43 protein-coding genes and 1 pseudogene (1 of these 44 only partly in view) are annotated in these 53,315 nt (G+C 58.7%); 24 read left to right on the top strand and 20 right to left on the bottom strand.

The window, feature by feature from the left end; all coding sequences use genetic code 11:
* Window positions 1-187 precede the first annotated feature (187 nt).
* The 6 genes from Q8R10_RS07360 to Q8R10_RS07335 all read right to left on the bottom strand — a co-directional run bounded on the left by Q8R10_RS07360 (window position 188) and on the right by Q8R10_RS07335 (window position 6,195).
* Window positions 188-1,930 carry an ABC transporter substrate-binding protein gene (locus Q8R10_RS07360; protein ID WP_305652432.1) on the bottom strand — a complete coding sequence of 581 codons (1,743 nt, stop codon included), beginning with the start codon at window positions 1,928-1,930 and terminating at the stop codon, window positions 188-190.
* Between the two features lie 83 nt (window positions 1,931-2,013).
* On the bottom strand, window positions 2,014-2,286 hold the full coding sequence (locus Q8R10_RS07355; protein ID WP_305652430.1) for a DUF2160 domain-containing protein: 273 nt from the start codon (window positions 2,284-2,286) through the stop codon (window positions 2,014-2,016).
* Between the two features lie 12 nt (window positions 2,287-2,298).
* Window positions 2,299-3,099 carry a carbohydrate ABC transporter permease gene (locus tag Q8R10_RS07350; RefSeq protein ID WP_305652429.1) on the bottom strand — a complete coding sequence of 267 codons (801 nt, stop codon included), beginning with the start codon at window positions 3,097-3,099 and terminating at the stop codon, window positions 2,299-2,301.
* Between the two features lie 8 nt (window positions 3,100-3,107).
* Window positions 3,108-3,971 (bottom strand): carbohydrate ABC transporter permease, encoded by an 864-nt coding sequence (locus Q8R10_RS07345; RefSeq protein ID WP_305652427.1) that lies wholly within the window; start codon window positions 3,969-3,971, stop codon window positions 3,108-3,110.
* Window positions 3,968-5,101: an ABC transporter ATP-binding protein gene (locus tag Q8R10_RS07340; protein ID WP_305652425.1), complete on the bottom strand. Its 1,134-nt coding sequence runs from the start codon at window positions 5,099-5,101 to the stop codon at window positions 3,968-3,970. The genes Q8R10_RS07345 and Q8R10_RS07340 overlap by 4 nt, the downstream gene beginning before the upstream one ends.
* Entirely contained in the window at window positions 5,101-6,195 is a 1,095-nt protein-coding gene (locus Q8R10_RS07335; protein WP_305652423.1) for an ABC transporter ATP-binding protein, read from the bottom strand. The genes Q8R10_RS07340 and Q8R10_RS07335 overlap by 1 nt, the downstream gene beginning before the upstream one ends.
* Before the next feature lie 276 nt (window positions 6,196-6,471).
* On the opposite strand from Q8R10_RS07335, the gene Q8R10_RS07330 reads away from it, so the two are divergent.
* Together Q8R10_RS07330 and Q8R10_RS07325 are read left to right on the top strand one after the other, a co-directional pair.
* Window positions 6,472-8,328, top strand: a complete 1,857-nt coding sequence (locus tag Q8R10_RS07330) for a sigma-54-dependent Fis family transcriptional regulator (protein WP_305652421.1) — start codon at window positions 6,472-6,474, stop codon at window positions 8,326-8,328.
* 363 nt (window positions 8,329-8,691) lie between these two features.
* Window positions 8,692-9,530 (top strand): annotated as a pseudogene (locus tag Q8R10_RS07325) (polysaccharide deacetylase family protein).
* 447 nt (window positions 9,531-9,977) lie between these two features.
* Here the strand turns inward: Q8R10_RS07325 and cysS are convergent.
* Both cysS and Q8R10_RS07315 read right to left on the bottom strand, forming a co-directional pair.
* Window positions 9,978-11,363 (bottom strand): cysteine--tRNA ligase, encoded by a 1,386-nt coding sequence (cysS, locus tag Q8R10_RS07320; RefSeq protein WP_305652419.1) that lies wholly within the window; start codon window positions 11,361-11,363, stop codon window positions 9,978-9,980.
* Complete coding sequence (locus tag Q8R10_RS07315; protein ID WP_305652417.1) at window positions 11,363-13,036, bottom strand: glutamine--tRNA ligase/YqeY domain fusion protein; 1,674 nt, start codon at window positions 13,034-13,036, stop codon at window positions 11,363-11,365. The genes cysS and Q8R10_RS07315 overlap by 1 nt, the downstream gene beginning before the upstream one ends.
* A gap of 241 nt (window positions 13,037-13,277) precedes the next feature.
* Here Q8R10_RS07315 and Q8R10_RS07310 point away from each other — a divergent pair, with 241 nt between their 5' ends.
* Both Q8R10_RS07310 and Q8R10_RS07305 read left to right on the top strand, forming a co-directional pair.
* Window positions 13,278-13,772 carry a peptidylprolyl isomerase gene (locus Q8R10_RS07310; protein WP_305652415.1) on the top strand — a complete coding sequence of 165 codons (495 nt, stop codon included), beginning with the start codon at window positions 13,278-13,280 and terminating at the stop codon, window positions 13,770-13,772.
* On the top strand, window positions 13,769-14,488 hold the full coding sequence (locus tag Q8R10_RS07305; RefSeq protein WP_305652413.1) for a UDP-2,3-diacylglucosamine diphosphatase: 720 nt from the start codon (window positions 13,769-13,771) through the stop codon (window positions 14,486-14,488). Before Q8R10_RS07310 ends, Q8R10_RS07305 begins: the two co-directional genes overlap by 4 nt.
* Before the next feature lie 51 nt (window positions 14,489-14,539).
* On the opposite strand, the gene Q8R10_RS07300 is transcribed toward Q8R10_RS07305, so the two are convergent.
* The gene (locus Q8R10_RS07300; protein ID WP_305652411.1) at window positions 14,540-15,145 is read right to left on the bottom strand and encodes a tRNA-(ms[2]io[6]A)-hydroxylase; all 606 of its coding nucleotides are present in this window, start codon (window positions 15,143-15,145) and stop codon (window positions 14,540-14,542) included.
* Window positions 15,146-15,388: 243 nt separating this feature from the next.
* Here Q8R10_RS07300 and Q8R10_RS07295 point away from each other — a divergent pair, with 243 nt between their 5' ends.
* A complete protein-coding gene (locus tag Q8R10_RS07295; RefSeq protein WP_305652409.1) occupies window positions 15,389-16,252 on the top strand; it encodes a universal stress protein in 864 nt (287 codons plus the stop codon).
* Window positions 16,253-16,307: 55 nt separating this feature from the next.
* Here the strand turns inward: Q8R10_RS07295 and Q8R10_RS07290 are convergent, their stop codons facing one another.
* The gene (locus Q8R10_RS07290; protein ID WP_305652407.1) at window positions 16,308-16,784 is read right to left on the bottom strand and encodes a DUF1289 domain-containing protein; all 477 of its coding nucleotides are present in this window, start codon (window positions 16,782-16,784) and stop codon (window positions 16,308-16,310) included.
* 475 nt (window positions 16,785-17,259) lie between these two features.
* Here Q8R10_RS07290 and acnB point away from each other — a divergent pair, with 475 nt between their 5' ends.
* From acnB to Q8R10_RS07235, 11 genes are all read left to right on the top strand, one after another.
* Window positions 17,260-19,860 carry a bifunctional aconitate hydratase 2/2-methylisocitrate dehydratase gene (gene acnB, locus Q8R10_RS07285; protein WP_305652450.1) on the top strand — a complete coding sequence of 867 codons (2,601 nt, stop codon included), beginning with the start codon at window positions 17,260-17,262 and terminating at the stop codon, window positions 19,858-19,860.
* A 126-nt stretch (window positions 19,861-19,986) separates the two neighbouring features.
* A complete protein-coding gene (locus Q8R10_RS07280; RefSeq protein WP_305652404.1) occupies window positions 19,987-20,196 on the top strand; it encodes a YgdI/YgdR family lipoprotein in 210 nt (69 codons plus the stop codon).
* Between the two features lie 210 nt (window positions 20,197-20,406).
* Window positions 20,407-21,630, top strand: a complete 1,224-nt coding sequence (locus tag Q8R10_RS07275) for a CmpA/NrtA family ABC transporter substrate-binding protein (protein WP_305652402.1) — start codon at window positions 20,407-20,409, stop codon at window positions 21,628-21,630.
* Between the two features lie 62 nt (window positions 21,631-21,692).
* The gene (locus tag Q8R10_RS07270; protein ID WP_305652400.1) at window positions 21,693-22,271 is read left to right on the top strand and encodes an ANTAR domain-containing response regulator; all 579 of its coding nucleotides are present in this window, start codon (window positions 21,693-21,695) and stop codon (window positions 22,269-22,271) included.
* 213 nt (window positions 22,272-22,484) lie between these two features.
* Entirely contained in the window at window positions 22,485-23,726 is a 1,242-nt protein-coding gene (gene alaC, locus Q8R10_RS07265) for an alanine transaminase (RefSeq protein WP_305652398.1), read from the top strand.
* Window positions 23,727-24,106: 380 nt separating this feature from the next.
* Complete coding sequence (locus Q8R10_RS07260) at window positions 24,107-25,498, top strand: CmpA/NrtA family ABC transporter substrate-binding protein (protein WP_305652396.1); 1,392 nt, start codon at window positions 24,107-24,109, stop codon at window positions 25,496-25,498.
* 90 nt (window positions 25,499-25,588) lie between these two features.
* Window positions 25,589-26,578 (top strand): ABC transporter permease, encoded by a 990-nt coding sequence (locus tag Q8R10_RS07255; protein WP_305652394.1) that lies wholly within the window; start codon window positions 25,589-25,591, stop codon window positions 26,576-26,578.
* A gap of 51 nt (window positions 26,579-26,629) precedes the next feature.
* The gene (locus Q8R10_RS07250) at window positions 26,630-27,427 is read left to right on the top strand and encodes an ABC transporter ATP-binding protein (protein ID WP_305652392.1); all 798 of its coding nucleotides are present in this window, start codon (window positions 26,630-26,632) and stop codon (window positions 27,425-27,427) included.
* A 119-nt stretch (window positions 27,428-27,546) separates the two neighbouring features.
* Entirely contained in the window at window positions 27,547-27,903 is a 357-nt protein-coding gene (queD, locus tag Q8R10_RS07245) for a 6-carboxytetrahydropterin synthase QueD (protein WP_305652390.1), read from the top strand.
* 365 nt (window positions 27,904-28,268) lie between these two features.
* Entirely contained in the window at window positions 28,269-30,890 is a 2,622-nt protein-coding gene (locus Q8R10_RS07240) for a LuxR C-terminal-related transcriptional regulator (RefSeq protein ID WP_305652388.1), read from the top strand.
* A gap of 404 nt (window positions 30,891-31,294) precedes the next feature.
* Entirely contained in the window at window positions 31,295-34,045 is a 2,751-nt protein-coding gene (locus Q8R10_RS07235; protein WP_305652386.1) for a peroxidase family protein, read from the top strand.
* Window positions 34,046-34,372: 327 nt separating this feature from the next.
* Here the strand turns inward: Q8R10_RS07235 and Q8R10_RS07230 are convergent, their stop codons facing one another.
* Together Q8R10_RS07230 and Q8R10_RS07225 are read right to left on the bottom strand one after the other, a co-directional pair.
* Window positions 34,373-35,290, bottom strand: coding sequence for a DMT family transporter (locus Q8R10_RS07230; protein WP_305652384.1), 918 nt, complete (start codon window positions 35,288-35,290; stop codon window positions 34,373-34,375).
* Between the two features lie 23 nt (window positions 35,291-35,313).
* Complete coding sequence (locus Q8R10_RS07225) at window positions 35,314-36,177, bottom strand: aspartyl/asparaginyl beta-hydroxylase domain-containing protein (RefSeq protein WP_305652382.1); 864 nt, start codon at window positions 36,175-36,177, stop codon at window positions 35,314-35,316.
* A 121-nt stretch (window positions 36,178-36,298) separates the two neighbouring features.
* Here Q8R10_RS07225 and Q8R10_RS07220 point away from each other — a divergent pair, with 121 nt between their 5' ends.
* On the top strand, window positions 36,299-37,183 hold the full coding sequence (locus tag Q8R10_RS07220; protein ID WP_305652380.1) for a LysR substrate-binding domain-containing protein: 885 nt from the start codon (window positions 36,299-36,301) through the stop codon (window positions 37,181-37,183).
* A 609-nt stretch (window positions 37,184-37,792) separates the two neighbouring features.
* Here the strand turns inward: Q8R10_RS07220 and chrA are convergent.
* On the bottom strand, window positions 37,793-39,121 hold the full coding sequence (gene chrA / locus Q8R10_RS07215) for a chromate efflux transporter (protein WP_305652448.1): 1,329 nt from the start codon (window positions 39,119-39,121) through the stop codon (window positions 37,793-37,795).
* 572 nt (window positions 39,122-39,693) lie between these two features.
* Here chrA and Q8R10_RS07210 point away from each other — a divergent pair.
* Entirely contained in the window at window positions 39,694-40,128 is a 435-nt protein-coding gene (locus Q8R10_RS07210; RefSeq protein ID WP_305652378.1) for an MAPEG family protein, read from the top strand.
* 120 nt (window positions 40,129-40,248) lie between these two features.
* Here the strand turns inward: Q8R10_RS07210 and Q8R10_RS07205 are convergent, their stop codons facing one another.
* Entirely contained in the window at window positions 40,249-40,983 is a 735-nt protein-coding gene (locus Q8R10_RS07205; protein WP_305652376.1) for an amidotransferase, read from the bottom strand.
* Window positions 40,984-41,280: 297 nt separating this feature from the next.
* On the opposite strand from Q8R10_RS07205, the gene Q8R10_RS07200 reads away from it, so the two are divergent.
* Window positions 41,281-42,357 carry a DUF2157 domain-containing protein gene (locus tag Q8R10_RS07200; RefSeq protein WP_305652374.1) on the top strand — a complete coding sequence of 359 codons (1,077 nt, stop codon included), beginning with the start codon at window positions 41,281-41,283 and terminating at the stop codon, window positions 42,355-42,357.
* The gene (locus Q8R10_RS07195) at window positions 42,354-43,202 is read left to right on the top strand and encodes a DUF4824 family protein (RefSeq protein WP_305652372.1); all 849 of its coding nucleotides are present in this window, start codon (window positions 42,354-42,356) and stop codon (window positions 43,200-43,202) included. Before Q8R10_RS07200 ends, Q8R10_RS07195 begins: the two co-directional genes overlap by 4 nt.
* Window positions 43,203-43,304: 102 nt before the next feature.
* On the opposite strand, the gene can is transcribed toward Q8R10_RS07195, so the two are convergent.
* Window positions 43,305-43,931, bottom strand: coding sequence for a carbonate dehydratase (gene can, locus Q8R10_RS07190; RefSeq protein ID WP_305652370.1), 627 nt, complete (start codon window positions 43,929-43,931; stop codon window positions 43,305-43,307).
* Between the two features lie 147 nt (window positions 43,932-44,078).
* Between can and Q8R10_RS07185 the strand changes: the two genes are divergently transcribed.
* From Q8R10_RS07185 to Q8R10_RS07175, 3 genes are all read left to right on the top strand, one after another.
* Window positions 44,079-44,492 carry a putative zinc-binding protein gene (locus Q8R10_RS07185; protein WP_305652368.1) on the top strand — a complete coding sequence of 138 codons (414 nt, stop codon included), beginning with the start codon at window positions 44,079-44,081 and terminating at the stop codon, window positions 44,490-44,492.
* A 13-nt stretch (window positions 44,493-44,505) separates the two neighbouring features.
* Window positions 44,506-45,789, top strand: coding sequence for an alginate export family protein (locus Q8R10_RS07180; protein WP_305652366.1), 1,284 nt, complete (start codon window positions 44,506-44,508; stop codon window positions 45,787-45,789).
* A gap of 210 nt (window positions 45,790-45,999) precedes the next feature.
* Complete coding sequence (locus Q8R10_RS07175) at window positions 46,000-47,190, top strand: NnrS family protein (protein ID WP_305652364.1); 1,191 nt, start codon at window positions 46,000-46,002, stop codon at window positions 47,188-47,190.
* 248 nt (window positions 47,191-47,438) lie between these two features.
* Here the strand turns inward: Q8R10_RS07175 and Q8R10_RS07170 are convergent, their stop codons facing one another.
* The 3 genes from Q8R10_RS07170 to Q8R10_RS07160 all read right to left on the bottom strand — a co-directional run bounded on the left by Q8R10_RS07170 (window position 47,439) and on the right by Q8R10_RS07160 (window position 49,871).
* The gene (locus tag Q8R10_RS07170; protein ID WP_305652362.1) at window positions 47,439-47,918 is read right to left on the bottom strand and encodes an SCP2 domain-containing protein; all 480 of its coding nucleotides are present in this window, start codon (window positions 47,916-47,918) and stop codon (window positions 47,439-47,441) included.
* The gene (locus Q8R10_RS07165) at window positions 47,912-48,808 is read right to left on the bottom strand and encodes a U32 family peptidase (RefSeq protein WP_305652360.1); all 897 of its coding nucleotides are present in this window, start codon (window positions 48,806-48,808) and stop codon (window positions 47,912-47,914) included. The genes Q8R10_RS07170 and Q8R10_RS07165 overlap by 7 nt, the downstream gene beginning before the upstream one ends.
* A gap of 67 nt (window positions 48,809-48,875) precedes the next feature.
* Complete coding sequence (locus Q8R10_RS07160; protein WP_305652358.1) at window positions 48,876-49,871, bottom strand: peptidase U32 family protein; 996 nt, start codon at window positions 49,869-49,871, stop codon at window positions 48,876-48,878.
* Window positions 49,872-50,230: 359 nt separating this feature from the next.
* Here Q8R10_RS07160 and Q8R10_RS07155 point away from each other — a divergent pair, with 359 nt between their 5' ends.
* Window positions 50,231-51,514: a sensor histidine kinase gene (locus Q8R10_RS07155; RefSeq protein ID WP_305652356.1), complete on the top strand. Its 1,284-nt coding sequence runs from the start codon at window positions 50,231-50,233 to the stop codon at window positions 51,512-51,514.
* Window positions 51,515-51,578: 64 nt separating this feature from the next.
* Here the strand turns inward: Q8R10_RS07155 and glp are convergent, their stop codons facing one another.
* Window positions 51,579-52,814 (bottom strand): gephyrin-like molybdotransferase Glp, encoded by a 1,236-nt coding sequence (glp, locus tag Q8R10_RS07150; RefSeq protein WP_305652354.1) that lies wholly within the window; start codon window positions 52,812-52,814, stop codon window positions 51,579-51,581.
* Window positions 52,811-53,315: the 3' portion of a molybdenum cofactor biosynthesis protein B gene (gene moaB / locus Q8R10_RS07145; RefSeq protein WP_305652352.1), read on the bottom strand. The gene runs 50 nt beyond the window's last position; 505 of the gene's 555 nt are visible here — the last part of the coding sequence; its start codon lies beyond the right edge, outside the window; its stop codon occupies window positions 52,811-52,813. Before moaB ends, glp begins: the two co-directional genes overlap by 4 nt.

Genomic DNA, 53,315 nt, shown 5'->3' with positions numbered 1-53,315 from the left:
TGAACGATGGATTTCTGTTTGATCGTGAGCAGATCAAGCCGAACCAGCAGGTGTTGAAAGGATTGGGCATCCATAACGGTACTCCTTGATGAGCACGCGTCTTGAGTTTAGACCTTGCAACAGTTAACGGGTACAGAGCCATAAAAAACGGCACCCGAGGGTGCCGTTTTTTATGACCGGTTAACTATCAATCACGCGCTTGTTCCCAGGACTTGAGCAGCTCGTTGTAATTGATGGTTTCACCCTTGGGCTTTTCGTTCGCCAGTTTCGGCTTGGGGGCGCCCGGCTGATCCAACCAGTACTGCGGGTCTTTCGCCTCGTTCAGCTTAGGACCGCACTCACCCAGCACGCCGGCGCGCTCCAGACGACCAAGCATGGTGTCCTGGGCTGCCGCCAGACCATCCAGCGCCTCTTGTGGCGACTTGTCACCACTGGCCGCCTCGGCGATGAACTGCCACCACAGCTGGGCCAGACGCGGGTAGTCAGGCACGTTGGTGCCGGTCGGGGTCCACTGCACGCGGGCCGGGCTGCGATAGAACTCCACCAGACCACCGAGCTTAGGCGCGGCGTCGGTCATCGCTTGAGAGTTGATATCCGACTCACGAATCGGTGTCAGACCAACCAGCGTCTTCTTCAGCGACACGGTTTTCGAGGTGACGAACTGGGCATACAACCAGGCCGCCAGACGCTGCTTGTCCGGGGTGGACTTGAGGAAGGTCCAGGAACCGGCGTCCTGATAACCCAGCTTCATGCCCTCTTCCCAGTACGGACCTTTCGGCGAAGGTGCCATGCGCCACTTCGGCGTGCCATCTTCGTTGACCACCGGCAAGCCCGCCTTGGTCATGTCGGAGGTAAAGGCGGTGTACCAGAAGATCTGCTGGGCGATGCTGCCCTGAGCCGGTACTGGCCCCGCTTCGGAGAAGGTCATGCCCCGGGCTTCCGGCGGCGCGTATTGGCGCATCCAGTCGACATACTTGGTGGTCGCATAGACCGCCGCCGGGCCGTTGGTGTCACCGCCGCGGGCGACGCTGGAACCGACCGGGCGGCAACCGTCTACCCGAATGCCCCATTCGTCCACCGGTAGGCCGTTAGGCAGCCCCTTGTCGCCACCGCCGGCCATGGAGAACCAGGCATCGGTGAAACGCCAGCCCAGGGAGGGGTCTTTCTTGCCGTAATCCATATGGCCGTAGACGCGCTGGCCGTCGATTTCCTTGACCTTCTCCGAGAAGAACTCGGCAATGTCCTCATAGGCCGACCAGTTAACTGGCACACCCAGCTCGTAGCCGTAGATTTCCTTGAACTTGGCCTTCAGCTCCGGACGCTCGAACCAGTCGGCGCGGAACCAATAGAGGTTGGCGAACTGCTGGTCGGGCAGCTGATACAGCTTGCCATCCGGCGCGGTGGTGAAGTCCAGGCCGATGAAGTCCGGCAGGTCCAGAGTCGGCGAGGTGAAATCCTTGCCATCACCGGCCATCATGTCGGTCAGCGGCACGGCCTTGCCGTAACGGAAGTGAGTGCCGATCAGGTCGGAATCGTTGATATAGCCGTCGTAGATGTTCTTGTCCGACTGCATCTGGGTTTGCAGCTTTTCCACCACATCGCCTTCCTGCATCAAGTCGTGCTTGAGCTGGATGCCGGTGATTTCACTGAAGGCCTTGGCCAGCACCTTGGACTCGTACTCGTGGGTGGCGATGGTTTCCGAGGCGACGCTGATGCTCATGCCGCGGAACGGCTCGGCCGCCTTGATAAACCATTGCAATTCAGCAAGCTGCTGCTCGGCGGTCAGCGTCGAGGGGGTGAACTCCGAACCAATCCATTTTTTCGCCGCCTCCTCATAGGCATCCGCCCAAGCGGCGCCGCTCAATCCGGACAACGTCAGCAAGGCAGCCAGCGCCATGCTATGTCGAGTTTTGTTGTTATTGTCGAACATAGAGACCTCCATCTCAGGTTTTTGGGCGAGGTAAGTCGGTTGCAGGTCACGAGTCCAGCGGTCGTGACCGACAGCAACCCGGCTTAGCCCCAACGCATCACTGCAAACAGCAAGAATAAGGACAGCACCGAGGCTATCCACACACTCCAATCGGTCGCGCCCACCACCAGCAGATGCAGGTAGGCGCTTCCCAGCAAACCGATAAACAGCCGATCACCACGGGTGGTGCTGATCGGCAAGAAGCCTTTGCGCTCAATACAAGGGGAGCGCAGTTCCCACGCCGTCATGCCTGCCAGAATCGCGGCGATAGTGCCGAAGAACAATGCGGTGGGCAGAGTCCAAGCCATCCAATCCATAATTTTTGCTCCTTAGACCCGGCCCAGGGCAAAGCCCTTGGCCACATGGTTACGCACGAACCAGATCACCAGCATGCCCGGCAGGATGGTCAACACCCCGGCAGCCGCCAGTACGCCCCAATCGATACCCGAAGCCGATACGGTACGGGTCATCACCGCGGCAATCGGCTTGGCGTTCACCGAAGTCAGGGTGCGCGCCAAAAGCAGCTCGACCCAAGAGAACATAAAGCAGAAAAACGCCGTGACGCCGATGCCCGAGCCAATCAGCGGGATAAAGATCTTCACGAAGAATTTCGGAAAGTTGTAACCGTCGATATAGGCGGTTTCATCGATTTCCTTCGGCACACCGGACATAAAACCTTCGAGAATCCACACCGCCAACGGCACGTTGAACAGGCAGTGAGCCAGGGCCACGGCGATATGGGTGTCGAACAGACCGATCGAGGAATACAGCTGGAAAAACGGCAGCAAAAACACCGCCGGCGGCGCCATACGGTTGGTCAACAGCCAGAAGAACAGGTGTTTATCGCCGAGGAAACGGTAGCGCGAGAAGGCATAAGCCGCCGGCAGCGCCACCGTCAGGGAGATCAGCGTATTCAAGGTCACGTAGTACAGCGAGTTAAGGTAGCCCTCATACCAACTGGGGTCGGTGAAGATCACCTTGTAGTTGGCCAGGGTGAAGCTGTGCGGCCACATGCTCAGGCCACCGAGAATCTCGGTGTTGCTCTTGAACGACATGTTCAGCAGCCAATAGATGGGCACCAGCAGGAACAGGATATACAGCCCCAGCACCACTTTTTTACGTAGGGTCATGGTCGGCCTCAGCGCGTCTTGTCGTTATGGGTCATGGCGGTATAGAACAGCCAGGACACCAACAGAATGATCAGGAAGTACACCAGGGAGAACGCCGCCGCCGGGCCCAGATCGAATTGGCCGATGGCCATCTGGGTCAGGGTCTGGCTGAGGAAGGTGGTGGCATTGCCCGGGCCGCCACCGGTAAGCACGAACGGCTCGGTGTAGATCATGAAGCTGTCCATGAAACGCAGCATCACCGCGATCAGCAGCACGCTTTTCAACTTGGGCAACTGGATATGCCGAAACACCGCCCAGGCCGAGGCACGATCGATACGCGCCGCCTGGTAATACACATCGGGGATCGCCCGCAGTCCGGAATAACAGAGCAGCGCCACCAGCGAAGTCCAATGCCAGACATCCATGATCAGCACCGTGACCCAGGCATCGCTGGTGTTGGCGGCGTAGTTGTAGCTGATGCCCATGCTGTTCAGCGCCCAGCCCATCAGGCCGATGTCGGCGCGGCCGAAGATCTGCCAGATGGTGCCGACCACGTTCCACGGGATCAGCAACGGAATCGCCATGACGATCAGCACCAGCGACGCCCAGCGGCCCTTGGTCGGCATGGTCAGGGCGATGGCAATCCCCAGGGGAATTTCGATCAGCAGCACGCAGCCGGAAAAAATGAACTGGCGCAGCAGCGAGTCATGTAGGCGCGTGTCCTGAAGCACCTGCCGATACCAATCGACGCCGACGAAATAGCGCGTCGAATGGTCGAAGATGTCCTGCACCGAGTAGTTGACCACCGTCATCATCGGCACGATGGCGCTGAACGCCACCAGCAGGAACACCGGCAATACCAACCACCAGGCCTTGTTGTTATAAACCTTCATGGCTGCACCTCCACTGATTGCGACCGAGCTTGCGTTGGCAGCTCTTGCACCAGGTATTCGTCGGCATAAAGCATCAGCCACTGCGCCGGAAAACTCAGATAGACCTGCTGTTGCGGCACCGGCTGGTCCTCCTGCAGACGCACTTTAAGCAGTTGCCCGTCCAGGCGCAGGGTGAGGATCTTGTAGGTACCCAGGTCTTCGAGGTGCGCCACCTCGCCGCACAGGGCGTCCTCGTTGGGGCCTTCCCAGACGTGGACGAACTCGGGGCGGATGCCGACTTTCAGGGACGTCCACTGCAGCTCATCCAGGCGCTGGTTGAGTGCCGGCGACAGCGGCAGCACGGTATCGGCGAAACGCACCCCGCCCGCGCAACGACTGACCTCGATCAGGTTCATCCCCGGGCTGCCGATGAAGTAGCCGACGAAGGTGTGGCTGGGCCGCTCGAACAGCTCGCGTGGGGTGCCGAACTGGACGATCTGGCCGCCGTACATCACCGCGATCTTGTCGGCGAAGGTCGAGGCCTCCAGCTGATCGTGGGTGACGTAGACCATGGTGATATTGAACTGCTCGTGGATCTGCTTGAGCTTGCGCCGCAGCTTCCACTTCAGGTGCGGGTCGATCACCGTCAGCGGCTCGTCGAACAGGATCGCCGACACATCGTCACGCACCAGACCGCGGCCCATCGAGACCTTCTGCTTCTCGTCGGCGGTGAGGTTGCTGGCTCGCTTGTGCAACAGTGGATGCAGCTCCAGCACCTCGGCGATCTCGTTGACCTTGGCCAGGATCCTGGCCTCGGCCATGCCCTGGTTGCGCAGCGGAAACGCCAGGTTGTCGAACACCGTCATGGTGTCGTAAACCACCGGAAACTGGAAAACCTGGGCGATATTGCGCTGCTCGGGATGCAGATGGTTGACCACCTTGCCGTCGAACTGCACCTCGCCGCGGGAGGGGCTGAGCAAACCGGAGATGATATTGAGCAGGGTCGACTTGCCGCAGCCGGACGGCCCGAGCAAGGCATAAGCACCGCCCTGCGCCCAGACATGGTTCATCTCGCGGATCGCATAGTCAACCGCACTCTTGGGCTCGTGGCTGTAGCTATGGGCGAGGTTGTGCAAACGTATCTCAGCCATCAGGCAGTCCTCGCTAAACGGCGGCTCGGCGCCTGGATCAACCGGCCATTGGCCTCGAAGACAAACAGTTTATGGGTCGGGATATAGATGAGGATCGGCGTATCGACGGCGTACTCGTGTACGCCCGGCAGATGAAGCACCAGCACGAACTGCTCATTGCGCACATGCAGGAAAGTTTCCGAGCCGCTGATTTCCGCCAGCTCGACGGTCACGGCCAACTCCAGATCGTCGTCGTTGGACGGCACCAGGCCGATATGGCTGGGCCGCACACCGAAGCGGTACTCGCCTTCGGCGATGCTTTGCAAATCGGAGTTGAGCGGAAAATGCACGGCGCCGGCGAAGCTCACTTCGGTGCCACTGATACGCCCCGGCATCAGGTTGATCGCCGGCTCCGAGAACAGCTCGGCGGCCAGCACATTCTGCGGCTGATGGTAGACCTCGGCGGCCTTGCCGCTCTGCACCACCCGCCCCTCATGCAGGATGGTGGTGGTGCCGCCCAGGGCCAGTGCCTCGTTCGGTTCGGTGGTGGCATAGATGGCGATGGTATGCCGCGCTTCGAACAGCTCACGCATCTCCTGGCGCAGCTCTTCGCGCAGCTTGTAGTCGAGGTTGACCAGCGGTTCGTCGAACAGAATCAGCGAAGCATCCTTGACCAAGGCGCGAGCCATGGCCGTACGCTGCTGCTGGCCGCCGGACAGTTCCAGCGGGTGGCGCTGGAGCAAGGCCTCGATGCGCAGCATCTTCGCCGTGGCATGCACTTTTTCGAGAATCTCGGCTTTGCTCACCCCGGCTTGGCGCAGCGGCGAGGCGATATTCTCGAACACCGTCAGGGTCGGGTAATTGATGAACTGCTGGTAGACCATCGACACGTTGCGCTGGCGCACCGAGACATTGGTCATGTCCGCGCCATTCATCAGGATGCGCCCGCTGCTTGGCTTGTCCAGGCCCGCCATCAAACGCATCAGGCTGGTCTTGCCGGACAGGGTGCGGCCTAGCAACACATTGAAAGAACCGGGTTCGAAGCTCAGGCTTACATCGTCGATGTGCACCTGCTGATCGACGATACGCGTGACATTCTCAAGCGTAAGTGACATGGGCCGTCCTATTTTCTTGTTATTTGCGTTCTAGCTGCCCAGTGACAAAGCGAGTTCCGTGCCAAGCGTCTACAAAGTCATATATGTGATTGTTTTACATAGGCTTATCTGAATATTGTCGCGGGTAACATTTTTCCAGGTGAACAGTTTTGAACAGTCGATATTGAACACTTGAACAGTCGAAGCGTTGACTTTGAACAGCCATAGGCGACACTGGGGGCACCTCGGCGCAGACCGAAACCCGATAAAAACAAGACCCACTGCGAGACTTTCATCATGGCTGAAGCTGCCAGTGTCCTGCCCCACAAGACCATCATTCAGGACTCCTGGTCGCGTTGCCGCGACTTCGGCCTGACCCACCAGAGCACGCCCATCTTCACTCAGCCCAGCCCCGGCGAAGTCTCTGCCCTGCTGGAAAGTCAGCACGCCCTGGTGCACACCACCCATAAAGAAGTGCTGCCCTACTACGGCAACATTCTGGCCAATTCCAATTGCCTGATCATGCTCGCCGACAACCAGGGTCAGGTGCTGCAGTCCTGGGGCGACCAGCGCTTTATCGAGCCCAGCCGCGCACCCGGCTTCGTCGCCGGGGCCAGCTGGCTGGAGCGCTACACCGGCACCAATGCCATAGGCACCGCCTTGAACTGCGCGCAACCGGTGCATATCCAGCACGATGAGCACTTCCTCAAGGTCAACCGTTTCATGACCGGCTCGGCCTCGCCGATTTTCGACGAGCAACGGCAAATGATTGCGGTACTGGACGTTTCCAGCGACAGCTACCTGCCGCCCGCCCATACCCTGGGCATGGTCAAGATGATGAGCCAGTCGGTGGAAAACCGCCTGATCCTCAACCTGTTCCAGCAGCGCTACTTTCAACTGACGTTCAATACCAGCCTGGACAACCTGGAAAGCCCCTGGGCCGGGCTGTTGATCTTCGATGAGCAAGGTCAGGTGGTATCGGCCAACCGCCGCGCCGACAGCCTGCTCGGCGTCAGTCTGGCGCGGGTGAATATCGAAAGCCTGTTCGACGTGCCGCTGCGCCACCTGCTCAATCAGCCCGAAGCCCAGCCCTTCAGCCTGCGCGCCGGCGGGCGTTTTCGCTTTCACGCTCAGGTCAAACGCCCGCAGCAACCTGCGCCGATCCAGGCCAGGGATTTCCGTCAGCCCATCGACCCTGAAGACAGCAGCAAAGGCTTTACCCTGGCCTCGATCAACCTCGGCGACCCACGCGTCGATAAAGCCGTACGCCAGGCCGAACGCCTGCTGGAAAAAGACATCCCGATCCTGGTGCATGGCGAAACCGGCGTCGGTAAGGAAGTTTTCGTCAAAGCCCTGCACCACGCCAGCTCCCGCGTCAAGCACGCGTTGATCGCGGTCAATTGCGCGGCCATTCCCGCCGAGCTGGTGGAATCCGAACTGTTTGGCTACGAAAAAGGCGCCTTCACCGGCGCCAACCAGAAAGGCAGCGTCGGCCTGATCCGCAAGGCCCATCTAGGCACCCTGTTTCTCGATGAAATCGGCGACATGCCACTGCGGGTGCAAGCCCGCTTGCTCAGGGTATTGCAAGAACGCTGCGTGCAACCGCTGGGCAGCAGCGAGCTCTACCCGGTGGACATCCGCCTGATCTCCGCCACCAACCGCTCGCTGCGCCAGGACGTCGACACCGGCCTGTTCCGCCAAGACCTCTACTACCGCATCAGCGGCCTCAACCTGGAGCTGCCACCGCTGCGCGAACGCACCGACAAAGCCGCCATGGTGCAACGCATCTGGGAATACCACCGCGAACCCCAGCAATGGGCCAGGCCCAGCCCAGAGGTGATGGAACTATTCGAGCGCCACCCCTGGCCGGGCAACCTGCGCCAACTCAGCAGCGTGCTGCAAATCGCCCTGGCCATGGCCGATGACCAGCCGATTCGATCGGAGCATCTGCCGGATGATTTTTTTGCCGATTTGCAGGAAATCGATGAGGGGACATCGGCAAGTGAGCAACCGGGGTTATTGGCCGCCGATGATGATGACCTGGCCAGCCAGTTTCAGGCCTGCGGCGGCAATATTTCGCACCTGGCAAGGCGCTTAGGCGTGAGCCGCAACACGTTGTATAAGCGGTTGAGGGAGCAGGGGCTGAAGCTTTAAAACGCTGTCATCGATCGCCCTTTGCACGGCAACGTTGCCACAGGCTCAACACCGAAAACAGGCGAGTTATTGCGGCGAATAGTGGACGAATTTAACTGATAATCGCCAAAACCGATCGAAACAAGCAAAACCGCCAACAATCGAGCAGCGCCGTTTGCTCACTCTCCATCTCGCGCCGTTAGCCGGCACTTGCCGGCATCCACAGTAAAGCCCCGAACCACCCCGGCTACTGTACCCTTCGCCCCCGGCCTTCACGAGTCAAACAACCCGATGAGTTTCCCATTGTGCCCTACAGTCGCCGCTTTACGAGCATTGGCATCATTTTGCCGAGCCCCACGAAAGCTACGTACATGGGGCTGAGCGATAACGGCCCTGGTTCTGTTGAGTGCCTGCGTCAGCGCGCCGCCTCCCCAGCCATCACCCGAGAGTGCGCCGATACGCTTTTTGCTTAGCTTCGACGACGGCCCGAGTAGCAGCCTGGGGCTCAACCCGACCGACAGATTATCGACGCCCTGGCAGACAACCCCGTCCAGCCCGGAATCAAGGCGCTGTTCTTTATCCAGACGCGCGCGCCTTACGCTGGCGGCGGCGCTCAAGGGCAGGCATTGCTGCGTCGCCAACAGAAAGACGGTCACTTGCTGGGTTTTCACACCGCCACACCTAGGCACTCCAATCACCGCTTCATCAGCCCGGCTGAACTGGAACAGTCGCTACGCGATGGCGTGGCCAATCTCAGCGCTGTCAGTGGCAAGCCGCCGCGTTTGGTCCGGCCACCGTTCTGGAACTACAACCCGCACACCTTTGCCGCCTACCAGGCGCATGGCCTGCATTTGCTGCTGACCGACCTGAGCGCCAGCGACGGCAAGACCTGGGGCATCAACGGCAGCCTGCGCCGGCGCAGCAACCTGCGCGACCAACTTGCACTGATAGCGACACAGATCCACACCGACCGCATGCCAGTGGTGGATGAGCTAATCCCGGTGGTCGTGACCTTCCATGACCTCAACACATACACCGCGCGGCATATGCAGGAGTACCTGCAGATTCTGCTGGATGTAGCCGTAGACGTCGGGCTCGCCACTGACGCCAAACCCTTCTATGACCAGCGCACGGCCCTCGAACGTGCAGCCTTGCAGCGCACCCTGAGCGACCCGCTGCAGTACGCGCGCCTGCCTGGCATATGGAACTGGCTATGGAACTGAGCCTTACTCCCAGTGACTCCCAGTGACTCCCAGTGACTCGCTGCAAGCCATTGTGATGACCTTTGCAGGGTGTGCCGTGCGCACGGGGCGCGCCCTCCTTCGCATGCAGCAGCGCCAGCAGCTGGATCCCGCAAAAGCCTGCGCCCAGCCAGCGCCAGCGCACCGCTCTTGAGCAGTTGCAGATGTTCAGGGCGTTGCTGGATAGCTGCACGACAGACTAATCCCCGATCAGCAAGAAGCCCCACACCCTCGCCAAGGTATGGGGTGTCTATCGCGCTTGCGTAGAACCCGGGCGACAAAAAGACTGTTCATCGCCCATACCGGGGAAACCCGCTGTGATTTTCCGGAAGAAGGATGACTATCGCTTCGCTCAACCTGCGCGGCCCACTCCATACCGCGAAAAAGAAAAAGGCCGCTCGAAAGCGGCCTGTCTAATCTGGCAAACGATTATTCCGCCAACCGCCAGCTAGTCACGCCCTTGCTGTCTTCCAGCACCACACCCAGCGCCGCCAACTGATCACGGATCTGATCGGACCCCGCCCAGTCTTTGTTACTGCGCGCCAGCAAGCGAGCCTCGATCAAGGCCTCAATGGCCTGCACATCAACCCGTCCGCCGACATCGCCACGCAAAAACTCGTCCGGCTCAAGCTGCAACACACCCAACAACGCCGCCAGCGACTTCAAGCGCGCCGCCAGGGCCGCAGCAGCAGGCAGGTCAGTATCACGCAGACGATTCACTTCGCGCGCCAACTCGAACAACACCGAGCAAGCACCGGCAGTATTAAAGTCGTCATCCATGGCCACGGTAAAGCGCGCGACAAAATCGTCGGCCGCCGCAGGCGCAACCGCTGGCAGGCCTTTCAGGGCGTTGTAGAAGCGCTCCAGGGCAGCCTTGGCCTCACGCAGATTGTCTTCCGAATAGTTAATCGGACTGCGGTAATGACTGCCAATCAGCAGATAGCGCACCACTTCTGGATGATATTTCTCCAGCACTTCACGAATGGTGAAGAAGTTACCCGAGGACTTGGACATCTTCTCGCCATTGATGGTGATCATCCCGCAGTGCAGCCACGCCTTGGCGTAGGGCTTGCCAGTAGCTGCCTCGCTTTGCGCGATTTCGTTCTCGTGGTGCGGAAACTCCAGATCATTGCCGCCGCCATGAATATCGAAGGTATCGCCCAGGCAGCAGGTCGACATCACCGAGCACTCGATGTGCCAACCCGGCCGCCCATCACCCCAAGGCGACGGCCAGCTCGGCTCGCCCGGCTTGGCGGCCTTCCACAGGACGAAATCCAGCGGATCTTGCTTGGCCTCATCGGGCGCAATACGCGCACCGATGCGCAAATCTTCGATGCGCCGACGCGACAGCTTGCCGTAGCCGACAAACTTGCCGACCCGGTAATAAACATCGCCATTCCCCGCCGCGTAGGCGTAACCCTTGTCGATCAGGGTCTGAATCATCGAGTGCATGCCGGCGATATGCTCGGTGGCACGCGGCTCCATATTCGGCTTGAGAATATTCAGCCGCGCCTCATCTTCATGCATCGCGGCAATCATGCGCTCGGTCAGTGCTTCAAACGCCTCGCCATTGTCATTGGCGCGATTGATAATTTTGTCGTCGATGTCGGTGATATTGCGCACATAGGTCAGCTCATAGCCGCTGTGGCGCAACCAGCGGGTGATCACATCGAAGGCCACCATGCTGCGACCGTGGCCCAGGTGGCAGAAGTCATACACGGTCATGCCGCAGACATACATGCGTACCTTATTGCCTTCCAGCGGCGTAAATACTTCCTTGGTTTTGCTTAGCGTGTTGTAGATCGACAGCGCCATCATTGCCCCCAGGAATCACGCAGAGTAACGGTGCGATTGAACACAGGTTTACCCGGCTTGGAATCTTTCAAATCGACGCAGAAGTAGCCTTCACGCTCGAACTGAAAACGCTCCTCGGGCTGCACCTGCGCCAGCGACGGCTCGGCGCGGCAACCGGTAAGCACCTGCAGCGAATTCGGATTGATGTCTTCAAGAAAGCCGGCGCCGTCTTCGGCTTTTTCCGGTTGTGCCGAACGGAACAGGCGATCATACAGGCGCACTTCGCACTCGATGCTGGCGGCTGCCGGCACCCAATGAATCACGCCCTTGACCTTGCGACCCTCGGGGTTTTTGCCCAGGGTGTTTTCGTCATACGAGCAGCGCAGCTCGACGATATTGCCTGCCGCATCCTTGATCGCCTCATCGGCGCGAATCACGTAGCTGCCGCGCAAACGCGCTTCACCACCCGGAACCAAGCGTTTGTAGCCGGCTGGCGCGACTTCTTCAAAGTCGCCGGCGTCGATGTAAATCTCGCGGGCGAACGGCAACTGACGCACACCCATATCCTGCTTGGGATGACGGGCCAGCTCGAGATTCTCGACCTGATCTTCCGGGTAATTAGTAATAACGACTTTCAGCGGTTTGAGCACGCACATGGCCCGCGCGGCGCTGGCATCAAGGTCTTCGCGGATGGCGAATTCCAGCATGCCGATATCAACCAAGCCACCGGCACGGTTGACACCCACCATGTCGCAGAAGGTGCGGATCGATGCCGGGGTGTAGCCGCGACGGCGATAGCCGGACAGCGTCGACATGCGCGGATCGTCCCAGCCACTGACGTGCTTTTCATCGACCAGCTGCTTGAGCTTGCGCTTGCTGGTGATGGTGTAGTTCAGGTTGAGGCGGGCGAACTCATACTGACGCGGCTGCGCCGGCACCGGCAAGTTGGCCAGGAACCATTCGTAGAGCGGACGGTGATCCTCGAACTCTAGGGTGCAAATCGAGTGGGTAATGCCCTCAATGGCATCCGACTGACCGTGAGTGAAGTCATAGCTTGGGTAGATGCACCACTTATCACCGGTCTGGTGGTGATGGGCATGGCGGATGCGATACAGAATCGGGTCGCGCAGATTCATGTTCGGCGCGGCCATGTCGATCTTCGCCCGCAATGCACGGGCGCCATCGGCGAACTCGCCGGCTTTCATGCGCGCAAACAGATCGAGGCTCTCGGCCACCGGGCGCTCACGGAACGGGCTGTTCTTGCCTGGCTCGGTCAAGTTGCCACGGTATTCACGGGCCTGGTCCGGCGACAGGTCATCGACATAGGCCTTGCCGGCTTTGATCAATTCAATCGCCCAGGCGTACAGCTGATCGAAGTAATTGGAGGCATAACGCACCTCGCCCGACCACTCAAACCCCAGCCACTTCACATCGCTTTCGATGGCGTCGATGTACTCCTGATCTTCCTTAGCCGGGTTGGTGTCATCGAAGCGCAGATGGCAATCACCACCGAACTCTTTGGCCAAACCAAAATTCACGCAGATCGCCTTGGCGTGCCCAATGTGCAGGTAACCATTAGGCTCGGGCGGAAAGCGCGTGATGATTTTCGCGTGCTTGCCGGCATCCAAGTCGCTCTGGACGATCTGACGGAGAAAGTTAGCAGGTGCAACGCTTGGGATTTCAGGCTTGCTCATGGGGTCCTTGATCATGCAGGTGCACAGCCTGGGTAGGCCGACTAAGTCAAAGCGCCTATGATAGCGAACCCGTCAAGCCCCTAACAGCCGCAAAGCCGCAAGGCGCAGCCGATAGGGCTTGAAATACCCAGGATAAACACCCATTTACCCCGCACGGCCTTGATTTATGCCCTCCGCACGCAGGGCAAGCGCCAGCCAAATCTGTTAAAACCCATCAATCACCCTCATGGCGGATTCCAGCATGATCAAATTGCACACCAATCACGGCGTTATCACCCTAAATCTGTTTGCCGACAAAGCTCCAGAAACTGTGGCCAACTTCATCGAGTACGTTAAAGACGGTCACTACGACAACGTGATTTTCCACCGTGTGATCAGCAACTTTATGATCCAGGGCGGCGGCTTTGAGCCGGGCATGCAGCAAAAAGCCACCCGCGCCACGATCAAAAACGAAGCCGACAATGGCCTGTCGAACAAATCCGGCACTGTTGCCATGGCCCGCACCAACGAGCCGCACTCGGCTTCTGCACAGTTCTTCATCAACGTGAAAGACAACGACTTCCTCGATCACAGCTCCAAGACTGCACAGGGCTGGGGCTACTGCGTATTCGGCGAAGTGGTTGAAGGCCTGGATGTGGTTGAGAAGATCAAAGCGGTTGCCACGGGCACCAAAGGCGGCCATCAAGACGTGCCACTGGAAGATGTAATCATCGAGCGCGCCGAGATCGTTGAGTGATCTTACTGATCTCTGATCTACACCTTGAAGAACAACGCCCGGACATTACCCGGGCGTTTTTATTGTTCTTGCAGCAACGCGCCAACGCGTGCGATGCGCTGTACATCCTCGGTGATTTCTTTGAGGTCTGGGTCGGCGACGACGACATGAGCCCTTATCAACACAGCATTGCAGCTGCGCTACGCCAACTCAGCGACAGCGGCACGGCTATCTACCTGATGCACGGCAACCGCGATTTCATGCTCGGCCAAGCCTTTTGCCAGCAAGCCGGCTGCACCTTGCTGCGCGATCCATGCCTGGTCAACTTATGCGGCGAACAGGTTTTGTTGATGCATGGCGACAGTCTGTGCACCAGCGATATCGGCTATATGCGCATGCGCAAACTGCTGCGCAACCCGCTGAGCCTGTGGATCTTGCACCATTTATCACTGGCTAAACGCCGTCAGCTGGCGCGCAAATTACGCAACGAAAGCCAAGTGCACACCCGGCAAAAAGCCACCAGCATTACCGATGTTACGCTGGCAGAAGTCCCGCGAATCATGGCGAAATATGGCGTGCGCACCCTGATCCACGGGCACACCCACAGACCCCAAACCCATACATTGGACGTTTCCGGCCAAGCCGCGCAACGTATTGTATTGGGAGACTGGGACCGGCAAGGCTGGGCCCTGCAAATCGACGAAAACGGCTATCAGCAAGCGCCCTTCGCACTCTAAAAGACTGTTAAAAGCCTGGCAGACTCGGCAGCGAGTCTGCCACCGACTGAGTTAAACGGCCGGCACACCACTGTGAAAGCGAAACTCGCTATCCGGCGACTCGATCAACTCCTGCTCCCCCGCCCTGACCTTCTCAATGACCCGCTCAACGTCGGCGGCCTCGCCGTACAGATAGGCGAGCTTCAGATACTTTTGAAAGTGCCGCGCTTCGCTCTTCAGCAAACCCGCGTAAAAAGCTGCCAGTTCATCATCCAGATGCGGCACCAAGGCCTCGAAGCGCTCACAAGAACGCGCCTCAATAAATGCCCCCACCACCAGAGTATCAACCAGTTTGACTGGCTCGTGGCTGCGCACCAATTTACGCAACCCCGAGGCATAGCGACTGGCCGACAGTTGCCGATGGGCGATTTGGCGCCGACGCATCAGGCGCTGCACTTGCTCGTAGTGCACCAACTCTTCACGCGCCAAGCGCGGCATGGCCTCGGTGATCTCAACATGGCTGCTGTACTTGGCCATCAAACTCAAAGCAGTTGAAGCGGCTTTGAATTCACAGTTCTTGTGATCCAGCAGCAAGGTTTCTTGATCAGCCAACGCCGCCACAACCCAGGCTTGTGGCGTTGGGCAGCCTAAAAACTGCTGAATATCTGGAAAATTCATCGCCCATCGCTCCCAAACAACCCGCGCACAGGCTCTTGCCTGTGCGCCGATCGAACTAATTTGCCGGTCCACCGCAACGGCTAACCGTCGTCAGCTAGCCGCAGCCATAAAAGCCAAGCATTATACGGACTTATGCAGCGCTAACGGCGGCCGAGAAGCCGCAAGAACTTGATGTGCATCAGGCTTGGCGCGGCAAAATTTGACTAAAGTAACTTAGCCAAAAATATTCTCAGGGAGATGATCATGCAGGCCATTCGCAGCATTCTGGTTGTAATCCAACCGCACCAGCCAGATGGCTTGGCTCTCAAGCGCGCCAAGCTGATCGCCGGGGTGACCCAGTCACATCTGCACCTACTGGTGTGCGAAAAAAACCATGATCACCAAGCCGAACTCGACGCCTTGGCCGCCAGCCTTAGCACCGAGGGCTTTAGTGTCAGCACCCAGCAAAACTGGCTGAGCAGCATTCACCAAACCGTTATCGCCGCGCAGCAAGCCGAAGGTTGCGGCCTGATCATCAAGCAGCACACGCCTGACAATCCGCTAAAAAAACTAATCCTGACCCCCGATGACTGGAAGTTACTGCGCTATTGCCCAGCCCCGGTACTGATGGTGAAGTCCGATAAGCCCTGGACTAACGGCACTGTTTTAGCCGCAGTGGATGCCGGCAATGCCGACGGCGAGCATCGTGCGCTGCACAGCAGCATTATCAACCATGGCTTTGACATTGCAGAACTCGCCCAAGGCGTGCTGCACGTGATCAGCGCTTATCCATCCCCCATGCTGTCGGCCGCCGACCCAACTTTTCAGTTAAAGGAAAGCATCGAGGCACGCTATAAAAACAACTGCCAAGCCTTCCTCAACGAACTGGCCCTCGCCCCCGAGTGCCTGCATATCGAAGAAGGCCCAGCGGATGTACTGATCCCCTTCATGGCCAGCAAACTCAATGCCGTGCTCACTGTGATCGGCACAGTGGCCCGCACCGGCATCTCCGGCGCACTGATCGGCAACACTGCCGAAGTGATCCTGGATACCCTGGACAGCGATGTACTGGTGCTCAAGCCTGACGATGTGATTGACCACCTGGAAGAGCTGGTCGCACAGCGCTAAGCGCCACATAACAAAAAAAACCGCTCACGAGCGGTTTTTTTGTGGCTTATATCGGCTAAATGTCAGCCTCCAGCCCTTCACGCAAAAACCGTGGGGCTATATAGCGCTCGTAATGCGCCTCTGAGAGCAAAAAGAACTCGCGGTCAATCGCATCGCGCAACTCGGGCAGCGCCCAGTTGCGAAATTCTGGCAGCAGCACCAAACCGTAAGCCTCGAGCTGACTGATCACCCGCGCGCCGCGCACTATCAACAAATAGGCCCAGCAATAGGGCGACTGCTGGGGCGCAAAACGAATCGCCCGCTGCTCAAGCTGCAGACGCAATCGCGCAGGATCAAACACCGCGACTTTGCCCTGCATGACCTGCACCAGCAGGACTTCCAGCCGCTGCAATACCGCCCGTTTGGCCTCATCGCCATACAGATTCCAGTTCACCACTTCGTGATGGAAACGCTTACAGCCACGGCAAACTAAATCACCGTAAACAGTGGAGCAGAGGCCGACGCAAGGCGTCTTGATGGGTTGCGTGGACATGGCGAGTCGATACACAGCGAAGAAAAGCGGCTGCCATCTTAGCCTTTTGTCTAGACCGACACCACGCAGGCCTTGGCTTTGCAGCTTAACTTTAGCGCCAACATCCAGTAGAATCGACGGGCCATTTTAGGCGCCGATCTTAGGCGCCGATGTCCGCTAGAAGCTGTTTTCAAAGCGTCACGAGCACAGACAGAGAGGCGTTGAGCAATTTTTGCGGGTTGCTCAGCCGGGTAAATGGCCCACTTCTCTGATCCGCCAGGAATACGTGTTTTAAGGTTGCCGACTTCGCTCACAACCTTAAGCGCAGCCCTCATCAGGCCCTACCTGCGGCGTAAAACTTTGAAAACAGCTTCTACTTGTTGGAGGCACTGAAACCTTGGTCAAACGGCTCAAAAAGCCGTACGACGCATGGTTCGGTGATTTCTGGATGCGCGTCCCGGACAACCGGCCGGGACCACTGATGAGGGTAATAACCGTGCTCGTAGCCTATCGCAAACATGTTGAAGAGCGTGCCGCTCAGGGCATCGTGCCCCAGCCGCTGAACGCCGAACAAACCGCAGCTCTGGTAGAGCTGTTGAAAAACCCACCGGCAGGCGAAGAAGCCTTCCTGGTTGACCTGATCACCAATCGCGTACCGTCCGGCGTGGATGAAGCGGCTTATGTTAAGGCCGGTTTCTTGTCTGCTGTCGCCAAAGGCGAAGCTTCTACCCCACTAATCAGCAAGCAACGCGCCGTTGAGCTGCTGGGCACCATGCAAGGCGGCTACAACATCGCCACCATGGTTGAACTGCTCGACAACGCTGAGCTGGCTGAAGTTGCCGCCGCACAACTCAAGCACACCCTGCTGATGTTTGATGCGTTCCACGACGTGGCCGAAAAAGCCAAAAACGGCAACGCCAGCGCCAAAGCCGTATTGGCTTCCTGGGCCGACGGCGAGTGGTTTAAAAACCGCCCAGCCACGGCTGAAAAAATCTCCCTGACCGTGTTCAAGGTGACTGGCGAGACCAACACCGACGACCTGTCGCCAGCCCCTGATGCCTGGTCGCGCCCGGATATTCCACTGCACGCCCTGGCCATGCTGAAGATGGCCCGCGACGGCATAGTGCCTGAGCAACAAGGCGCCATCGGCCCGTTGAAATTGATCGCCGAAATGCGCGCCAAAGGCTTCCCGGTTGCCTACGTGGGCGACGTGGTCGGTACTGGTTCTTCGCGCAAATCCGCCACCAACTCGGTGCTGTGGTTCTTCGGCGACGACATCCCGAATGTACCGAACAAGCGCGCCGGTGGTTTCTGCTTCGGTAGCAAGATCGCGCCGATTTTCTACAACACCATGGAAGACGCCGGCGCCCTGCCGATCGAATTCGATGTGAGCAACATCAATATGGGCGACGTGATTGACGTCTACCCATACGCCGGCAAAGTCTGCAAGCACGGCACCGACGAGGTGATCACCACCTTCGAACTGAAGACCCCAGTGCTGTTGGACGAAGTTCGTGCCGGTGGCCGTATCCCGCTGATCATTGGTCGCGGCTTGACCGACAAAGCCCGCGCCGAGCTGGGCCTGGGCCCAGTTGATCTGTTCAAGAAGCCTGAGCAACCGGCCGAAAGCACCAAGGGTTTCACCCTGGCGCAGAAAATGGTTGGTCGCGCGTGCGGCGTGACTGGCGTACGTCCAGGCACCTACTGCGAACCGAAGATGACCACCGTCGGCTCCCAGGACACCACTGGCCCGATGACCCGTGACGAGCTGAAAGACCTGGCGTGCCTGGGCTTCTCCGCCGACCTGGTGATGCAGTCGTTCTGCCACACCGCGGCTTATCCAAAACCAATCGACGTGACCACCCACCACACCCTGCCGGATTTCATCCGCACCCGTGGCGGCGTATCCCTGCGTCCAGGCGATGGCATCATCCACAGCTGGCTGAACCGTATGCTGCTGCCGGACACCGTCGGTACCGGTGGTGACTCGCACACCCGCTTCCCGATGGGCATCTCCTTCCCGGCCGGTTCTGGCCTGGTAGCTTTCGCCGCCGCCACCGGCGTGATGCCACTGGACATGCCGGAATCGATTCTGGTGCGTTTCAAAGGCAAAATGCAGCCTGGCATCACCCTGCGCGATCTGGTCCACTCGATCCCGTACTACGCGATCCAGAAAGGCCTGTTGACCGTTGAGAAGAAGGGCAAAATCAACGCCTTCTCCGGCCGCATCCTTGAAATCGAAGGTTTGACCGAGCTGACCGTTGAGCAGGCTTTCGAGCTGTCCGACGCCTCGGCCGAGCGCTCTGCCGCGGGTTGCACCATCAAGCTGCCAGAGAAGGCGATTGCCGAATACCTGCAGTCCAACATCACCCTGCTGCGCTGGATGATCGGCGAAGGCTACGGCGATGCACGGACCCTGGAGCGACGCGCCCAAGCGATGGAAGCCTGGATTGCCGATCAGCAACTGCTGGCCGCTGATGCCGATGCCGAATACGCCGAAATCATCGAAATCGACCTGAACGACATCAAAGAGCCGATTCTCTGCGCGCCAAACGACCCGGACGACGCTCGTCTGTTGTCCAGCGTACAGGGCCAGAAGATCGACGAAGTGTTCATCGGTTCGTGCATGACCAACATCGGTCACTTCCGCGCTGCCGGTAAGTTGCTGGAGAAGGTCGAAGGCACCCTGCCGACTCGCCTGTGGCTGTCGCCGCCGACCAAGATGGATGCCCATCAGCTGACCGAAGAAGGCTACTACGGCATCTTCGGCAAAGCCGGCGCGCGCTTGGAAATGCCCGGCTGCTCGCTGTGCATGGGTAACCAGGCACGGGTTGAGCCGAACTCCACAGTAGTATCGACCTCGACCCGTAACTTCCCGAACCGCTTGGGTGATGGTGCCAACGTGTACCTGTCCTCGGCTGAACTGGCTGCTGTCGCGGCAATCACCGGCAAACTGCCGACGGTTGAAGAGTACATGGTCTACGCGGCCGACATCGACAGCATGGCTGCCGACGTTTACCGCTACCTGAGCTTCGACCAGATCGCCGAGTTCCGTGAGGCTGCAGCGAACGCCACTATCCCGGTCGTTCAAGCTTAAGGTTCTAACGCTGTCGAAAAGCCCTGCCTCGCGGCGGGGCTTTTTTTTGCTTAAGCGATTGGCAACTCGACGCTAACTCGATAGCGTAGCGACAGCTTTAGCTGTTTAACCATTAAGGGAAACACCATGAAAAAATTGCTTCTCACCGCCTGCTGTTTACTGAGCCTGACGGGCTGCTCAAGCGAATACATCATTGCCACCACCGATGGCCAACTGATTACCACCGACGGCAAGCCGCGCCTGGACGAAGATACCGATATGTATCGCTTCGAAGACAGCCAAGGCCGCGACCAGCAAATCCAAAAGGCCACGGTCAAACAGATTCTCGAACGCTAAACACCGCTATACCGGTTTACCTGACCCCGCCCTGTGCGGGGTTTTGTGTTTATTCAAGGCATCAAAACCAGCGCTGGCATATCGCTTGCAATGTCTTTGTAAATTCTTACCTGCCAACGGCGGCAGGCACAAATCAGACAATGGCGTCGCTCAAAGGTCGGGTATTTCCCGACTGGACAGTGATTTTTTGTGCTTAAACGGAAAACTGCAATGACCGATGCTCACCCCCACAGCCGCACCGACAGTCTCGCCTGGGTTGCCGGCTCCGACGCCCCAGAAAAGAGCGTCATCAATCTAGGTTTTATGGCCCTCACCGACTCGGCCTCGCTAATCGTGGCGGCCACCCAGGGCTTTGCCCAGCCCTACGGTTTGACCCTCAACCTGCAACGCCAAGCCTCCTGGGCGACCCTGCGCGACAAGCTGATTAGTGGCGAGCTCGACGCCGCCCAAGGTTTGTATGGTTTGCTGTATGCCGTGCACCTGGGGATTGGCGGCACCCCGCCGGTGGACATGGCGGTGCTGATGGGGCTGGCGCAAAACGGTCAGAGCATCAATTTATCGCAACCCTTGCAAGCCCGCGGCGTGACCAGCAGCGAGGCGCTGTGCGCGCATGTGCATCAAAGCGGTGCAAAGCTCACCTTCGCACAAACCTTCCCCACCGGCACCCATGCCATGTGGCTCAATTATTGGCTGGCCAGCCAGGGCATTCATCCGCTTGAAGACGTCAACTCAGTCGTAGTGCCTCCCTCGCAAATGGTCGCCCACCTCCAAGCCGGACGCATCGATGGCTTTTGCGCCGGCGAACCCTGGGGGGCCCAGGCGATTGGCGAGCAACAAGGTTTCACCCTGGCCACCAGCCAATCGATCTGGCCTGACCACCCGGAGAAAGTCCTGGGTTGCACTCGCGCCTTTGTCGAGGAGTACCCCAATACGGCCCGCGCACTGGTCATGGCGGTGCTGGAAGCCAGCCGCTTTATCGACGAGAGCGAGGAAAACAAACGCAGCAGCGCGCAGCTGATCTGCGGCAGCGACTATATTGATACGCCGCTCAATAGCATCTTGCCGCGCTTTCTGGGCCAATACGAAGATGGCAATGGCCATGCCTGGCTCGATCAGCAACCGCTGCGCTTCTTCGGCAATGGCGAGGTCAACATGCCCTACCTCTCCGACGGTCTGTGGTTTATGACCCAGTTCCGCCGCTGGGGTTTATTGCGCAGCGATCCCGACTACCTGGCCGTTGCCCAGCAGGTTCAGCAGCTTGAGCTGTACCGCCAAGCCGCCAGCCATCTGGGCATTGCCATTCCAGCCGACGCCATGCGCAGCTCGACCCTGATTGATGGCAAACTATGGGATGGCAGCGATCCCGCAGGCTACGCCCGCAGTTTTGAACTGCACGCGTTAAGCGATGCCCGCCAAACTCTCGTCTCATGCTAGGGAGACTGTCGTTAATGGAAACTTCGTCAATGGACCCGTCTGCAATGGGCATAGCTGCAAAAATGTTGCGCATCTTACTGATCAATGACACCCCGAAAAAAGTCGGCCGCCTGCGCGCCGCGCTGATCGAAGCCGGCTTTGAGGTGATCGACGAATCGGGCCTGATTATCGACCTGCCGGCGCGGGTCGAAGCGGTGCGCCCGGATGTGATCTTGATCGACAGCGACTCCCCGGGCCGCGACGTGATGGAGCAAGTCTGCCTGGTGACCCGTGATCAGCCGCGGCCGATAGTGATGTTTACCGATGAGCAAAACCCCGACGTGATGCGCCAGGCGATTCAGTCGGGAGTGAGCGCCTACATCGTTGAGGGGATTCAGTCGCAGCGCCTGAAACCGATCCTCGACGTGGCCATGGTGCGTTTTGAAAGCGACCAAGCCCTGCGCGCCCAGCTGAACGCCCGCGACCAGCAAATGGCCGAGCGCAAACGGGTCGAGTTGGCCAAGGGCATGCTGATGCAGATGAAAAACTGCAACGAAGAAGAGGCCTACACCCTGATGCGCCGCCAAGCCATGAGCCGCCAACAGAAGCTGATTCAAGTGGCCGAACAAATCATCGCCATGAACGATCTGCTCGGTCAGTAAGCGCCTGCACCCGCTGCTCGCCAGTTGTAGGGTGGGCTTCAGCCCACCGCCCAGCGCAAAGTTCTTGGTGGGCTGAAGCCCACCCTACCCATCCCCCAACATTCAATCCGGGCACCTCGACAACCACGCCACGCCCACGTATCTTCGCCACTGGCCAGTGCACTGGCCAACGTCGCTCGGACGGTTCCGGGCGCTTACGTCTTCGAGGTTCACATGGCCGAACAGCCTTCGCCGCGCCGCTTTGCGCGCATTGATCGTCTCCCCCCTTACGTCTTCAATATCACCGCCGAACTGAAAATGGCTGCGCGCCGGCGTGGCGAGGACATTATCGACTTCAGCATGGGCAACCCCGACGGCCCCACGCCGCCGCACATTGTCGAGAAAATGGTGCAAGTCGCCCAGCGCGAAGACACCCACGGCTACTCCACCTCCCGCGGTATTCCACGCCTGCGCCGGGCGATTTCACGCTGGTACAAAGACCGTTATGCGGTGGAGATCGACCCCGACAGCGAAGCCATAGTCACCATCGGCTCCAAGGAAGGCCTGGCACACCTGATGCTGGCCACCCTCGACCATGGCGATACGGTGCTGGTGCCCAACCCCAGTTATCCGATTCATATCTACGGCGCGGTGATCGCCGGCGCCCAGGTGCGCTCGGTGCCGCTGATTCCGGGGGTGGATTTTTTTGCCGAGCTGGAAAAAGCCATCCGCGAAACCATTCCCAAACCGAAGATGATGATCTTAGGCTTTCCCTCCAACCCCACCGCCCAGTGCGTGGAACTGGAGTTCTTCGAGCGGGTGGTGGCGCTGGCCAAGCGCTACAACGTGCTGGTGGTGCATGACCTGGCCTATGCCGACATCGTCTTCGATGGCTGGAAGGCACCGTCGATCATGCAAGTCGAGGGCGCCAAGGACATCGCCGTGGAATTCTTCACCCTGTCCAAGAGCTACAACATGGCCGGTTGGCGCATCGGCTTTATGGTCGGCAACCCGGAGTTGGTCAACGCCCTGGCGCGGATCAAGAGCTACCACGACTACGGCACCTTCACCCCGCTGCAAGTGGCCGCGATTGCTGCGCTGGAGGGCGATCAAACCTGTGTGCAGGAAATCGCCGAGCAATATAAGCAGCGCCGCGATGTGATGGTGCGCGGCCTGCACGAAGCCGGCTGGATGGTCGAAAACCCCAAAGCGGCGATGTATATCTGGGCCAAAATCCCCGAACCCTACGCCCACCTTGGCTCTTTGGAATTTGCCAAAAAGCTGCTCAGCGATGCCAAGGTATGCGTGTCACCGGGCATCGGCTTTGGTGACTATGGCGACGATCATGTGCGCTTCGCCCTGATCGAAAACCAGGACCGCATCCGCCAAGCCGTGCGCGGGATCAAAGCCATGTTTCGCCACGATGGCTTGATCGGCAAGCCGGATGCGCGCAAGCCAACTGAAGCTCGCGACTAACTAATGCCACCCATTCGCGCTGCCGCCTGGCAGCGCGATTCACCCCGCCCCAACTTAGCCCGTACTTCCCGCCCACAACGCACCACGCCATTGCGTGCATGTCCATGCATTGCACCAAGGCAATTCAATCCGCTGCTCGCAGCCCGCGCAACAACACGCATAAAGCCCTTCGCAAAAAACATCTAACTAACTGTTTATAAACATAAAATAAAATACTTTTAAGACTTGGCAAGGGCTTTGCAGTTGCTCCACTACCACGTCTTAGGATCGCCAACGGCGGTGATCGGGACGAACTGACAAAGACGTCAACGGTAGCCACCTCTGCTTGCAGAGAGGCCTACCCGCGACGTTTTTTTTGCTTCTGACCGTGAGGATTAACCATGCGCAGCACTCGTAATCGCCGTAGCTTTATCAAGTCCGCGTTGGCCAGCCTAGGTTGCGCCGCCCTCTTCAGCCTGAGTCCTTTGGCCGCCAGCTTTGTACAAGCCGCCGATGCGGAAAAAGCCGAACTCAAGCTCGGCTTTATCAAGCTGACCGACATGGCCCCGCTGGCCATTGCCTATGAGAAAGGCTATTTCGAAGAGGAAGGCCTGTACGTCACCCTTGAGGCCCAAGCCAACTGGAAGGTCTTGCTCGACCGGGTGATCAGCGGCGAACTGGACGGCGCGCACATGCTCGCCGGCCAACCCTTGGGCGCGGCGATCGGCTTCGGTACCCAAGCCAAAATCGTCACCGCGTTTTCCATGGACCTGAACGGCAAAGGCATTACCGTCTCCAACGATGTCTGGAAGGAGATGAAAAAACACCTACCGATGATGGCCGATGGTAAGCCGGTACACCCGATTAAGGCCGATGCCCTAAAGCCGGTGCTTGAGCAATACAAGGCCGCTGGCAAACCCTTCAATATGGCCATGGTGTTCCCGGTTTCCACCCACAACTACATGCTGCGCTACTGGCTAGCCGCCGGCGGCATTAACCCCGGCCTGTACGCGCCAGCCAAAGGCGACACCAGCGGCAATCTGAATGCGGACGTACTGCTCTCGGTTACCCCGCCACCGCAAATGCCCGCCACCATGGAAGCCGGCACCATCAGCGGCTATTCCGTCGGTGAGCCGTGGAACCAACAAGCCGTCACTAAAGGGGTTGGCGTGCCGATTGTGGCTGACTCGCAAATCTGGAAGAACAACCCCGATAAGGTCTTTGGCGTAACCCAAAACTGGGCCGAAGAAAACCCGGAAACCCATAAGCGCCTAGTCAAGGCGCTTATCCGCGCCGCCATGTGGCTGGACGCCGATAACAACGCCAATCGCATGGAAGCGGTCAATATCATCTCGCGGCCTGAATACGTCGGTGCCGATGCCAAGGTTATCGCCAACTCGATGACCGGCACCTTTGAGTACGAAAAAGGCGATAAGCGCGCCGAGCCCGACTTCAACGTGTTCTTCCGCCACAACGCCACCTACCCGTTCTACTCCGACGCCATCTGGTACCTCACACAAATGCGCCGCTGGGGCCAAATTGGTGAAGCCAAGCCAGACAACTGGTACTTGGAAACCGCCAAAAAAGCCTACAAGCCTGAGGTGTATCAGCAAGCAGCCGCTGAACTGGTCAGCGAAGGCAAAGCCAAGTCGAGCGATTTCGTGGCTGCTAACGAAGAAGGCTTCCGCGCCCCAAGCAGTGACTTTATCGACGGTCTGACCTACGACGCGCGTAAGCCTAATGCCTACATCGAGCAATTCAAGATCGGTTTGAAGGGCAATGAAACGCCGTAACCCTTCAGCGAGTTAATAGCTCTGCCGTAAAAAACTGCTGAACCTGTGGCAGCCGGAGCCCCGGCTGCCCATTCCAGAGAGGACAAGACGATGAGCAACCCAGCCGTCGCCGAAACAATTCAGAACACCCTTAAAGCCGCTCGGCGTGAACGCCTTAAGCGCGTGCTGCCGGGCATCATTATGCCGCTGGTAGGGATTCTGGCCTTCTTGCTGTTCTGGCAACTGGTCGCCAGTAACATTCACACCAGCCTCGGCCAGTTCCCAGGACCTGCCCAAGTGGCCAGCCAATTTAACGGCTTGATCGATGCGCACGTGGCCGAGCGGCACAAAGCCGTGATTTTCAAAGAGCGCCAAGCCGCACGCAATGAAGCTCTACTGGCCAAAGACCCAAGCGCAACAATCAGTCGCGCCGCCTACACCGGCAAGCCAACCTTCTTTAAACAGATCTTCACCAGCCTCTATACGGTGCTGAGCGGTTTTCTGCTGGCCTCGCTAATCGCCGTGCCGCTGGGGATTGTCTGCGGGTTAAGCAAAACCATTTACACCGCCATCAACCCGCTGATTCAGATTTTCAAACCCATCTCGCCGCTGGCCTGGCTGCCGCTGGTGACCATCGTAGTCAGCGCCGTGTACACCAGCCAAGACCCGCTACTGGCCAAGTCTTTCATTATCTCGGCGCTGACCGTGGCGCTGTGCTGCCTGTGGCCGACGCTGATCAACACCACCGTCGGCGTCGCCAACCTGGATAAAGACATGCAAAACGTCAGCCGCGTGCTGCGCCTGTCGCCCATCAGCCATGTTCGCCGCATCGTCATTCCGGCGGCCATACCGATGATTTTTACCGGCCTGCGTTTGTCGCTGGCCACCGGCTGGATGGTGCTGATCGCCGCCGAAATGCTGGCGCAAAACCCAGGCTTGGGTAAGTTCATCTGGGATGAATTCCAAAACGGCAGCTCCGACTCCCTGGGGCGGATCATGGTTGCAGTGATCGTCATCGGTCTGATCGGCTTTGCCCTCGACCGCCTGATGCTTGAACTCCAGCGTTATGTCAGCTGGGACAAAAATGCCGACCTGCGCTAAGTCTAACTATCCACTCCCAACTATCCACTCCCAGGATCTCAGGAGCCTGCCATGAGCACTGCTACCCACCTTGAACTGTCCAATGTCGGCATTAGTTTCCCCACCGACAAAGGCCTGTACTGCGCCTTGCAGGACGTTAATTTAAAGATCACCAAGGGCGAGTTTGTCTCGCTCATCGGTCACTCCGGCTGTGGTAAATCCACCGTTCTCAACATCGTCGCCGGGCTTTACCAAGCCAGCACCGGCGGGGTGATTCTCGATGGCCGCGAGGTTAACGAACCCGGCCCGGAACGCGCCGTGGTGTTTCAAAACCACAGCTTGCTGCCCTGGCTGAGTTGCTACGAAAACGTCGAACTGGCGGTGCGCCAAGTATTTAAAGGCAGCAAGAGCCGGCGCGAGATGCGCGAGTGGATCGAGCACAACCTCAGCCTGGTGCAGATGATGCACGCCAAAGACAAACGCCCCAGCGAGATCTCCGGCGGCATGAAGCAACGCATCGGCATCGCCCGCGCCCTGGCCATGCAGCCCAAGGTGTTACTGATGGACGAACCCTTCGGCGCACTGGACGCCCTCACCCGCGCCCACCTGCAAGACTCGCTGATGGAGATTCACGCCGACCTGGGCAACACCGTGATAATGATCACCCATGATGTCGACGAAGCCGTATTGCTCTCTGATCGCATCGTGATGATGAGCAACGGCCCGGCCGCCACCGTCGGCGATATCTTGCAGGTAGATTTGCCACGGCCACGCAACCGCATGGAGTTGGCCCACGACCCGCGTTATCACCACTACCGCGCCGCCGTGCTGGAGTTTCTGTATCAGCGCCAGCACCGCCCGGCAGCCTAGCGCTGTGGGGATTCACCTGGCAGGTGTTGCCGTCTGGCTGCGCCTGCCTCTGCCAAGCTGGGTAAGCCCTGGCAGAGCTGGTAAACTCGGGCCATCTGAGTCTTGCCGAGAGCTACAACGTGGAACTGTTTAAAGAATTCATCTTCGAATCCGCACACCGCCTGCCCCATGTTCCAGCGGGGCATAAATGCAGTCGCCTGCATGGCCACTCGTTTCGCGCCGCGATCTATATCGAGGGTGACGTTGACCCTTACACCGGCTGGATTCGCGATTTCTCCGAGATCAAGGCGATCTTCAAGCCGATCTACGAGATGCTCGATCACAACTACCTGAACGAGATCCCCGGCTTGGAAAATCCCACCAGCGAAAACCTCGCCAAGTGGATCTGGCAACAACTCAAACCGCTGCTGCCAGAACTGTCACGCATCCGCATCCACGAAACCTGTACCAGCGGTTGCGAGTACCGCGGCGACTAACAGGCCGTTGAAAAACTACCTGCGTTGCCGATACGGCGTTAAAAACAGGCTCGGACTGCTCATTTACAACTCGTAAACTCCGCGTCCTCGCCTGTTTTTGCCTTGTCTCGGCTGCCTCGCCTACATTTTTCAACGGCCTGCTAAGCGCCAACTGAGCAACACGCCAGGCAGCACAGCAAACCACCTACGGGTGGTTTTGTCGTTTCTGGGCAGCCAAACTTTTGGCTGGATTAGCGCTTTTGCACGCCCACACGCAGCTCACCACGGCAAAAACGTGATGCATGCGGCACCTGCACCCAGGTGGCCGCGCTACTCTCCCTGGCACTTGCGTACAACAATAAAAATAATGCCCACAGGTGCTGCCCATGGACTGCCAAGAAACTCGCGCGGGGGTACTGCGCGAAGACTTGCTGCACTTGCTTTGCCGCGCACAAGACTTCCCCCTGACCCTGCTGCTGGCGCCGGCCGGCTCAGGGAAATCGACGCTGCTGAGCCACTTTCGCGCCAGCCACAACGCTCGCTTGGTGGCCTATTACCCGATCCAGGTCGGCGATAACGACCCGCAGCGGTTCTTTCGGCGCCTGATCGAATGCATCCGCGCCCAGGTCAGTGACTTCGATTTTTCCTGGTTCAACCCGCTGGAAACCAGCCAAGCCCCGGTACTGGTCGGGGAGCGCCTGGCCGAGGCCTTGGCGCGGATCGACGCAGGCCTGTACCTGCTGCTGGACGACTTTCAATCCATTCACCAGCCGAGCATCCTCGAGGTGATCGCCGCGTTGCTGGAGCAATTGCCGAGCAATATTCGGCTGATTATCTCCAGCCGCAAGCACCCAGGTTTCGCCCTCAGCCGGCTCAAACTCGACAATCAATTGCTCTGCATCGACCAGCACGACCTGCGCTTGTCGGCGGCGCAAATTCAGCAACTCAATAGCCATTTGGGTGGGCCCGCGCTGCCAGAAAACTACATCGCTAACCTGCTGGAAATGACCGAAGGCTGGGTCGCTGGAGTCAAGCTGGCGCTGCTGGCCTACGCCCGTACCGGCACCATCGCCTTGCAACGTTTTAACGGTAGCCAGCCGGAAATCGTCGATTACTTTGGTCATGTGGTGTTCAAGGATTTAGCCCCGCCACTGCGCGAGTTTTTACTCTGCAGCGCGATTTTTGAATGTTTTAACGGCCCGCTCTGCGACAACGTATTGCAACGTACCGACTCGGCGCTGCTGCTGGAGCAATTAGCCGAACGCGAGTTATTTATGCTGCCGGTGGAAAACCAGCCCGGTTGGTTTCGCTATCACGCCCTGCTGCATGACTTTTTAAACAGCCGCCTGGCCATCGAACAACAGTCACTGATCGCCCAGTTGCACAGCCGCGCCGCCGCCTATTACATGGCTTGTGGCAAGCAGGATCAGGCCATGCAGCATGCCCAACGCAGCGGCGACCAGCCGCTGTTTGAGCAGTTGCTGGCCAGCAGTTGTGCGGCGTGGATTCCGGCCGGGGAATTTGGCGAGATCATCAAATGGGTCGAACCGCTGGCCGAAACCACCCTGCTGGCCAACCCCAGGCTATTGGTGCCGCTGATCGGTGCCCTGACCCTGTCGCGGCGTTTTCACCAAGCCCGCTATTACTTGGAAACCCTCAAGAGCCTGCCGCCCATGGCCAATGGTCAACCATTGTTTGAGCCGCTGACTGAACAGTTTCTGTGGCTGAACCTGCAGCTGTTTCAGCACGATCAGGATTTTCGTCTCAGTCAAGACTGCAGCGCCCTACTCGCCCCCGGCGTGCACCGCGGGATACGCGCCGTGAGCCTGACGATTATTGCCTATCACCACTTGATCGATGCCCGCCTGGAAACCGCCATTCGCTTTGCCAGCCAAAGCAAAGAGCTGCTGGCACAAAGTGGGCACAGTTTTTTTGAAAGCTACGCCGACCTGATTATCGCCCTGTGCAACCGCTACGCCGGGCGCACCAGCAGCGCTCGCAAAGAGGTCTACAGCGACTATCAGCGCACCGACCAAACCTCGCCCGCCTGGGTCAACCGCGCCACGGCCATGGTGGTGTCGCTGTATGAGCAGAACCAGCTCGGCGCGGCGCAACAGCTCTGTGAAGACTTGATGGCAATGGTCAACTCCTCCTCGGCCACCGAGGCGATTGCCACCGTGTACCTGACCCTGTCGCGGTTGCTGCATCAACGTCAACAGCTGGTGCGGGCCAGTCGCCTGCTGGAGCAACTGGCGAATATCTTGCAGCTGGGCAACTACGCCCGCTTCGTCAGCCAGTTGGCGCAAGAGCAGATCCGCCAAGCCTATCTCAGCGCCAATCAGCCGGCTTTGCAGGCCCTGGCCCAGCGCTATCAGTTGGCCGAACGGCTGGCCGCCGGCGACTGGGAAAGCACCCGCAGCTATGACGAATGCTGGGAGCGTTACGGTCTGGCGACCGTGTACTGGTTACTGGCCCGGGGCGCCAAGGGCCGGGCGGTACGCATTCTCAAGGTGTTGGCCGAGTCGCTGCGCCTGAGCGAGGTCAAGACCCGCGCGCTGATCATCGAGGCCAATCTACTGGCGCTCAATCCTCAGCAGCAAACCAGGGAGCTGCAAGTACGCGAGCTGCGCCAGCTGATCGCCCAATACGGCATCAGCAATTTCAGCCGTTCGTTGTATGACGAAGCGCCAGGCTTCGGCGCCGAGTTACTGCGCTTGAATCCACAGCAGCTGATGGATATTCCAGACAAATACCGCGAGTCCTATGCCGAGTTTTTCCTTGCCGAACGCCCAGCAACCAAACCCTCGGCCGATGTGACCAGGCTGCTGACCGACAAGGAGAGTGAAATCTTCAACGGCCTGCTAAACGGCTTATCCAACAGCCAGATCAGCGCGCAAACCGGCGCGGCGCTGTCGACCACCAAGTGGCACCTGAAAAACATCTACGCCAAATTGAATGTCGCCAACCGCACCGAAGCGATTCTCTGCGTGCAACCGCGCACAACATAAAATCAGGCGATGTACCCGTTATGCATTGCAAAGCGCAGATTCGCTAGCTGCTGGGTTACCAGCGTACTCACGCGTACTTCGCGGTGCCCTTGGTTACAAAAAGCCGCTCCTACACAAGCCCAGCACCTGTAGCGATGTGATCAGATGCCCCACCTGTAGGAGCGGATTTATCCGCGATAGGCCGGTGCAGACAGCACAAGCATCGCGGCTAAAGCCCCTCCCACAAGGCTGCCGGCGTTCAACAATTAACGGGTACATAGGCCCGCCCGGCTTACCGATTTCTGCCCCCAACCCCTCCCAAGGAGGGGGCGAGCAGCCGCTCACCTCTACTAAGCTCGCGACCGTTGCTGCTCTGGGTAGCAATCACGCGTGCAAGACCAAAATAATAAAGAGGAGAGATTGCCATGGCTGTTTGGGTTACTTGGCCGGCTTTAACCAAGCTGGGAACGTTGGGCATATTCGCCGGCCTGCTGACATTGAGCATGGAGCGCGAAGCGCTGCTGAAAAACAACCTGTTTGACGTCGATGATTATCCACGCGCCAACAAAGACATCACCTGCGACGACCGCAGCAAAACCGTGCGCACCGAAGACGGCACCTGCAACATCCTCAGCAACCCCGCTGAAGGCTCGGTGCATCGGCGTTTCGGTCGCAACGTCAATCCGGCCATCACTTATGGTGAAGGCAGCAAGGGCACTTTGCTGATCCCCAACCCGCGCGACGTCAGTAACACCTTGCTGGCGCGCGACAGTTTCAAGCCTGCCACCAGCTTGAACTTTATTGCCGGCTCGTGGATTCAATTTATGGTCCACGACTGGGTCAGCCACGGGCCGAACTCGGTCGGCGACCCGATCCAAGTGCCGCTGCCCGCCGGTGACGTTTTGGGCTCAGGCAGCTTATCGATTCAGCGCACCCAAGCTGACCTAGACCGCACCCCCGCCGATGCTGGCAAGCCACCCACCTATCGCAACGTCAACACCCACTGGTGGGACGGCTCGCAGCTGTACGGCAGCAGCAAAGAAAGCAGCGACAAAATTCGTTCCTTCGTCGATGGCCGCCTCAAGGTCAACGCAGACAACAGCCTGCCAACTGAGCTGATCAGCGGCAAGCCAATTACCGGCGTCAACGACAACTGGTGGCTGGGCCTGAGCATGCTGCACCAGTTGTTCACCCTTGAGCACAACGCCATTGCCGGCAAACTCAAGCAGGCCTACCCGGCGCAGACCGACCAGTGGATTTACGACCACGCCCGCCTGGCCAACGCCGCCTTGATGGCCAAGATTCACACCATCGAGTGGACCCCGGCCATCATCGCCAACCCAGTCACCGAGCGCGCCATGCATGCCAACTGGTATGGCCTGTTGGGCGACGGCGGCCCACGGGACAAATACCAAGAAGAAATTCGCAAAGTACGGGCCGACTTGGAAAAATCCGACTCCTTTATCGCGCGTATCCTCGGCATTGACCCAAATGCCTCTGACGGCGCCGGCAGCTCAGCCATCTCCCATGCCCTAGCCGGCATCGTCGGTTCGGCCGCGCCAAACAACCACGGCACGCCTTACACCCTGACCGAGGAATTTGTCGCGGTGTACCGTATGCACCCACTGTTGCGCGACAAAGTTGACGTCTACGACATCGGTGCCAACGTTGCCACACGTTCGATTCCCTTCGAAAACACCCGCGACCGCGATGCGCAAAGCATCATCAGTACCGAGCGCACTGACCGCCTGTGGTACTCCTTCGGCATCACCAACCCCGGTGCCCTGACCCTGCACAACTACCCGAATGCGCTGCGTAACTTGTCGGTGCCGCTGGTGGGCAATATCGACTTAGCCACCATCGACGTAGTGCGTGACCGTGAACGTGGCGTGCCGCGTTACAACGAGTTCCGGCGGCAGATCGGCCTCAATCCGATCACCAAGTTCGAGGACCTGACCAAAGACCCAACCACCCTCGCCCAGCTCAAGCGCCTGCACAGCAACGACATCGAGCAGATCGACACCATGGTTGGCCAACTGGCTGAAACGGTGCGCCCTGAGGGCTTCGGTTTTGGTGAAACGGCCTTCCAAATCTTCATCTTGAACGCCTCGCGCCGCTTGATGACCGACCGTTTCTACACCTCTGACTACCGCCCAGAAATCTACACCCAAGTGGGCATGGATTGGGTGGAGAACACCAGCATGGTTGACGTGCTCAAGCGCCACAACCCTGAGCTGGCCACCAGCCTCAACGGGGTTGAAAACGCCTTCAAACCTTGGGGTTTAAATATCCCAGCCGACTACCAACGCTGGCCGGCCGCCAGCAAACAGGAGAACCTCTGGGTCAACGGCGCCCTGCGTACCCAGATCGCCGCCGACAAACTGCCCGCGCTGGAAAAAATCGACATCGGCGGCTTAATCAGCACCATCCTCTGGAAGAAGGTTCAGGACCGCAGCGACGTGGCCCCAGCCGACTACAAAAAACCGCTGCATGCGCACGGCGTAATGGCCAAGGTGAAGTTTGCCGCAGTGGCGGGCAACCCTTACACCGGGTTGTTCCAAGGCGCCGATAGTGGCTTGCTACGTTTATCCGTGACCGGCGATCCTGCCGACCGTGGCTTTGCTCCGGGCCTGGCCTGGAAAGCCTTCGTCGATGGCAAACCTTCGGAAAACGTCTCAGCGCTTTACACCCTCAGCGGCCAAGGCACTAACTACAACTACTTCGCCAACGAAATGTCGCAGTACGTGGTGCCCGAGGTTAACGAGTCGCTGGGCACCACAATTTTGTTCTCGGCGGTAAGCGCCAAGCCGACATTGTTGAAGCTCAATGACATGGCCGAAGTCAGCCAGAAAGGCACTGTTGTAACCACGCCCAAGTCCCCGACGCAGATCTACTTCGTGCCCCGTGTCGAGCTGAAGACCCGTTTCTCCAGCGCGCCCCATGATTTCCGCACGGACCTGCTGACCCTGACCGCCGGCACCAAGCTGTATGACGTGTACGCCACCGCGATGGAGATCAAAACCTCGATCATCCCATCGATCAGCCGCACCTACGCCAGCCAGCGCCGCAACAGCGCGATCAAGATCGGCGAAATGGAACTGACCTCACCAATGATCGCCTCCACCTTCGGCGACAGCGGCGTGTTCTTCAAACACCAGCGCAACGAAGACAAATAAGCGCAAGGCTTAACCGCAACAGCAAAAACGCCCAGGCAAATGCCTGGGCGGTTTTTTTGTAGGCTGGAAAACCGCGAAGCATTCTCCATCAGAGAACCTCCAGGCTACCTGGCTGCAGGATTGCCAGCGTACTCACGCTTGCTTCGCGGATAAATCCGCTCCTACACAAGCCCGACACCTGCAGAATTTTTATCGGCTGCCCCCCCTGTAGGAGCGGATTTATCCGCGAATGGCCGGCCCAGACACCACCAACATCAAGCTAATGTCCTCTTACGCAAGGCCACGCTCTGTTTTTTTGAGTCGTCGAGAAAAATGGCTGAATCGGGCCTAATTCAGACCTTCCCTAACTACTACCGAAGCCTTAGATGTGAGAACGACCGGGGTAAGCTGGACTTTTCCGAAGCCTTTTACTGCTACGATCACTAATAAAGCTCCCATGATAGTAATCCAAGTGACTTTATTTCCGAATGTGAGGTAGTCCAAAAGCATTGTGATTACTGGAACCATGTAGAAAAGTACGCCGACCTTGCTTGCTGAATTTTTCGCAAGCATACGGAATAAAAGTAATACGGCCAATGTTGATACTACAATCGTCATCCATGTGGCTGAGACTATAAATGTGGGAGTTAAGTTAAGTTTTATCTCGGTGAAAGGGAGTAGTAATAGAAAAATGCAAGACGCGGTCAGAGCTTGGTAGAAAGCTGCGATAACAGGATCAATTACGGACTTCTTCTGCATAACTGAACCGGCGCTTATAGCTATGACAGATATCAGGCCGAAGAACAGTCCAGGCATGGTTACGGCACCAAGGTCGCGCGCCCCAAAAATAGCGATTGTCAAACCTGTCAATCCAAGAAGTAAATAAAAATATCCTACTTTGCCAATTTTTTCATTCGCGAATATCGGAGTTAAAATTGGTTGAAGGCCTAAAATTATTGCAAGAACCCCTGGAGTTAATTTGTAGTTGAGGGCTAAAAAGTAAGCCGTCTGATAGCCTACTTGCAACAAGACACCAATCAGTATTGCTCGTAGCAGCAAGCGTTTTGGCAGTAGCAATGTCTCTTTTAATCCCCGCTCGCCTGCAATTAAGGCGCATACGATAATCAGCGCCAAACTAGCACCTACGGAGCGTATAGTGAGGAATACGAAAACAGATGCATCCTCAAGCCCTAGCTTGACGAATATGGCTCCGCTACTCCACATTAAGAGAAATAGTAATGGTGAATATTTTTCTAAAGTGTTCATAGCGGAGCTCCAGATTACACGTTTCAGTCGTTTATTGTGTAGCGCTCACCCATGTCTCTTTTCTCAATAAGATATCGGCGCAAAGACTTAGCCTTTTTGATGATTTCGCCATTGTTTGCTTGCTCTGCGGCGCTAATTATCCAGTCATAGCAAGATGATACTGGCAAATCATAAATAAAATGATATTTGGAAAGGGCAAATATTATGTCTTTGAAAGTAAAGCGATTGAGAATTTTTGAGGTCGCGGCAATTACCTCTTTTTTATTGATATCTGAGAAGGGTTCGCGTTTTATATGGAAGGAATTGCGATAGGGGTCAAGCGAGGAAGGGGCAGCAAAAATATCGGTATATTCAAACTCGCCCTCATACATGAAGTCCAAGCAGAGAAACATACGGCTTTTCAGTCCGAAATTCACAGCTGCATGGCTGATCCCCGCGTCCAAAAACCAGACTTCACCTGCCATCATTTGGAAAACGCCACGCTCGTCAGAGTGGAAGGCTTCGTCGTTATTCTCAAGGGCTACGAAAACCCGGAAGTAGGTTGTCGCTTTATCAAGCTCAACAAAGTCGCGGTGCGGTATAACCAAACCGTCGACGAGGCTTCTAGCGCGGATCATTTTGAGGTTGTCGAGTTTAAAATGCTGCGATACCAGATTTTGGATGCCCGGGCACAGCTTCGCATGTTCAGTAGGAAAGCATTGATCGGTATTTCTGTATTGAGTGTCCGATGCGTCGCCGCTTGCGTTATAAATAGAAAGGTTTTTCCAATACCCTTGGCCAAACTCATCATATTCTTCAGGCTGCTTAGTGACCGAGTTAAGATAGTTAACGTCGATTTCTAAGTCGTAACCACTGATGTTGATTTTTCCGATAATCTTTGACGCCATCATTTGACTCCCTATTAATTTAGGCCTCAATAGTAAGTCATAGATTGACTAGCTACGCGTTAATAATTATGATATGCCCTATCTCGGAATGTGATAGTGGATTATCAAAATGAATTTGGACATGAATCAGCTACGTGCATTTGTCACCGCTGCCGAGCTTAAAAGTTTTTCCAAGGCATCCCAGAAGTTATGCCGCGTCCAATCTGCTATCAGTCAGCAAATACAAAAACTTGAAGGCCATCTAGGTTCAGATCTTTTCGTTAGAGGTAAGCGAATGCTGGAGCTGACTGCTCATGGCGATAGCATGCTTGCTTATGCAATAAAAATCTTGGAAGTTAATGATCAAGCAGTAGCAAAGTTAACTGATAAATCTTACAATGGTGTAGTTAGAGTTGGGACGTCTGATACTTACGCATCTAACTACTTCTCGGAAATTATAAAGTGTTGTGCAGACCGCTTTCCCGATATTGAAATCGAGGTGCATTGCGGATACAGCAGTCAAATTTGGCAGAGCTATGAAGCTGGCGAGCTTGATGTTGTGCTGACGCAGGGATGCCCGTCGAGCGTACCGTCGGAACTCCTTCACTCAGAATCCCTGAAATGGGTTTGCACTTACGAGAGCAAAATTGTTGAAAAAAATCCTGTCCCTCTAGCGCTTTTTACTAAGGGCTGCGGAGATAGAGACTTAATATTAAACGCTTTAAATCGAGTCAAAAAGGCGTACCGGATAAGTTATCATAGTACAAGCCATGCAGGGATTCTCGCGGCCTTGTCGTCTGGCTGTTATGTATCTGCTGTGTTGTTGAGCACTGTTCATGACGAGCTTCGTGTGTTGGGAGAGTCTGAAGGCTTTCCACTAATAGGTAATTTAGATATTTCGCTTGCCTATCATGATAAATCGAAAGGCTCACTCTCAAGTTTATTTGCGGATATATCGAGGAGCTATTTTCAATCATTAAGTGCGGGCCATGTTATCTGTTCAACCAAGCGTGCGTGCGCGACTTGATGTACAAAAAATAATTCGCCGCTTTTTGGATTTACCTGTGAGCTGAGCAATAATTCAGCTGTCCGCCTTCGTGCTTGGGGAAGGCAAAGCGAACGCCCTCCATATTTAGGTATAGGGTGTACTGTGATGCCAGCTCGGAGATTCGAGAGAGGGGAGGTGTATGAGCGTCTTCATTAGTCGGTAGTTTGCTGTTGCACCAGGCGGTAGCTCTTTGTAGGAGGTTTGCGGCGCTCAACACTTAACGGGTACATAGCCAATCGAAACAGCCTTGGGCGGGTGAATAGCGTTGCGGCGTTCGGGCGCGGTATTAAAGCGACGGCAAGGCTTCGCGGGCGGCAGCCGTTCCATACGGCGCAGCGCATTTCCCACATCCATGAGGGTCCTAAAGCCTTCAACAAAAGCCCCGCCAAGCAAAGTCCTCCAGCAAAGTCCCGCCAGCACAAAAGCCGTCGGTGGCCGTTGGCAATGCTCGGCGGCTGGTCGCAGGTTTTGCTGGCTGAGTGCCAACAAGCTGCAAGCAAGACCCGAAACAGCTTTCGATGCGCCAGGCGCCAGCTTTCGTAGCCGTTGCCGGCAGCCCCTTCTTGGCCGTTATGGATAGCGGCTCCTTCAGCGCAGCAAATGCACCACCAACCCAACCAAGCCGCAGCCCAACAACACCTCAATCACCCCGCGCTTAAAGCGCAACAAGGCCACCACCGCCGCCAGGGCGATCAGTGCCGAGAGCCAGTCGAAGTGGCCGGCGAAGCCGGTTGGCCAGAGCACGTGGTAGGCGAAGAACAGCGCCAGATTGACAATTACCCCCACCACCGCCGCCGTTATGGCGGTGAGTGGCGCGGTGAATTTCAGTTCGTTATGGGTCGATTCCACCAACGGACCGCCGGCCAGAATGAACAAGAATGACGGCAGAAAGGTAAACCAGGTAACCAGGCTGGCCGCCACCGCACCGGCCAGAAACGCCTGCTCCGGGCCGAACATTGGCTGCAGATAGCCACCAACAAAGCCGACGAAAGCCACCACCATAATCAAGGGTCCCGGCGTGGTTTCGCCCAGCGCCAGGCCGTCGATCATCTGCGTCGGGCTGAGCCAGCCGTAATGCTCAACCGCGCCCTGATAGACATAGGGCAACACCGCGTAAGCGCCGCCGAAGGTCAGCAGCGCCGCCTTGGTGAAGAACCAGCCCATCTGCGTCAGCGTGCCCTGCCAGCCAAATAGGGCCGTGAGAATCGCCATCGGCACACTCCAGAGCACTGCGCCGACCACCAGTAACAGCGCCAGGCGCGACCAGCGAAAGCGTGCATGTTCGGGGCTTGGCGTGTCGTCATCAATCAGTGCCGGACCAAATGATTGCTTGGCCGCCGCGTGGCCGCCGCCGATGCTGAAGCTCTGCGGCAAATAGCGCCCGCCCAGATAGCCCAGCACTGCGGCCCCCAGCACGATCAACGGAAAGGGCAGTTGCAGCGCAAAAATCGCCACGAAGGAGGCGCCGGCAATGCCCCACAGCCAGTTGTTCTTCAGCGCCCGCGAGCCAATCCGGTGGGCTGCCTGCAGCACTATGGCGGTTACCGCAGGTTTAATGCCGTAGAACAGCCCGGCCACCACTGGCACGTCACCAAAGGCGATATACAGCCACGACAAGCCGATCAGGATAAACAGCGACGGCAACACGAACAGCACCCCGGCGATCACCCCACCCCAGGTGCGGTGCAGCAGCCAGCCGATATAGATCGCCAGTTGCTGCGCCTCCGGGCCGGGCAGCAGCATGCAGTAATTGAGCGCATGCAAAAACCGCTGCTCGGAGATCCAGCGGCGGCGCTCGACCAGCTCCTGATGCATGATCGAAATCTGCCCGGCCGGGCCGCCGAAGCTGATAAAGCCCAGCTTCAGCCAAAACCAGAAAGCCTGGATAAAACTCACCGAAGGCGCGCTCGTTGGCATCGCGCTGGGCGACTGTTGCGGTTGGTTGGACATGGGACTAGGGCTTATCCAGAAAGGTCAGTTTTATGATCGATGAAAGCTCAACAGCCAGCGGCCAATAGTGGTTATCAGCATTGCGGCGCCGCCGCCAAGCCTCGGCAACGCCTCAAAGCAGCGCTTATTAAGCCATTTTGCGCGGGCATAACAAAGGCTCTGTCTCAGTTATACGTTGTGAGGGACCTAAATTTTCGCGAGAGGGAATTAGCCTTGATACCTGTGCTGCCTGCACCGGCCAATCGCGGATAAATCCGCTCCTACAGGGTTGGCCAGCCGATGAAACTATTGCAGGTGCAGGGCTTGTGTAGGAGCGGCTTTTTGTAACCAAGGGCACCGCGAAGCGAGCGCGAGCACACTGGCAATCCTGCAGAACCACTGTTCTGTGGGGCAGCTAAAAACAAATCTAGCCCGCCCGCCGGGAGGCCGGCTAGATGACGTTCGGATCAGGCTTTCCTCTGCCCATTTACCCTGACCTTGGCTTATTATTCTCAGCGGTTAATGACCGCCATTACTCGCCCTCAAAAGGAGTTGAACCCATGCCCACACTCGCCATTCTCTACCCCGTCTTCGCGCTGGCCTGCTGGACCAGCCTGGTCTTGCTGCAAATTCCAATTGCCCGCTTTCGCGCCGGGGCGCGGCGGGAGATCAGAACCGATGATTTCAAATACGGTGAGTCCGCGTCGGTGCCGCCCTATGTGAGCATCCCGAACCGCAACTACATGAATCTGCTGGAAATGCCGGTGCTGTTCTATGTTGTTTGCTTGCTCAGCTTTGTCACCGGTGGCGCGTCGCCGGTCATGTTGGTGGTGGCCTGGGCATATGTGGCGCTGCGCATGGTGCATAGCCTGATTCACCTGAGCTACAACAACGTCATGCATCGCCTCACGGCATTTGCCGCGAGCAACCTGCTGCTGATTACGCTGTGGGTGCTGGCGGCAATGCAGATGTTGGCCAACGCACCGCAAGCCTAGCGCCAAACGATCAGTCAAGCCCTGCGCACAGGCTGCGCTGCCGCCGGCTTTGAAAGCTGATCGGCCAGCAACAAAAAGCCCCGCCAGCAAAACTGGCGGGGCTTTTTTGTGGCGGCTGAGTCAGGCGGCGAGGCTGTTCTGCGCGCGCGCTTGGCCGGCAAAACGCAGCATCCACTCGGCCACCAGTACGCCCTGATGCGGCTGGCTCATGCTGGCCAGCGCCTGCTGGTAGCGCGCCTCGCCGAGGAACTCGCGGCGCAGGCTGAGCAGCCCCAGTTCGTAGTCATCGACAAACTCCGGGTGGGCCTGGAAGCACAGCACCTGGTCGCCGATGCGGTAGGCGGCATTCGGGCAGAACGGGCTGCTGGCCAGCAGCGTGGCATTGGCCGGCAGCTCGGTGACTTGGTCCTGGTGGAACACCAACATATCGAGGCTTTCCAGCGCGGGGTTCATCCACTCTGGCTGCTCAAGCAACTGGTAGCGATTGACGCCAATGCCCCAGCCTTGGGCGGCGCGTTCGGTTTTACCGCCCAACAGCAAAGCCAGTAACTGGTGCCCGAAGCAGATACCGATCAGCCGGTCGCCGTTCTGGTAACGGCTGAGCAGGAACTCACGCAGGGTCTGAATCCACGGATCGCTGCCGAACGAGTCGGCCTTGCTGCCGGTAATCAGGTAAGCGTCGTAGGCCTGTTCGGCCTCGGGATAGCAACCTTCCACCACGTTGAACACATCGAACTGCGCCGGTATCGACTGTTTCTCAAACAACTGCCTGAACATTCGGCCATAGCCGTGGTACTGCTCGATCAACTGAGGTCGGAGGATGTCGGTTTCCAGGATGCAGATGCGCATGGTCATAGTTGGGAATGGTTACCTCTTATTGAAGGATTTATTGAAAAAACGCGCGCTTTTTAACACGTCATTTCACCCATGCAAACCTTGAATTTTAGCACCTTGCAAAACCAGCTGGACCGCTGACGCCACGCGGGTTGTAGCGTTGCCCTGCAGAGGCCGAAATACGGCCTTTAAGTGGTGAATTAAGGGCGAAAAAACGCTCCACAAAAAGTGACCAACGGTAGCTGTGGCAGGAGGCGAACTTTATCGCTAGAGTGCCAGCCATTCGCCTAGCCTCGGCGAGCCGCCGCAAGGATCGCCATGCCCACCCTCAACCGCAGTGATGCCCAGCAACGCGCCGACGATATCGGCGTGTTCAACCGTGAACTCACCCGCCTCGAAGCCGAGCAGGTGGTGCAGCTCAGCGAAGCGCAACGCAGCCACCTGCACAGCCATCAGCAGGCCTTGCTCGCGCAATATCGCGCCGTCTTCGATATCGACCACAACAGCCAGGCGCGGCAACTGTCGCTGGGCATGCGCATCGCCTCGTTCCTCGGCGCGCTGACGTTGGCGGCCAGTGTGTTTTTCCTGTTTTATCAATTCTGGGGGCTGTTTGGCGCAGTGGCCCAGGTGGCGATTTTGCTCAGCGCCAGCCTGCTGTCGTTCGGCCTGACCCTGGCGGTACAGCGCCGCGATAGCTCGGGTTACTTCAGTAAATTGGCCGCGCTGGTGGCCTTTGCCTGCTTTGTGCTGAACATCGGCATGCTCGGGCAAATCTTCAATATCACCCCGTCCGACAAGGCTCTGCTGCCCTGGGCTGCCTATGCCCTGCTGCTGGCCTACGCCTGTGAGGCGCGGGTGCTGCTGGCCGCCGGGATTCTGTGCCTGCTGGCGTTTATCGCCGCAAGAGTCGGCACCTGGGGTGGGACTTACTGGCTGGGCTTTGGCGAGCGGCCGGAGAATTTCTTGCCGGCGGCCCTGCTGATCTTTGCCGTACCGCTGCTGATCTCACAGCGGCGTTTCGATGGTTTCGCCATGACCTATCGGGTGTTCGGTTTGCTGGCGTTGTTTCTGCCGATGCTGGTGCTGGCTAACTGGGGCGACGGCAGTTATCTGGACTATCCGGCCAGCCGCATCGAGGCGAGTTATCAGCTGCTTGGCTTTATCGTGGCGGCGGCGGTGATCTGGCTCGGCGTGCGGCGCGACTGGTCGGACGTGGTGAATACCGGGCTGACCTTCTTCGTTATCTTCCTCTACACCAAGCTGTTCGACTGGTGGTGGGAGAGCATGCCCAAGTACCTGTTCTTCCTGGTGCTGGGTCTGAGCGCCGTGCTGATTTTGCTGATTCTGCGCCGCTTGCGCAGCGCCAATGGCTTGCTGGGAAGGACCGCGCAATGAACTGGAGCCATCGCCATAACCTGCTGGCGGGCCTCGGCCTGATTCTCTTGGTGAATGCCATCGCCCTGGCCGGTGTGGCCTGGAACCGCAGTGAACCGGCCGACAGCCGCTTGCAGCTGTCCGAGCGCGAACTGGGCAACAGCTATGAATACTGGCGTAAGGAAAACAGCGGTCTCGCCCTGCGCCTTGATTACCGCTGGCCCGGTGGCCGCGCCAACGACTACCGCGAGAGTGGCAGCAACCAACTCAGCGCCAGCAAAATGCGTGAGCTGGGCTTCAGTGTGCCGACTGAGTGGAACGAAGAGTCGATGCGCCGCTACCGCCGCCAACTCGACCGCGACGGCTTGTTGGTGCTGGAGTTCAACGGCCCGCTGTATCAACAACAGCTGCAACTGGCACAGCAGCAACTGACTAAAAGCAGCGCCGATCTGGCCGCCCTACCAAGCAACAAAGACCTGCAAGAAACCTATCAAGATGCCCGCGCAGATCTGCAGCGCGAGCAAACCCAGGCCAGCCGTTTGTTTATCATCGATGCTGGGGCCGACCAGGCAAGCCTGCGGGCCAAGTACCCAGATCGCCAGCGCTACGCCATCGTGCGCGGCAAGATCAACGCCTGGGCCTGGCGGCATGACGACAACTGGCAACTAGGGGGCTCGGCGCAGATTCCAGTGGCCGACAGCATCAACCTGCCACAGCGCTGGCATCAGCTGTTCGACAAGCTGCCGGTGCGCAAGGGTGATACCGAGTTTCCACATTCCGGTGGCGACCAGCTGTTTAACGCCGAACTGGCCTTCGGCCAGCGGCTGGAACCCTGGGTGGTGCAGTTGCAGGCGGGTCAGCCGTAGGGGTGGGCTTCAGCCCACCAACCCATGTGGGGGCCATGCGGTGGGCTAAAGCCCACCCTACGCCGGCCGTCGCCGCCCTATGCGTGTCGCAGAAGCCAACACTTACAGCTCGTACAGAAACGCCTCATCAAGCTGATCGGGGGCGCTGATGGTGCTGTCCAGGTCTTTGATCAAGCCGTTTTCCAAGCCGTAAATCCAGCCATACACGGTGATGTCCTGACCGCGCATCCAGGCGTTCTGCACGATGGTGGTGTGGCAGACGTTGCGCACCTGGCGCTGCACATTGAGCTCGCACAGGCGATTGACCCGCTGCTCGTCATCCATGCCAACAAACTGCGCCAGATTCTGGTGGTGCAGCGCCTTGATCGCCCTTAGCCAGTTGTCGATCAGTCCCAGCGCCTGATGGCTGATGGCCGCACGCACGCCGCCGCAACCGTAATGGCCGCAGACGATGATGTGTTTGACCTGCAGCACATCCACCGCGTACTGCAGCACCGATAACAGGTTCATGTCGGTGGCCACCACCATATTGCCGACGTTGCGATGCACGAACAGCTCGCCCGGCATCAGCCCGACCACTTCATTGGCCGGCACGCGGCTGTCCGAGCAGCCGATCCAGAGAAACTCCGGGCGCTGCTGCATCGCCAGCCGCTTAAAAAATCCGGGATCGCGGGCATTCAGCGACTCGGACCAAAACCGGTTGTTTTCCAGCAATTTGTTCAGCTGCATAGGTTCGCTCCAGTTACGCCTCTAACCATTGCCTGTCATGGCAATTCAGTATCGCGGCCACGCCAACGGCGACCTTGACTTCGGTCAAGGTCATGGATGCCGCGCAGTCACCAAACTGTAAGCAGTTAACGGCTTGGAGGGGCGCACATGCCCGACCACACACTGCCTCTGGTGTATTCCTGCTCAGGTTGTTCCAACGTCGCCCAGTTGGCCAATACCCTGGCCCTGCGCCTGGATCGCCAAGGCTTGGCCGAGATGTCCTGCATTGCCGGCGTCGGCGGCCGGGTGCCGGCCCTGGTCAGTAAAGCCAACTCTGGCCGGCGCATTTTGGCCCTCGATGGCTGCCCGCTGCAGTGCGTCAAAGGCTGCCTGGCGCAGCATCACATCGAGCCGGATATTCACCTGATCCTCAGCCAGTCAGGCCTGCGCAAGCGCTACGGCGAAGACTGCACGCCCGCGCAGGTTGAACTACTGTTACAACAGCTGCAGCAACAGCTTGGACAGCCCGCGCCCGCGCCAAACAACACCAGCGCCAGCGGCGAAGAATTCGTTTTTGTCTAATGAGGTAAGTCCCATGCACCCACTGAAACTGTCGTTGCTGTCGCTGGCCATCGCCGCCGGCGTCAGCGGCCAGGTTTGCGCCGCTGAAGACTTCAGCAACCTGTTCACCGGCGGCAAGACCATTCTCGATGCGCGCTACCGCTACGAGTTTGTCGACCAGAACGCCGCCCCCGGCAAAGCCGCCCTCGACCACGCCAACGCGCAAACGCTGCGCACCCGCGTAGGGTTTCAGACCGGTCAGTGGTACGGCCTGTCATCTCTGGTCGAGGCGGATAACGTCAGCCATATTGGCGATGAAAAATTCAACTCCACCCGCAACGGCCAGACCCAGTTCTCCACCGTGGCCGACCCGGACGGCAGCGAGATCAACCAAGCCCTGCTGCGCTATGACCACAAGTACGGCAATGCGGTGGCCGGTCGCCAGCGGATCAACCTCGACAATCAGCGCTTTATCGGCAGCGTCGCCTGGCGGCAAAACGAGCAGACCTATGACGGCGCTTTGCTGCAGTTAAAACCCATTACCGGCCTGACCTTGACCGCCGCCTATATCGACAATATCAACAGCATCTGGGGCCCAGAAAACGGCCGCTACGACAACAAAACCAACCCCGCCAATATCGACGGCCACAGCCAACTGTTTAACGCCCAGTATGTTCTGATGCCGGAACTGACCGTCACCGGTTATACCTATCTGCTGGACCTGGACAACATCGCCACCAACGCCGCCTCGGCGGTTGGCACCCTGTCGAGCCAGACCACCGGCCTGCGCCTGACTGGCGCCATCTCAGGCTTTACCTATGCGGCTGAAGTCGCCCAGCAAAGCGACTACGGCGACAACCCCAACGATCTCGACAGCGACTACTACCTCGCCGAACTGGGCTACACGGTCGCAGGCGTTGGACTGAAAGCCGGTTACGAAGTGCTCGGCGGTGGTGACGACGGCAAAGCCGTGGGCAACCAGAACCTCGCCTTCCAGACCCCGCTGGCCACTAAACACGCCTTCCAAGGCTGGGCCGACGTATTTCTGACCACCCCCGCCGATGGCATCGAAGACGCCTACCTGGGCGCCACCGCACCGCTGCTCGGCGGCACATTGCAGGCTGTTTACCACGACTTCTCCGCCCAGCAAGGTGGCGACAACTATGGCGAGGAATATGACATTTCCTACGGCCACCCAATCCCCGGGGTTAAAGGCCTGGTGGCCCTGGCCAAGTATGCCAATTACGACTCGGCCGACAGCGCCGTGACCGTCGACACCGAGAAGTTCTGGCTGCAACTGCAATACACCTACCTATAGCCGTAACGGCCACCGCGCGCTGCCCGACGCGCCCTCGGCTAACGAAAGCTCAGCCGCCACTGCCTCATTAGAGGTAGTGCGGCGGAGCAATGGTCGTAGCCAGCAAATTTGCCGATTATGCTGACAGGCTTCAGGCCGACGGCCGCTCACTCGCGCGCCGTAATTAAGCGGTTTAATTCGGCGCTTTTTCAGCCGCACAGGATATTCGCCATGCAAGTTCTCGATCGGCGCACAGCATTACAAATCCCCCCCGTGTGGCGCTTAGGCTTTCGCCCATTCTTCTTGGCCGGCAGTGGCTTTGCCGTGCTCGCCATTGGCCTGTGGATAGGTGCACTCAATGGCTTGCTTGGCACTTGGCAACCGGCCGGTGGCTGGCTGGCCTGGCATCGCCATGAGCTGCTATTCGGCTTTGGCGTGGCGATCATCGCCGGCTTTTTACTCACCGCCGTGCAGAACTGGACCGGCCAACCGGGCTTAAGCGGCAAGCCGCTGATGGCCTTGGCGGGCCTCTGGCTGGCGGCGCGGCTTGGCTGGCTGGCCAACTTGCCACTGCCGTTACTGCTGCCCTTGGAGGCGGCGTTTCTGTTTAGCCTGGCCGCCTTGATGGCTCAGCAACTGTGGCGTGTGCGCCAGCAGAGCAACTACCCAATAGTGGCGGTGTTGCTGCTAATGGCCGCCGCCAATTGTTTGTTGCTGTATGGCCTGGCCACGGCCAATGAGATGCTGCAACGCCAAGCCGCCTATGCCGCCCTGTGGCTGGTGGCGACCTTGATGGGGCTGATCGGCGGGCGGGTGATTCCATTCTTCACCCAGCGCGGACTGCGGCGAGTTGAGGGCGTCAAAGCCTGGGTCTGGCTGGACAAAAGCCTGCTGGCCTGCGGCCTGTTGCTGGCCGTACTGTTTGCCAGCGGCTTAGGCCTGCAGCCGAACCCGTGGCTGGCCCTGCCCTTCGCCGCCTTTGGTTTGGGCCATCTGGTGCGTTTAGTGCGCTGGCATGACAGCGGCATTTGGCGGGTGGATTTACTCTGGTCGCTGCACCTGGCATTTGCCTGGATGGTCATCTCCGCACTGGGGTTAGCGCTCTGGCAACTGGGCCTGCTGAGCAGCCCGAGCCAGTCGCTGCACGCCCTGGCCGTTGGCGGCATGAGCGGTTTGATTTTGGCCATGATCGCCCGCGTCAGCCTCGGCCATACCGGCCGCGACCTGAAGACCCCAAAGGCAATGCCCTGGGCCTTCGCCCTGCTGAATGCCGGCGCGGCGGCGCGGGTATTGCTCGTCGGTGTCTGGCCCCAGGCCGCACTGTGGCTCGCGGCGGCATGCTGGCTGCTGGCCTTCGGCTTATTCGTCTGGCACTACGCGCCGCTGCTGATGCAAGCGCGCCCGGATGGGCATCCGGGCTAAGCAAGTTAAACCGAGGACGGGCAACGCGTAGGGTGGGCAACGCGCAGCTTGCCCACCACGGTTTAACCAACCACTGCATCACTCAAAAAAGAACGCGAATCCGAGGTAAAACCGGTGGAAAATGCTTCGCAGTTTTCCACCCTACCCGCCTCCATCAGCCAACACTGAAAGAAACTCAGCGTGCCGCGTGCCCACCATCGCCGTCCAACCCAGCTCACCTTGCGGGGTTCACCCTAGCGACCCGTGACTCAAGCCGCTGTACGCAGCTTCTGCTCTTGCCCGAGCCGCTGCAGGACGGTCCAGAACCATTGGGGCAAATCGTCGGGATCGAGGCTATCGAGCAGGTTCTTGATCGCCAAGCCCAGCTCGGTATCGCCTTCAATCACCAGGCGGCGGCGAAAGAACAAGGTGTCCGGGTCTTCCTGGCGGCTGGCCAGGAGTAAAAAATCGCTCCAATTACCGCTGATGCTGACCTGCGCCTGCGCCCGTGCCGCCACCTGCAAACCGGCGTTGTTGCGAGTCAGGAACCACTCCAACTGCAGGTCGCGCACGTTTAGGCGCAACCAACGGTCACGCAGAATATCGAAGGCGCCGTCGGCCAAGGGCGCGGCAAACAGGCGGTTGAGGCTCTGTTGCAGCGCCAGCCGTTGCAGTACGAAGGGCACATGGCGGGTGAGCGGTAAGCAGCGGCTAGCGCCACGCAAGAGTAAGCCGGCAGGACTCAACATACGCCCAACTCCTCGGCCCGCAGCATCCCCGGCCGACCATGCCAGTAGCCGTTACAGCCCTGTACCGCCAGCGGTGGCAAAGCTCCTTGGCGCACGGCATCAAAGGCCGCGATCACCTCCGCCATACCCTGCACGCGCGGGCTCAGGCGCAGCAGATCGACGCCACTGGCCTGCAATGAAGGGTAATCGGCCAGCAGGTTATGCACGCTGGCGGACATGGTTTGGATGCCGTTCAAGGTAAACAAGGGCGCACCTTCTTGACTCAACACGGCCATGCCTTCGGGGTAGTTCTGACAGCAAATTTCGCAGTCATCTTTGGGTTTATTCAGCGCCCGCGCGGTAAAACAGCGGGCCGAATAGGCCAGGGGTAAATGCCCATAGGCAAACACCTCGATCTGCGGCAACGGCGCCACATCGACCAGTTCGAGATATTGCCCACGCGCCTGGCGGATCAACTCGGCCGAACACTCCACCGGCGGCACCCAGCGCTGCAGGCCGCAGGCGGTCAGCTCCGCCAGCGCATGGCCGTTGTAGATATTCAGCGCCGCGCCGCCGACAAAGCCGACGCCCTTGGCGGCCAAAAACTGCACGGCACCCAGGTCATTGGCCTCCACCATCAGCTCACCGTTCTCACACAGGCGGCGCAGGCTCGACAGTTCCGAGGCGGCCTCCAGCAAGGTCAGGCCGCTAAGCACTATTTCGGCCTTGCAGGCCTCACGCAGGTCGCGCGCCAGCCCCAGCCAGTCGTCCAGCGACAAGGCCCGGCGCTTGCTGCACACCGTTTCGCCGAGATAAATAACGTCCAGCGGTTGGCTGGCCATCTCGGCGTAAAAATCCAATAACTGCGGCCGTTCCCAAGCAAAGAGCACCGGCCCTAGGGTTAATTGCATGACCCGCTCCTACTACTGAGGTTATTTAATAATGACCCGCCACGCTGGGTGGCGGCCGCTGTCGGCGCTATTGCCAAGCGCGGTGGTAGGCGCCCAGGGTGGTCTGGCTGCCTTCGGAGACGGCGGCCAAGGCGCTGCGCCAGTCCGGCGCCACGCTGAAATTTTGCGGGGCCTTGGCATAGGCATCCAGCGCCGCCCGCCAGACCCGCGTGACCTGCTCGACATAAGCCGGGCTGCGCTGGCGGCCTTCGATTTTCACCGCCGCCACGCCCATGCTGACCAGCTCTGGAATCAACTCGATGGTGTTCAGGCTGGTGGGCTCCTCCAAGGCGTGAAAGCGCTGACCATCGACCATAAAACGGCCCTTGCACAGGGTCGGATAACCGGCCGGCTCGCCAGCGGCGTACCTGTCGATCAGCACGCCATTGAGGCGCGAACTCAAGCCCTCGGCATCTTCACTCCAGCGCACTGCACTGGCGGGTGAACACACCCCGCAAAGGTTTGGTGACTCACCAGTGAGGTACGACGACAGGTGGCAGCGCCCCTCGGCCATGATGCACAGGCTGCCAAAGGCGAACACCTCGATCGGCACCGGGCTCTTGCTCGCCAGTTGCTTGACCTGAGCCAGCGACAGCACCCGCGGCAACACCGCGCGGCGAATGCCGTAGCGCTCATGGTAAAAACTCAAGGCCGCCACATTGGTCGCCGAGCCCTGCACCGACAGGTGCAAATTAAGCTGCGGATGGCGCCGGCTGGCGTAGGCCAGCACGCCAGGGTCGGCGGCGATCAGCGCGTCCACCCCCAGCTCGGCGGCGTGATCGACCGCCCGTTGCCTGCGCGCCCAACCGTCGGCGCGGGCATAGGTATTGACCGCGATATACAGCTGCCGGCCCTGCTGGCGAATCAGCTCCAGACCGCTTTGCAGCTGTTTTTCATCCAGGTTAAGCCCGGCAAAATGCCGGGCATTGGTGTCATCGCGAAAGCCCACATAGACCGCATCGGCGCCTTGGCGCACCGCCGCCTTGAGCGCGGGCAGACTGCCCGCCGGACAAACCAATTGCATTGCGTGCTCCTTGAGCCCAGCGGCAGCCCAACACTGCCAGCGAAGCTAAATCTAAGTGCGCCCACTCTAGAGCCCGCCCGCCAAGCCAACCTTGATCAAAGTCAACGATGCGCAGCGCTGATTGTCCGGCTAAGCGCCCCCTCCTACCGCACTAATAGACCTCAGCCGACCGCCGCCCAAGTGCCACTGAGCAGAAACACCCCCCAAGGACTATTCTTTGTGCTTGATTACGCCTGCCATTCGGCACTCGCGAGGTCGGCATGAGCGCCAAAAAAGCAGCCCCGAAGGTCACGCCAAAATCGCCAGCGCCTGGGTTAAACCCGGGCCCTTGCGCCGCAGATCTCCCGGCGCAACTCGGCATGCCGAGCAATAGCGCCGAGATAACGCAGGCACAGCAAGCGCTGCAGCAGAGCGAAGAACAATTCCAAACCTTATTTGAATCATCGCCCGACGCCATCATCGTCTCCACGGATGCAGGCATCATCCACGCCATCAACCTGCAGGCGGAGCGACTCTTTGGCTACAGCCGAGCAGAGTTGCTTGGTCAAGTCATTGAACATTTAATTCCCGCCCGCTTCCTTCACAGTCACACCGAGCAGCGCCAGAACTATCTCCAGGATCCGCACCCGCGCGCCATGGGTGAAGGACGCGATCTGCTGGCAAAACGCAAAGATGGCAGTGAGTTCCCGGTGGATATCAGTCTCAGCCCGATCACCATGGCCAAAGGGTTGATGGTGATCAGCACCATCCGCGACATCAGCAACCGTAAACAGCTAGAACAGCGCCTGGCGCAGCACCGGGAGCAGCTTGAAACCCTGGTCGAAGAACGCACGCAAGAATTGCAAAGGGCCATGCAGAGCCTGCTGATCTCGCAGGAGGCTCTGACCCAGAGCGAAGCCAAGGCAACCTTAAGCACCCTGGTCGCCAGCGTCACCCATGAGCTCAATACACCAATCAGCAATTGCGTCCTAACGGCCAGCACCCTGCAAGCCCTTACCCTAGAGTTTCAAGCCGTGGTGGCCGGGGGGCAGCTCAAGCGTTCCGATTTGAGCACGTTCATTGCTGCCATAGATTCTGCCAGCGAGCTGTTGCAACGTGGTTTGCTGCGTGCCCAGGAGTTATTGCAGAGTTTCAAACAGGTAGCCGCCGATCAGGCCAGTGAGCAGCGCCGCAGCTTCGATCTAGCCGACACCCTGAAAGAAGTGCTTGCCAGCATCGCGCCCAGCCTGAAGAAATTCCCACAGCGGATCAGCCTCGACATCCCAACTGGCATCCAGATGGACAGTTTTCCAGGAGCACTGGGGCAAGTCGTCATCAACCTTGTCAACAACGCCTACCTGCATGGCTTCGAAAATCAAAGCGAGGGAGCTGTGAGCATCGGCGCAGAAGTGCTGGGCGAGCAGGTGAAGTTGCAGATTGCCGACAATGGCGTGGGCATGGCCAAAGAGCACCTTGGCAAACTGTTCGAACCTTACTTCAGCACCAAGATTGGCAAAGGTGGCACAGGCTTGGGCATGGCCATCGTCAGAAACCTGACCACCAAGACCCTGGGCGGAACCATTGCCGTACAATCCACGCCAGGCAGCGGCACCAGTTTTACTATCTGCCTGCCGTTGGTCGCGCCTGACAAACCCCTTAGCTGAGCTTCAGAAACCCGACCGCCGCGGGTTAAATGGCCTGGACTCAGGCCATTTCGTCTGAACTCAATCAGTGCAACAACTGCGCAAAACTCAGGTAAGTCACAGCCTCGCCGACCTGCAGGGTCTGGCCTATTTCGATCACCGCCAGGCCATCACTCCAGCACGCCGAACTGAGCATCGCCGAACCTTGCTGCGGGTGCAGTTGCACACTTAATTGCCCGGCGCCATCGGCCACCAGCCGGGCGCGCAGGTATTGCCGGCGCGACCGTGGGGTGAGCCAGCTAAAGCCTGCGCTCAGCTGCAAGGGCTGCGGCATAACTGCGCTGCGGCCTTGGGCGCGCAACAAGAAGGGCCGCGCGACTATCAGCGCGGTAATCAGGGCCGCCGCCGGGTTGCCGGGCAAACCCAGCCAGGGCTTGCCGCCCACCTCACCAAAGGCCAGGGGCTTGCCTGGCTGGATCGCCAAGCGCCACAGGTGCAATTGCCCAAGCTCGCGAATCGCCTGTTTGAGGTGATCCTCCTCTCCAACCGAGACACCGCCCGAGGTCAGCAGCATGTCCCATTCGGAAGCCGCCAAGCTCAAGGCATCGCGGCTGGCGGACAGGTCATCGGCCATCACCTCGTAGTCGTGCACCTCCATGCCGAGGCTGCGCAGCACCGCGCCCAAACTGAAGCGGTTGGCGTTGTAGATTTGCCCAGGCGCCAGGGTTTGCCCCGGCTCGCGCAGCTCGTCGCCGCTGCTCAGCAAACCGACCCGCAGGCGCCGATAGACCGGCACCTGGGCCATGCCGATACTGGCCAGCAAACCGATTTCTTGCGGCCGCAGGCGCTGGCCGGCGGTGAGCAACAAGGCGCCACTGCACAGCTCTTCACCCTGCTTGCGCACATGGGCGCCCGGCTTTACCGCCGGCAGCCAAACGCCAGTACCTTCGGCGCGGCAATCTTCTTGCGCCACCACGCTGTCGGCGCCCGGCGGCAAAGGTGCGCCGGTGAAGATGCGCACGGCATGGCCGGCCAGCAGGCGGGCTTGCCCGCTGTCGCCGGCGGCAATTCGCCCAGCCAGCGGCAAGTACCCCCCCTCTATCGGCAGGTCCGCCGCCCGCAAGGCGTAACCGTCCATGGCGCTGTTGTCCCAGGCCGGCACATCGCTCGGCGCCGGCACATCGCAGGCCAGCACCCGGCCGAGGGCCGCCGCCAGCGCCACCTGCTCAATCTTGGGCGGGGCCGGGGCGCGGCTAAGCAAATGCTCAATCACCTGATCGACCGGATGCAAGTCGTGACCGTCGCAACCACAGCCGCTCATGCGCGTGACTCGCAGGCGGCCACCGGGCGCTCGGGCAAGGCCTTCAGGTGCGGGACGAAATTGCACGGCCGGGTGCGGCTATCCAACTGCTCGCCGAGAATCTTTTGCCAGCCGGTGCGACAGGCATTCGGCGAACCCGGCAAACAACAAATCAGGGTGCTGTTGGCAAAGCCGGCCAGCGCCCGCGATTGCAAACTGGAGGTGCCAATTTCAACCACTGAAACCTGACGGAACAGCTCACCAAAACCCTCGACATGCTTATCCAGCAAGGGCACCACCGCTTGCGGGGTGTTGTCGCGGGCGGTGAAGCCGGTGCCGCCGGTGATCAACACCACCTGCACCAACGGGTCGACTATCCACTGCGAAAGCTGGGCGCGAATCCGGTAAATATCGTCGATGACGATGGCCCGCGCCGCCAGCGCATGACCGGCCTCTTCCAAGTGGCTGATCAGCGTTTGGCCGGAGCTGTCGGTGTCCAGATTGCGGGTATCGCTGACCGTG

This window comes from Pseudomonas sp., from assembly GCF_030698175.1.
In the GTDB taxonomy this organism is placed as follows: Bacteria; Pseudomonadota; Gammaproteobacteria; order Pseudomonadales; family Pseudomonadaceae; genus Aquipseudomonas.
Note: the sequence above shows the minus strand (reverse complement) of the source record. Positions and strands in the feature narration are given on the sequence as shown.

Excerpts from the sequence above, each read along its gene's own strand:
- Q8R10_RS07360 (WP_305652432.1), bottom strand. The coding sequence starts at position 1,930 with ATGTTCGACAATAACAACAAAACTCGACATAGCATGGCGCTGGCTGCC.
- Q8R10_RS07355 (WP_305652430.1), bottom strand. The coding sequence starts at position 2,286 with ATGGATTGGATGGCTTGGACTCTGCCCACCGCATTGTTCTTCGGCACT.
- Q8R10_RS07350 (WP_305652429.1), bottom strand. The coding sequence starts at position 3,099 with ATGACCCTACGTAAAAAAGTGGTGCTGGGGCTGTATATCCTGTTCCTG.
- Q8R10_RS07345 (WP_305652427.1), bottom strand. The coding sequence starts at position 3,971 with ATGAAGGTTTATAACAACAAGGCCTGGTGGTTGGTATTGCCGGTGTTC.
- Q8R10_RS07340 (WP_305652425.1), bottom strand. The coding sequence starts at position 5,101 with ATGGCTGAGATACGTTTGCACAACCTCGCCCATAGCTACAGCCACGAG.
- Q8R10_RS07335 (WP_305652423.1), bottom strand. The coding sequence starts at position 6,195 with ATGTCACTTACGCTTGAGAATGTCACGCGTATCGTCGATCAGCAGGTG.
- Q8R10_RS07330 (WP_305652421.1), top strand. The coding sequence starts at position 6,472 with ATGGCTGAAGCTGCCAGTGTCCTGCCCCACAAGACCATCATTCAGGAC.
- cysS (WP_305652419.1), bottom strand. The coding sequence starts at position 11,363 with ATGGCGCTGTCGATCTACAACACGCTAAGCAAAACCAAGGAAGTATTT.
- Q8R10_RS07315 (WP_305652417.1), bottom strand. The coding sequence starts at position 13,036 with ATGAGCAAGCCTGAAATCCCAAGCGTTGCACCTGCTAACTTTCTCCGT.
- Q8R10_RS07310 (WP_305652415.1), top strand. The coding sequence starts at position 13,278 with ATGATCAAATTGCACACCAATCACGGCGTTATCACCCTAAATCTGTTT.
- Q8R10_RS07300 (WP_305652411.1), bottom strand. The coding sequence starts at position 15,145 with ATGAATTTTCCAGATATTCAGCAGTTTTTAGGCTGCCCAACGCCACAA.
- Q8R10_RS07295 (WP_305652409.1), top strand. The coding sequence starts at position 15,389 with ATGCAGGCCATTCGCAGCATTCTGGTTGTAATCCAACCGCACCAGCCA.
- Q8R10_RS07290 (WP_305652407.1), bottom strand. The coding sequence starts at position 16,784 with ATGTCCACGCAACCCATCAAGACGCCTTGCGTCGGCCTCTGCTCCACT.
- Q8R10_RS07280 (WP_305652404.1), top strand. The coding sequence starts at position 19,987 with ATGAAAAAATTGCTTCTCACCGCCTGCTGTTTACTGAGCCTGACGGGC.
- Q8R10_RS07275 (WP_305652402.1), top strand. The coding sequence starts at position 20,407 with ATGACCGATGCTCACCCCCACAGCCGCACCGACAGTCTCGCCTGGGTT.
- Q8R10_RS07270 (WP_305652400.1), top strand. The coding sequence starts at position 21,693 with ATGTTGCGCATCTTACTGATCAATGACACCCCGAAAAAAGTCGGCCGC.
- alaC (WP_305652398.1), top strand. The coding sequence starts at position 22,485 with ATGGCCGAACAGCCTTCGCCGCGCCGCTTTGCGCGCATTGATCGTCTC.
- Q8R10_RS07260 (WP_305652396.1), top strand. The coding sequence starts at position 24,107 with ATGCGCAGCACTCGTAATCGCCGTAGCTTTATCAAGTCCGCGTTGGCC.
- Q8R10_RS07255 (WP_305652394.1), top strand. The coding sequence starts at position 25,589 with ATGAGCAACCCAGCCGTCGCCGAAACAATTCAGAACACCCTTAAAGCC.
- Q8R10_RS07250 (WP_305652392.1), top strand. The coding sequence starts at position 26,630 with ATGAGCACTGCTACCCACCTTGAACTGTCCAATGTCGGCATTAGTTTC.
- Q8R10_RS07240 (WP_305652388.1), top strand. The coding sequence starts at position 28,269 with ATGGACTGCCAAGAAACTCGCGCGGGGGTACTGCGCGAAGACTTGCTG.
- Q8R10_RS07235 (WP_305652386.1), top strand. The coding sequence starts at position 31,295 with ATGGCTGTTTGGGTTACTTGGCCGGCTTTAACCAAGCTGGGAACGTTG.
- Q8R10_RS07230 (WP_305652384.1), bottom strand. The coding sequence starts at position 35,290 with ATGAACACTTTAGAAAAATATTCACCATTACTATTTCTCTTAATGTGG.
- Q8R10_RS07225 (WP_305652382.1), bottom strand. The coding sequence starts at position 36,177 with ATGGCGTCAAAGATTATCGGAAAAATCAACATCAGTGGTTACGACTTA.
- Q8R10_RS07220 (WP_305652380.1), top strand. The coding sequence starts at position 36,299 with ATGAATCAGCTACGTGCATTTGTCACCGCTGCCGAGCTTAAAAGTTTT.
- chrA (WP_305652448.1), bottom strand. The coding sequence starts at position 39,121 with ATGCCAACGAGCGCGCCTTCGGTGAGTTTTATCCAGGCTTTCTGGTTT.
- Q8R10_RS07210 (WP_305652378.1), top strand. The coding sequence starts at position 39,694 with ATGCCCACACTCGCCATTCTCTACCCCGTCTTCGCGCTGGCCTGCTGG.
- Q8R10_RS07205 (WP_305652376.1), bottom strand. The coding sequence starts at position 40,983 with ATGACCATGCGCATCTGCATCCTGGAAACCGACATCCTCCGACCTCAG.
- Q8R10_RS07200 (WP_305652374.1), top strand. The coding sequence starts at position 41,281 with ATGCCCACCCTCAACCGCAGTGATGCCCAGCAACGCGCCGACGATATC.
- Q8R10_RS07195 (WP_305652372.1), top strand. The coding sequence starts at position 42,354 with ATGAACTGGAGCCATCGCCATAACCTGCTGGCGGGCCTCGGCCTGATT.
- can (WP_305652370.1), bottom strand. The coding sequence starts at position 43,931 with ATGCAGCTGAACAAATTGCTGGAAAACAACCGGTTTTGGTCCGAGTCG.
- Q8R10_RS07185 (WP_305652368.1), top strand. The coding sequence starts at position 44,079 with ATGCCCGACCACACACTGCCTCTGGTGTATTCCTGCTCAGGTTGTTCC.
- Q8R10_RS07180 (WP_305652366.1), top strand. The coding sequence starts at position 44,506 with ATGCACCCACTGAAACTGTCGTTGCTGTCGCTGGCCATCGCCGCCGGC.
- Q8R10_RS07175 (WP_305652364.1), top strand. The coding sequence starts at position 46,000 with ATGCAAGTTCTCGATCGGCGCACAGCATTACAAATCCCCCCCGTGTGG.
- Q8R10_RS07170 (WP_305652362.1), bottom strand. The coding sequence starts at position 47,918 with ATGTTGAGTCCTGCCGGCTTACTCTTGCGTGGCGCTAGCCGCTGCTTA.
- Q8R10_RS07165 (WP_305652360.1), bottom strand. The coding sequence starts at position 48,808 with ATGCAATTAACCCTAGGGCCGGTGCTCTTTGCTTGGGAACGGCCGCAG.
- Q8R10_RS07160 (WP_305652358.1), bottom strand. The coding sequence starts at position 49,871 with ATGCAATTGGTTTGTCCGGCGGGCAGTCTGCCCGCGCTCAAGGCGGCG.
- Q8R10_RS07155 (WP_305652356.1), top strand. The coding sequence starts at position 50,231 with ATGCCGAGCAATAGCGCCGAGATAACGCAGGCACAGCAAGCGCTGCAG.
- glp (WP_305652354.1), bottom strand. The coding sequence starts at position 52,814 with ATGAGCGGCTGTGGTTGCGACGGTCACGACTTGCATCCGGTCGATCAG.